At 60.9% G+C, this 55,911-nt stretch carries 54 protein-coding genes, 1 tRNA gene and 1 pseudogene; 16 read left to right on the top strand and 40 right to left on the bottom strand.

Annotated elements, in window-relative coordinates:
- Positions 1-21: 21 nt before the first annotated feature.
- From ACM5SV_RS18370 to gatB, 3 genes and pseudogenes are all read right to left on the bottom strand, one after another.
- Positions 22-183, bottom strand: a pseudogene (locus tag ACM5SV_RS18370) (GNAT family N-acetyltransferase); the annotation flags it as partial.
- A gap of 75 nt (positions 184-258) precedes the next feature.
- Positions 259-762: a GNAT family N-acetyltransferase gene (locus ACM5SV_RS18365; RefSeq protein WP_222015745.1), complete on the bottom strand. Its 504-nt coding sequence runs from the start codon at positions 760-762 to the stop codon at positions 259-261.
- A gap of 4 nt (positions 763-766) precedes the next feature.
- The gene (gene gatB / locus ACM5SV_RS18360; protein ID WP_012757270.1) at positions 767-2,269 is read right to left on the bottom strand and encodes an Asp-tRNA(Asn)/Glu-tRNA(Gln) amidotransferase subunit GatB; all 1,503 of its coding nucleotides are present in this window, start codon (positions 2,267-2,269) and stop codon (positions 767-769) included.
- 129 nt (positions 2,270-2,398) lie between these two features.
- Here gatB and ACM5SV_RS18355 point away from each other — a divergent pair, with 129 nt between their 5' ends.
- On the top strand, positions 2,399-2,710 hold the full coding sequence (locus ACM5SV_RS18355) for a DUF1294 domain-containing protein (RefSeq protein WP_222015744.1): 312 nt from the start codon (positions 2,399-2,401) through the stop codon (positions 2,708-2,710).
- Between the two features lie 4 nt (positions 2,711-2,714).
- Here ACM5SV_RS18355 and ACM5SV_RS18350 read toward each other — a convergent pair whose 3' ends face one another.
- On the bottom strand, positions 2,715-3,224 hold the full coding sequence (locus tag ACM5SV_RS18350; RefSeq protein WP_017993861.1) for a GNAT family N-acetyltransferase: 510 nt from the start codon (positions 3,222-3,224) through the stop codon (positions 2,715-2,717).
- Between the two features lie 311 nt (positions 3,225-3,535).
- Between ACM5SV_RS18350 and ACM5SV_RS18345 the strand changes: the two genes are divergently transcribed.
- Positions 3,536-3,793 (top strand): YjhX family toxin, encoded by a 258-nt coding sequence (locus tag ACM5SV_RS18345; RefSeq protein WP_012757267.1) that lies wholly within the window; start codon positions 3,536-3,538, stop codon positions 3,791-3,793.
- A 45-nt stretch (positions 3,794-3,838) separates the two neighbouring features.
- On the opposite strand, the gene ACM5SV_RS18340 is transcribed toward ACM5SV_RS18345, so the two are convergent.
- The 4 genes from ACM5SV_RS18340 to ACM5SV_RS18325 form a co-directional block, all read right to left on the bottom strand.
- The gene (locus ACM5SV_RS18340; RefSeq protein WP_222015743.1) at positions 3,839-4,114 is read right to left on the bottom strand and encodes a hypothetical protein; all 276 of its coding nucleotides are present in this window, start codon (positions 4,112-4,114) and stop codon (positions 3,839-3,841) included.
- A gap of 106 nt (positions 4,115-4,220) precedes the next feature.
- A complete protein-coding gene (gene gatA, locus ACM5SV_RS18335) occupies positions 4,221-5,702 on the bottom strand; it encodes an Asp-tRNA(Asn)/Glu-tRNA(Gln) amidotransferase subunit GatA (RefSeq protein ID WP_017993860.1) in 1,482 nt (493 codons plus the stop codon).
- A 57-nt stretch (positions 5,703-5,759) separates the two neighbouring features.
- Positions 5,760-6,047, bottom strand: a complete 288-nt coding sequence (gatC, locus tag ACM5SV_RS18330; protein ID WP_003558942.1) for an Asp-tRNA(Asn)/Glu-tRNA(Gln) amidotransferase subunit GatC — start codon at positions 6,045-6,047, stop codon at positions 5,760-5,762.
- A 69-nt stretch (positions 6,048-6,116) separates the two neighbouring features.
- Entirely contained in the window at positions 6,117-6,821 is a 705-nt protein-coding gene (locus ACM5SV_RS18325) for a metal-dependent hydrolase (protein WP_003558941.1), read from the bottom strand.
- Between the two features lie 178 nt (positions 6,822-6,999).
- Between ACM5SV_RS18325 and ruvX the strand changes: the two genes are divergently transcribed.
- Entirely contained in the window at positions 7,000-7,494 is a 495-nt protein-coding gene (ruvX, locus tag ACM5SV_RS18320) for a Holliday junction resolvase RuvX (protein ID WP_012757263.1), read from the top strand.
- Here the strand turns inward: ruvX and ACM5SV_RS18315 are convergent.
- The 3 genes from ACM5SV_RS18315 to ACM5SV_RS18305 form a co-directional block, all read right to left on the bottom strand.
- Entirely contained in the window at positions 7,431-7,763 is a 333-nt protein-coding gene (locus ACM5SV_RS18315) for a DUF6105 family protein (RefSeq protein ID WP_003558937.1), read from the bottom strand. The two genes, ruvX and ACM5SV_RS18315, sit on opposite strands and share 64 nt — an antisense overlap.
- A complete protein-coding gene (locus ACM5SV_RS18310) occupies positions 7,760-7,933 on the bottom strand; it encodes a hypothetical protein (RefSeq protein ID WP_012757262.1) in 174 nt (57 codons plus the stop codon). Before ACM5SV_RS18310 ends, ACM5SV_RS18315 begins: the two co-directional genes overlap by 4 nt.
- Positions 7,934-8,065: 132 nt before the next feature.
- Positions 8,066-8,725, bottom strand: a complete 660-nt coding sequence (locus ACM5SV_RS18305; RefSeq protein ID WP_221969210.1) for a TetR/AcrR family transcriptional regulator — start codon at positions 8,723-8,725, stop codon at positions 8,066-8,068.
- Between the two features lie 248 nt (positions 8,726-8,973).
- Between ACM5SV_RS18305 and map the strand changes: the two genes are divergently transcribed.
- The 6 genes from map (at position 8,974) to ACM5SV_RS18275 (ending at position 16,457) form a co-directional block, all read left to right on the top strand.
- Positions 8,974-9,810 carry a type I methionyl aminopeptidase gene (map, locus tag ACM5SV_RS18300; protein ID WP_012757260.1) on the top strand — a complete coding sequence of 279 codons (837 nt, stop codon included), beginning with the start codon at positions 8,974-8,976 and terminating at the stop codon, positions 9,808-9,810.
- Between the two features lie 7 nt (positions 9,811-9,817).
- Positions 9,818-10,645: a RadC family protein gene (gene radC, locus ACM5SV_RS18295; protein WP_222015742.1), complete on the top strand. Its 828-nt coding sequence runs from the start codon at positions 9,818-9,820 to the stop codon at positions 10,643-10,645.
- Positions 10,646-10,846: 201 nt separating this feature from the next.
- The gene (locus tag ACM5SV_RS18290) at positions 10,847-12,034 is read left to right on the top strand and encodes an alpha-hydroxy acid oxidase (RefSeq protein ID WP_222015741.1); all 1,188 of its coding nucleotides are present in this window, start codon (positions 10,847-10,849) and stop codon (positions 12,032-12,034) included.
- A 218-nt stretch (positions 12,035-12,252) separates the two neighbouring features.
- Entirely contained in the window at positions 12,253-13,659 is a 1,407-nt protein-coding gene (sthA, locus tag ACM5SV_RS18285; RefSeq protein ID WP_026157329.1) for a Si-specific NAD(P)(+) transhydrogenase, read from the top strand.
- A 57-nt stretch (positions 13,660-13,716) separates the two neighbouring features.
- Positions 13,717-14,526 carry an endonuclease/exonuclease/phosphatase family protein gene (locus ACM5SV_RS18280; protein ID WP_222015740.1) on the top strand — a complete coding sequence of 270 codons (810 nt, stop codon included), beginning with the start codon at positions 13,717-13,719 and terminating at the stop codon, positions 14,524-14,526.
- A gap of 161 nt (positions 14,527-14,687) precedes the next feature.
- Entirely contained in the window at positions 14,688-16,457 is a 1,770-nt protein-coding gene (locus ACM5SV_RS18275) for a B12-binding domain-containing radical SAM protein (protein ID WP_012757256.1), read from the top strand.
- Positions 16,458-16,584: 127 nt separating this feature from the next.
- On the opposite strand, the gene ACM5SV_RS18270 is transcribed toward ACM5SV_RS18275, so the two are convergent.
- The 5 genes from ACM5SV_RS18270 to ACM5SV_RS18250 all read right to left on the bottom strand — a co-directional run bounded on the left by ACM5SV_RS18270 (position 16,585) and on the right by ACM5SV_RS18250 (position 20,802).
- Complete coding sequence (locus tag ACM5SV_RS18270) at positions 16,585-17,010, bottom strand: nuclear transport factor 2 family protein (protein WP_012757255.1); 426 nt, start codon at positions 17,008-17,010, stop codon at positions 16,585-16,587.
- Between the two features lie 178 nt (positions 17,011-17,188).
- Positions 17,189-18,673, bottom strand: coding sequence for a trigger factor (gene tig, locus ACM5SV_RS18265; protein ID WP_012757254.1), 1,485 nt, complete (start codon positions 18,671-18,673; stop codon positions 17,189-17,191).
- Positions 18,674-18,873: 200 nt separating this feature from the next.
- Positions 18,874-18,958: transfer RNA gene (locus ACM5SV_RS18260), tRNA-Leu, on the bottom strand.
- 153 nt (positions 18,959-19,111) lie between these two features.
- Positions 19,112-19,702 carry a GDYXXLXY domain-containing protein gene (locus ACM5SV_RS18255; protein WP_222015739.1) on the bottom strand — a complete coding sequence of 197 codons (591 nt, stop codon included), beginning with the start codon at positions 19,700-19,702 and terminating at the stop codon, positions 19,112-19,114.
- Complete coding sequence (locus ACM5SV_RS18250) at positions 19,699-20,802, bottom strand: DUF2157 domain-containing protein (RefSeq protein WP_012757252.1); 1,104 nt, start codon at positions 20,800-20,802, stop codon at positions 19,699-19,701. Before ACM5SV_RS18250 ends, ACM5SV_RS18255 begins: the two co-directional genes overlap by 4 nt.
- Positions 20,803-21,672: 870 nt before the next feature.
- On the opposite strand from ACM5SV_RS18250, the gene ACM5SV_RS18245 reads away from it, so the two are divergent.
- The 3 genes from ACM5SV_RS18245 (at position 21,673) to trmFO (ending at position 23,784) form a co-directional block, all read left to right on the top strand.
- Positions 21,673-21,819 carry a DUF1127 domain-containing protein gene (locus ACM5SV_RS18245; protein WP_012757251.1) on the top strand — a complete coding sequence of 49 codons (147 nt, stop codon included), beginning with the start codon at positions 21,673-21,675 and terminating at the stop codon, positions 21,817-21,819.
- Between the two features lie 294 nt (positions 21,820-22,113).
- A complete protein-coding gene (locus ACM5SV_RS18240) occupies positions 22,114-22,257 on the top strand; it encodes a DUF1127 domain-containing protein (protein WP_003539017.1) in 144 nt (47 codons plus the stop codon).
- Positions 22,258-22,350: 93 nt separating this feature from the next.
- Positions 22,351-23,784, top strand: coding sequence for a methylenetetrahydrofolate--tRNA-(uracil(54)-C(5))-methyltransferase (FADH(2)-oxidizing) TrmFO (gene trmFO, locus ACM5SV_RS18235; RefSeq protein ID WP_222015738.1), 1,434 nt, complete (start codon positions 22,351-22,353; stop codon positions 23,782-23,784).
- Positions 23,785-23,891: 107 nt separating this feature from the next.
- Here trmFO and ACM5SV_RS18230 read toward each other — a convergent pair whose 3' ends face one another.
- The 5 genes from ACM5SV_RS18230 to yajC form a co-directional block, all read right to left on the bottom strand.
- Positions 23,892-24,359 carry a hypothetical protein gene (locus ACM5SV_RS18230; RefSeq protein ID WP_017993777.1) on the bottom strand — a complete coding sequence of 156 codons (468 nt, stop codon included), beginning with the start codon at positions 24,357-24,359 and terminating at the stop codon, positions 23,892-23,894.
- Between the two features lie 71 nt (positions 24,360-24,430).
- A complete protein-coding gene (locus ACM5SV_RS18225) occupies positions 24,431-25,288 on the bottom strand; it encodes a phytoene/squalene synthase family protein (RefSeq protein WP_222015737.1) in 858 nt (285 codons plus the stop codon).
- A gap of 2 nt (positions 25,289-25,290) precedes the next feature.
- Positions 25,291-25,677, bottom strand: a complete 387-nt coding sequence (locus tag ACM5SV_RS18220) for an Mth938-like domain-containing protein (RefSeq protein WP_222015736.1) — start codon at positions 25,675-25,677, stop codon at positions 25,291-25,293.
- Between the two features lie 4 nt (positions 25,678-25,681).
- Positions 25,682-28,222 carry a protein translocase subunit SecDF gene (secDF, locus tag ACM5SV_RS18215; protein ID WP_012757247.1) on the bottom strand — a complete coding sequence of 847 codons (2,541 nt, stop codon included), beginning with the start codon at positions 28,220-28,222 and terminating at the stop codon, positions 25,682-25,684.
- Positions 28,223-28,267: 45 nt separating this feature from the next.
- Positions 28,268-28,615, bottom strand: a complete 348-nt coding sequence (yajC, locus tag ACM5SV_RS18210) for a preprotein translocase subunit YajC (protein WP_003558894.1) — start codon at positions 28,613-28,615, stop codon at positions 28,268-28,270.
- A gap of 206 nt (positions 28,616-28,821) precedes the next feature.
- Here yajC and ACM5SV_RS18205 point away from each other — a divergent pair, with 206 nt between their 5' ends.
- Positions 28,822-29,694 carry an ATP-binding protein gene (locus ACM5SV_RS18205; RefSeq protein WP_012757246.1) on the top strand — a complete coding sequence of 291 codons (873 nt, stop codon included), beginning with the start codon at positions 28,822-28,824 and terminating at the stop codon, positions 29,692-29,694.
- Positions 29,695-29,859: 165 nt separating this feature from the next.
- On the opposite strand, the gene ACM5SV_RS18200 is transcribed toward ACM5SV_RS18205, so the two are convergent.
- The 13 genes from ACM5SV_RS18200 to ACM5SV_RS18140 form a co-directional block, all read right to left on the bottom strand.
- A complete protein-coding gene (locus ACM5SV_RS18200; protein WP_222015735.1) occupies positions 29,860-31,464 on the bottom strand; it encodes a M23 family metallopeptidase in 1,605 nt (534 codons plus the stop codon).
- A gap of 241 nt (positions 31,465-31,705) precedes the next feature.
- On the bottom strand, positions 31,706-32,359 hold the full coding sequence (locus tag ACM5SV_RS18195; protein WP_012757244.1) for a protein-L-isoaspartate(D-aspartate) O-methyltransferase: 654 nt from the start codon (positions 32,357-32,359) through the stop codon (positions 31,706-31,708).
- Entirely contained in the window at positions 32,356-33,129 is a 774-nt protein-coding gene (gene surE, locus ACM5SV_RS18190) for a 5'/3'-nucleotidase SurE (RefSeq protein ID WP_222015734.1), read from the bottom strand. Before surE ends, ACM5SV_RS18195 begins: the two co-directional genes overlap by 4 nt.
- 4 nt (positions 33,130-33,133) lie before the next feature.
- Positions 33,134-34,417 carry a serine--tRNA ligase gene (gene serS / locus ACM5SV_RS18185; protein ID WP_222015732.1) on the bottom strand — a complete coding sequence of 428 codons (1,284 nt, stop codon included), beginning with the start codon at positions 34,415-34,417 and terminating at the stop codon, positions 33,134-33,136.
- A 199-nt stretch (positions 34,418-34,616) separates the two neighbouring features.
- Positions 34,617-35,444, bottom strand: a complete 828-nt coding sequence (gene tatC, locus ACM5SV_RS18180; RefSeq protein WP_222004662.1) for a twin-arginine translocase subunit TatC — start codon at positions 35,442-35,444, stop codon at positions 34,617-34,619.
- The gene (gene tatB, locus ACM5SV_RS18175) at positions 35,441-36,052 is read right to left on the bottom strand and encodes a Sec-independent protein translocase protein TatB (RefSeq protein ID WP_222015731.1); all 612 of its coding nucleotides are present in this window, start codon (positions 36,050-36,052) and stop codon (positions 35,441-35,443) included. Before tatB ends, tatC begins: the two co-directional genes overlap by 4 nt.
- Before the next feature lie 51 nt (positions 36,053-36,103).
- A complete protein-coding gene (locus ACM5SV_RS18170; protein ID WP_012483600.1) occupies positions 36,104-36,295 on the bottom strand; it encodes a twin-arginine translocase TatA/TatE family subunit in 192 nt (63 codons plus the stop codon).
- A gap of 182 nt (positions 36,296-36,477) precedes the next feature.
- The gene (scpB, locus tag ACM5SV_RS18165; protein WP_222015730.1) at positions 36,478-37,194 is read right to left on the bottom strand and encodes an SMC-Scp complex subunit ScpB; all 717 of its coding nucleotides are present in this window, start codon (positions 37,192-37,194) and stop codon (positions 36,478-36,480) included.
- Entirely contained in the window at positions 37,191-38,048 is an 858-nt protein-coding gene (locus ACM5SV_RS18160) for a segregation and condensation protein A (RefSeq protein WP_222015729.1), read from the bottom strand. The genes scpB and ACM5SV_RS18160 overlap by 4 nt, the downstream gene beginning before the upstream one ends.
- Positions 38,049-38,066: 18 nt before the next feature.
- Positions 38,067-39,080 carry a beta-N-acetylhexosaminidase gene (gene nagZ / locus ACM5SV_RS18155; protein ID WP_012757236.1) on the bottom strand — a complete coding sequence of 338 codons (1,014 nt, stop codon included), beginning with the start codon at positions 39,078-39,080 and terminating at the stop codon, positions 38,067-38,069.
- Positions 39,081-39,205: 125 nt separating this feature from the next.
- On the bottom strand, positions 39,206-42,469 hold the full coding sequence (locus ACM5SV_RS18150; protein WP_222015728.1) for an SPOR domain-containing protein: 3,264 nt from the start codon (positions 42,467-42,469) through the stop codon (positions 39,206-39,208).
- Between the two features lie 62 nt (positions 42,470-42,531).
- Positions 42,532-44,289 carry an arginine--tRNA ligase gene (argS, locus tag ACM5SV_RS18145; RefSeq protein ID WP_017993771.1) on the bottom strand — a complete coding sequence of 586 codons (1,758 nt, stop codon included), beginning with the start codon at positions 44,287-44,289 and terminating at the stop codon, positions 42,532-42,534.
- A 65-nt stretch (positions 44,290-44,354) separates the two neighbouring features.
- The gene (locus tag ACM5SV_RS18140) at positions 44,355-45,572 is read right to left on the bottom strand and encodes a deoxyguanosinetriphosphate triphosphohydrolase (protein WP_222015727.1); all 1,218 of its coding nucleotides are present in this window, start codon (positions 45,570-45,572) and stop codon (positions 44,355-44,357) included.
- 222 nt (positions 45,573-45,794) lie between these two features.
- Here ACM5SV_RS18140 and erpA point away from each other — a divergent pair, with 222 nt between their 5' ends.
- Positions 45,795-46,127 (top strand): iron-sulfur cluster insertion protein ErpA, encoded by a 333-nt coding sequence (gene erpA / locus ACM5SV_RS18135; RefSeq protein WP_012757232.1) that lies wholly within the window; start codon positions 45,795-45,797, stop codon positions 46,125-46,127.
- Between the two features lie 125 nt (positions 46,128-46,252).
- Positions 46,253-47,044: an exodeoxyribonuclease III gene (xth, locus tag ACM5SV_RS18130; protein WP_012757231.1), complete on the top strand. Its 792-nt coding sequence runs from the start codon at positions 46,253-46,255 to the stop codon at positions 47,042-47,044.
- Positions 47,045-47,060: 16 nt separating this feature from the next.
- Here the strand turns inward: xth and exoR are convergent, their stop codons facing one another.
- The 6 genes from exoR to ACM5SV_RS18100 form a co-directional block, all read right to left on the bottom strand.
- On the bottom strand, positions 47,061-47,864 hold the full coding sequence (gene exoR, locus ACM5SV_RS18125; RefSeq protein WP_012757230.1) for an exopolysaccharide production regulator ExoR: 804 nt from the start codon (positions 47,862-47,864) through the stop codon (positions 47,061-47,063).
- Positions 47,865-47,883: 19 nt separating this feature from the next.
- A complete protein-coding gene (locus ACM5SV_RS18120) occupies positions 47,884-48,354 on the bottom strand; it encodes a hypothetical protein (RefSeq protein WP_222015726.1) in 471 nt (156 codons plus the stop codon).
- Positions 48,355-48,584: 230 nt separating this feature from the next.
- Complete coding sequence (locus ACM5SV_RS18115; RefSeq protein ID WP_017993769.1) at positions 48,585-49,865, bottom strand: OmpP1/FadL family transporter; 1,281 nt, start codon at positions 49,863-49,865, stop codon at positions 48,585-48,587.
- A 399-nt stretch (positions 49,866-50,264) separates the two neighbouring features.
- A complete protein-coding gene (locus tag ACM5SV_RS18110) occupies positions 50,265-53,108 on the bottom strand; it encodes a valine--tRNA ligase (protein WP_222015725.1) in 2,844 nt (947 codons plus the stop codon).
- Between the two features lie 115 nt (positions 53,109-53,223).
- Positions 53,224-54,093 carry a DUF2497 domain-containing protein gene (locus ACM5SV_RS18105; RefSeq protein ID WP_222015724.1) on the bottom strand — a complete coding sequence of 290 codons (870 nt, stop codon included), beginning with the start codon at positions 54,091-54,093 and terminating at the stop codon, positions 53,224-53,226.
- Between the two features lie 334 nt (positions 54,094-54,427).
- The gene (locus tag ACM5SV_RS18100; protein WP_180692206.1) at positions 54,428-55,093 is read right to left on the bottom strand and encodes a protein-L-isoaspartate O-methyltransferase family protein; all 666 of its coding nucleotides are present in this window, start codon (positions 55,091-55,093) and stop codon (positions 54,428-54,430) included.
- 479 nt (positions 55,094-55,572) lie between these two features.
- On the opposite strand from ACM5SV_RS18100, the gene ACM5SV_RS18095 reads away from it, so the two are divergent.
- Entirely contained in the window at positions 55,573-55,875 is a 303-nt protein-coding gene (locus ACM5SV_RS18095) for a hypothetical protein (RefSeq protein ID WP_012757225.1), read from the top strand.
- Positions 55,876-55,911 lie beyond the last annotated feature (36 nt).

Raw genomic sequence — 55,911 nt, 5'->3', positions numbered from 1 at the left:
CGATTCCGCGACCGCCACGGGTCATTTCAAAGCCATCTTGAAGCCCAGAAGCGAGGGCTTGAAGCCCAGCCTTTCATAGAAACGATGGGCATCCTTGCGTATCGCATTCGAGGTCACCGCAACCCGCCCGATACCGCGGCCTTTTGCCTCGGCAATGGCGAATTCAATCATCAGCGCGCCGACATTGCCAAGAGCGCCGGCAGATCTTCCCTGCTTGCCTGGCGAATGGGAATATCGGGCCACTCGACCGCCACGCTCTCAATGCCCTTCGAGCGGCTTTTCGAAGATCAGCGCCGGAATGCCGGATTGTCCAGCCCCGTTGTTCTCGTTGCGGCCGACCTCGGTGAAGCCGTGCATCTGATAGAAGGCGATCGCCGCAGCGTTTTGCGGCTCGACTTCGAGGCGCATGATTTCCGCATCCGGAAAGCAGGTTTCGAGTTCGGCGAAGATATCGCGGCCGATGCCCTGGCGCTGCAGCGCCGGCCTGACATAGAGGAGATGCAGCATGACCGTCTTCGTCAATTGCTGCGACATTGCCGCATAACCCATGCCGCCGATATTGCGGCCGTCATCGGCAACGAGGAATTCGGCATCCTTCCGCACGAGGCGCGTCTTCAGCGCCGCCGGTGAAAAGAGATGGGCGATCAGATCCTCCACCTTGGCCCTGCCATGCAGGCTGTCATAGGTGGCATGAAAGCTCTCCACCAAGAGGGCGCGCACCTTCTCCAAGTCGCGCTCGCCGGCGGTGCGGACGAAATACACCCGCTTATTCCTCGATGCCGAGCTTTGCCTTGACAAGGGCTTGGACAGCCTGTGGATTGGCCTTGCCGCCGGTCGCCTTCATCACCTGGCCGACGAACCAGGCCGCCATGGTCGGCTTCGTCTTGACCTTTTCGACCTGGTCAGGATTGGCGGCGATGATCTCGTCAACGGCCTTTTCAATCGCGCCGGTATCCGTCACCTGCTTCATGCCTCGCGCTTCGACGATCTCGGCCGGATCGCCGCCTTCAGTCAGAACGATCTCGAAGAGATCCTTGGCGATCTTGCCGGAGATGGTTTCGGCCTTGATGAGATCGATGATGGCGCCGAGCTGGGCCGGCGAAACCGGGGTCTGCTCGATGTCCTTGCCGGTGCGGTTCAGCGCGCCGAGCAGATCGTTGATCACCCAGTTGGCGGCCATCTTGCCATCACGGCCTGCGGCGACGGCTTCGTAATAATCGGCGATCGCCTTTTCGGAAACGAGCACCGAGGCGTCGTAGATCGACAGGCCGAGTTCGCGCACGAAGCGCTCTTTCTTGTCGTCGGGCAGCTCCGGCAGATGCACTTCGAGCGCCTTGATGAAGGCATCGTCGAATTCGAGCGGCAGCAGATCCGGATCGGGGAAATAACGATAGTCGTGCGCATCCTCCTTGGAGCGCATCGAACGCGTCTCGCCCTTGCCCGGGTCGAAGAGGCGGGTCTCCTGATCGATCTTGCCGCCTTCTTCCAGAATGCCGATCTGGCGACGGGCTTCATATTCGATCGCCTGACCGATGAAGCGGATGGAGTTGACGTTCTTGATCTCGCAACGCGTGCCGAAATCCTCGCCCGGCCGGCGGACGGAGACGTTGACGTCGGCGCGCATCGAGCCTTCGTCCATGTTGCCGTCGCAGGTACCGAGGTAACGCACGATCGAACGCAGCTTGGTCATATAGGCCTTGGCCTCGTCGGACGAGCGCATGTCGGGCTTCGAGACGATCTCCATCAGCGCGACGCCGGAACGGTTCAGATCGACATAGGACATGGTCGCGTGCTGGTCGTGCATCGACTTGCCGGCATCCTGCTCCAGATGCAGGCGTTCGATGCCGATCTCGATATCTTCGAACTGGCCCTGGCGGTCAGGTCCGAGTGAAATGACGATCTTGCCCTCGCCGACGATCGGATCCTTGAACTGCGAGATCTGATAGCCCTGCGGCAGGTCGGGATAGAAATAGTTCTTGCGATCAAAGAGCGAGCGCTTGTTGATTTGGGCTTTCAGGCCGAGGCCGGTGCGCACGGCCTGCCTGACGCACTCCTCGTTGATGACGGGCAGCATGCCGGGCATGGCGGCGTCGACCAGCGAGACGTTCGAATTCTGCGGCTTGCCGAATTCCGTCGAGGCGCCGGAGAAGAGCTTCGAATTGGACAGCACCTGGGCATGGACTTCCATGCCAACGATGACCTCCCAGTCGCCGGTGGCGCCGGGGATGAAGCGTTTCGGATCAGGCGTGCGGACGTCGACAAGGGTCATCTGATGCTCTTTGCAGGCTGTTCTTTTCCACTGGTGAGGTAAAGGAAATGGCGTGCCGGTGCAAGGCTTTCGCCATCGGCTGCATCGCGGTTTTGCCGTCCGTTAACGCAGCCGCGGTAGGGTTCCCCGATGACGATAACCGATATTATCAAATGGGCCTTGCTGTTTCTGGCGCTGAACCTCTTGGTGTTCTCTATCTATTTCTTCGACAAGCAGGCGGCGCGCCACGGCAGGCGACGTATCAGCGAACGCACGCTTCTCATCCTTGCGCTGATCGGCGGTAGCCTGGGCGCGCTGGCTGCACAGCAGTTGCTGCGGCACAAGACGAGAAAGGAGCCGTTCCGGTCAATCCTGGCGGCGATCCTGATCCTACACGGCGCACTGATTGCTGTGCTGGCCTTCTTGCCGCAATGGAGCCCTCTCCTGCCTCAGCATTTTTGAATCATCAGAATTCCAGCCCATACCCGCCTTGGCCATCCGAAACGAGCTGTTTCGTCAGTCCAACGGAGGGCACGTCTCGGTCGAGCTTCGGATTGTAGGCAACAGAGAGCCAATGGATGCTGTAGCCGTGCTTCCGGAAGAAGCCGATCGCCTCGCTATTGCCGGAATGGGTCTGCATCGCCGCCTTCTCGAGGCCCTGATCAGCGATCTCCTTTTCGATGCGGACGAGAAGGGCCGAACCGAGGCCCTGGCGGGTGAAGGCGGGATCGATCCAGAAATCCGAGATGGTTTCGTCCAATCCCTCGCGCGCCGCCCAGCCTGCGACCTGGCCGTTCTGCTCGACGACGGTGATGGTCAACCAGTCGTTTTCCACGAAGTTCCGGAAGGCGTTGCGCGCTGCATCGATCATCGCGTCCGATTCGCCGATCGACGCCATCGCATTTTGCCAGGCCCTGAGCCCGATCTCGCTCAATAGCTCCGCTTCACCGTCGCGGGCATTGCGAATGTGGATCAACGACACCTCCGCGTTACCCATCAACTAGACCACTGAGTCGCGGATTTTACCAGTAGCTCCAACGGGATGATCGACCGAAACCGCGGTTTTCGACTGGTTTTGAGAGGCAAGTACGCTCTTGACCGAATTTTCCAGGCTGAATAATAGGTCTTATCGAGGTGTTTTATGTTGAGCCTGCCTGAGACCCGGTAAAGGCCCTGCCCGCAAGTCCGCTTGCGCGCATGGGCCCGAAAAAAACGAAGCCCTGACGTTCGAATGAGCGCCAGATCGTTTTTGTGCGCCCTGCCGGGCGCGATACCGGATCTCAACACATGGACATTTCTCGCACGGAGCAGCGCATCCTGCATCTCATGGCCCAAGGCGGCCGCATCGAAATTACCCGCGACGACGACAGGAAGATCGAGGCGGTCAGTTGCTTCACCCGCGACGGCTGGCTCTATCCCGGCGTCGACCTCGATCTCTTCCGCAGGCTGAAGCGGCTGAGGGCAATCAAGTCCTCAGGCGGCCACCCCTACCGGATCACCGAAAGAGGGCTGAGCTTGGTGAGGTCGCAGTTGAACAACAGGTAATAGCGGCACTCCCGATCGCGTCTCGAACGGGCGCGATCGGGGGTATCAAGCCTTTGCAGAGAGTTCCGTCCGCATCGCCGACCACTCGTCGGCCATCGTGCCCGTGCCACGCACCTTGCCGGCGCGGCGATACCAATAATCGGCGTTCCAGTCATCGCCCTCGATGCGATGGCAAAGCGCGTGGCCCCAGTCGAACGGTTGTTCGCCTTCGTGGCGCTGGCAGATGTCGTGGACCGCCTGCCAATTCGCGCCCATGGTGAAACCGCCGGCAGCAAGGCGATCAACGGCCTCGATTAATTGCGCAAGATCATTGCTGGCCATAAAACCTTCTCCTGGTTCCGGCTATCAATCAGTCAACCATGCGGCAAAGCCGACGGCGCCGACGTTTCGTGGTCGGCAGCCGCTATTCCTGGGATCGGTAGATCCGTTACCACCACTTGGCCGGCGTAAACCGGCCGGCTGCCTGCTCGATGACGTGGGCGGTCTTGAAGAGGGTTTCCTCGTCGAAGGGCTTGCCGATCAGCTGCAGGCCGAGCGGCAGTCCCTTATGGTCGAGGCCGGCCGGCACGGCGATGCCGGGCAGGCCCGCCATGTTGACCGTCACCGTGAAGATGTCGTTCAGATACATCTTCACCGGATCGGCGGCGAGGTTCTCATCGGCAACGCCAAAGGCGGACGACGGCGTTGCCGGCGTCAGGATGGCATCGACGCCGGCGTCGAAGGCGAGTTCGAAATCGCGCTTGATCAGCGTGCGGACCTTCTGGGCGCGGATGTAATAGGCATCGTAATAGCCTGCCGACAGCACATACGTGCCGATCATGATGCGGCGCTTGACCTCCTTGCCGAAGCCCGCGGCACGCGTCTTCTCGTACATGTCGACGATATCCTTGCCGTCGACGCGCAGGCCGTAGCGCACGCCGTCGTAGCGCGCGAGGTTCGAGGATGCCTCGGCGGGGGCGACGATGTAATAGGCCGGAAGGGCGTATTTGGTGTGCGGCAGCGAGATGTCGACGATTTCGGCGCCGGCATCCTTCAGCCAGGTGATGCCCTGGCGCCAGAGGGTCTCGATCTCATCCGGCATGCCGTCGACACGGTATTCGTTCGGGATGCCGATCTTCATGCCCTTCAGCGACTGGCCGAGAGCTGCTTCGTAATCCGGCACCGGAAAATCGACCGATGTCGTGTCCTTTGCGTCGACGCTTGCCATCGACTTCAAAAGGATCGCGGCATCGCGGACGTCGCGGGCGATCGGACCTGCCTGGTCGAGCGAAGAAGCGAAGGCGACGGTGCCCCAGCGCGAGCAACGGCCATAAGTCGGCTTGATGCCGACGGTGCCGGTGAAGGCGGCCGGCTGGCGGATCGAGCCGCCGGTATCCGTCGCCGTGGCGCCGGCGCAAAGATGCGCTGCGACGGCTGCGGCCGAACCGCCCGACGAGCCGCCCGGAACGAGCTGCTGGTTGGAGCCTGCGGCACGCCAGGGATTGATCACCGGGCCGTAATGCGAGGTCTCGTTGGACGAGCCCATGGCGAATTCGTCCATGTTCAGCTTGCCGAGCATGACGGCGCCATCATCCCAGAGGTTCTGCGTCACGGTCGATTCATAACGCGGCTCGAAACCATCGAGAATGTGGCTGCAGGCCTGGGTGTGAACGCCGACGGTGGCGAAGAGATCCTTGATGCCGAGCGGAATGCCTTCGAGTTCGCCGGCCTTGCCGGCAGCGATGCGCTCGTCGGAGTTCTTCGCCATGACGCGGGCGAGATCCGGCGTGACCTTGATATAGGCGTTAAGCCGGCCATTGGCCGCATCGATCGCCGAGATATAGGCTTCGGTCAGTTCGATCGCGGTGATTTCCTTGGCGCGCAGCTTCTGGCGGGCTTCGGCAATGGTCAGGCTGGTGAGTTCGCTCATCGTGTTTTCGCTTCAGATCTGGAAATGGCAAGAGGGTCGGAAAGAGGCTTCGAAGCCTTATTCGACGACTTTCGGCACCAGGAAAAAATTATGGTCGGTGACGGGCGCATTGGCGACGATATCGGCTGCCTTGCTGCCGTCGGTCACCTCATCGGTCCGCTTCTTCATCGCCATCGGGGTAACCGACGTCATCGCCTCGACCCCGTCGACATTCACTTCGGAGAGTTGCTCGACGAAGCCAAGGATGCCGTTCAGCTCGCCGACCATGCGATTTGCCTCGTCCTCGGAGACGGCAATACGGGCAAGGCGGGCGACACGCTTCACGGTGGCAAGATCGACGGACATGACATTCTCCGGATAGGATTTTTCCTACCCGCTATAAAGGCCATGTCCGCCTGACGCAACGGGGTTTCGTCAGATCGACAGGCTCTCGGAAGGCCTGATCGCCTTCACATCCGTCTTCGATCCGTCCATGCCGGCAACGAATTTTTCGGCCGTCTGGTCGATGATCGGAAAGGTGCCGTAGTGGCAGGGGATTGCGGTCTTGAAGTTGAAATAGCGCCGGCAGGCAAGGGCTGCTACCGCGCCGCCCATGGTGAAGCGGTCGCCGATCGGCACGAATCCGATATCAGGCTGGTGCAATTCATTGATCAGCGCCATGTCCGAGAAGATGTCGGTATCGCCCATGGCAAGGATCGAAGCTTCGTCGTCGAAATGCAGCATCAGGCCGTTGGCGTTGCCGAGCGCGTGCGAGACACCGTCCTCGGTGATCTGGGCGGAGGAATGCAGCGCATTGGTGAAGGTCGCCGAGAAGCTGCCGAGCGCGATCGTGCCGCCGGTATTGCCCATCTCGATCTTGTCGACGCCCTTGGAGCCGAGCCAGGCGGCGAGATCAGCATTGGCAAGAACGACGGCGCCGGTTTCCTTGGCGAGTGCCACGGTATCGCCGACATGATCGCCATGGCCATGCGTCAACAGGATGTGGGTAATGCCTGCGGAAACATCCTTAATATCCTGGCCGGAGAAAGAGGCGTTATAGCTGAGGAATGGGTCGAGCAGGATCTTCGCCTTTGCTGTCTCGATGCGGAAGGCGGAATGGCCGAGCCAGGTGATCTTCATGAAATGTCTCCTTTATTATGGGATGCAAAGCCGGTTTCGATGCACATCAAAGAATGAGAGCATGATGTCGTCCGAAAACCGCTCACACTTTTCGGCGTCATGCCCTAAGGACATATCTTATGCGGCCGCAAAGAAAAGCGGCGGCGACTTCAATTTGTTTTGACGGGATGAAATGGCGATGACGGTGTTGACGATCGAGGAAATGGCCGAGACGCTTGTCCCGCGACAGGCGATTGCCGGCCTCGATCTCGGCACCAAGACGATCGGGCTTTCGATGTCCGATCTCGGGCGGCGTTTCGCCACGCCACGCACAGTGATCCGCCGCGTCAAGTTCACCATCGATGCTCAGGCGCTCTTGGACTTCGCACAATCGGAAAAGGTTGCAGGCTTCGTCATCGGCCTGCCGATGAACATGGACGGATCGGCGGGTCCGCGCGTGCAAGCAACGCGCGCCTTCGTGCGCAACATGGAGCAGAAGACGGCGCTGCCCTTCGTCTATTGGGATGAGCGGCTTTCGACGGTTGCGGCTGAACGGACGCTGCTCGAAATGGACGTCTCGCGCGCCAAGCGGGCCGAACGGATCGATTCGGCCGCGGCAAGCTTCATCCTTCAGGGCGCGCTCGACAGGCTTTCCTTGCTGGCAAGGTCAGATGGAGACGAATTCAACGCCTGACGCGCCTTCCACCAGGCGATGATCGACTTGCGCTTCCGCAGACCGATAATGGCGAAGACGACGAGGCTGTCCACCGCAATCGCGCGGGCAACGAGCGGCGGGATGGTCTCCGGCGGAATGCCAAGCGCCTTGCCGTAAAGCTCGAAGGTCAGGTCATGGACCTGCCGGCTCAGCATGAAGATGCCGAAACTCATGTCGTAATAGGAGAGCCAGTACCATCCGCCCAGAAAGACGATGGGGCCGGCCCAGAAGATCAGAAACCACTTCATGCGGCCTCTCCTCCATGCTTGCGCGCCACGGGCAGATCGAGGGAGACCAACCAGACCGACAATGCCATGATGCAAAGCACCAGCGCGGGAATTGCGATATCCAGCGCCAGAACTGCGAAAAACATCATCGCCGTCACCAGAAACGCGACTTTAGCGATTTTGGTTCCCATGGGCGTCACTCGGGGCTTCTACTCATACCATCTCTGCTCACCGCCACACTGTCGGCTTAACCACCCCCCCACGCAACGTAAACCATTTGTTAAGGTTAACGCGGCGCCCGCCCCCTGTGGATGAGCCAGGTATCAGCCGTAGACGCCGCGGACGATGCGCTTCAGCGCTAGTGCCGCCTTCTCCCAGTCCTTGGGCGTTTTCAGCGACAGGCCGGCGCACTGCCCACCGGCTGCGGCGGCGAGCACGAGATGCTGGATCGCGGCGATGACGATGGCGTTGACGGCTGCTGCATCCACGCCCTTCGGCGGCGCCAGCGAGCCGCGCATGCGCTCTAGCCAGAGAGCAAGCGCCTTCGAACGCGCCTCGGACAACCGCCTCACCTGCTCGGTGTTTTCCGATATCTCCCAGGCGAGGATGCGGCGCATCAGCGGATCGTTTCTCAAGGCATCGAGGAGGAGGAGCGACAGCCGTTCCATCAGGTCCCCATAGGTGAGCAGGAACATGCCGCCGGCGTCTTCCGGAATGCGGTCCTTCACCCATGTGCCGAGATCGGCGCCAATCGCCTCGACCAAGCCGTCGAGGCCGCCATAGTAACGATAGATCAGCTGCTTGTCGCAACCGGCGCGGCGGGCGACCGCGTTGATGCCGAAATTCTGGAAGCCTTCTTCGGCGAGCAGCCCCTTGGCGGCGGCAAGAATTGCGCGCTCGGTGGCGCCGCGATCACGCACGCGCCGTTCCGGCTCGCCGCCGGCCCCGGGTGAATTTTCAAGATTTACGGCTTCATTCAGCATGATCGACCCTTCCCCGCTGTCACCAATCGGTGAGTAGCGGGGAGGCTTCACGCAATCAATCCTATCCCATTGGGAAGATTGTGGATATTCCAGCCGGACCGTTGATTGTCCGTCGAACGGATGTGGAAAGCTGCAGACTGGACTGATCGGATCTGTCCAGAAATCTCGTCCTGGCAGTTGATCGTGATGGACGAACCCGGCATAGCTGCATTATGAACAAATCTAACAATCTCCGCTAAGGCCCTGCAATGGTGAACTATATCGAAGCCTCTACTGCGCCCCCGAAGAATACGGGCGCCATCCGGCTTTATGACGCTGAAGCATTCGAGGGTATGCGCAGGGCATGTCAGCTGACCGCGCGCTGCCTCGATGCGCTTGCCGACATCGTCAAGCCCGGCCTGTTGACCGATGAGATCGACCGGTTCGTCTTCGATTTCGGCATGGATCACGGCGCCTATCCGGCGACGCTGAACTATCGCGGTTACACCAAATCGACCTGTACCTCGATCAACCACGTCGTCTGCCATGGCATTCCGAACGACAAGCCGCTGCGTGACGGCGATATCGTCAATATCGACGTCACCTTTGTCCTCGACGGCTGGCACGGCGATTCCAGCCGGATGTATCCCGTCGGCGTCGTCAAGCGTGCTGCCGAGCGACTGCTCGAGGTCACCTATGAATCGCTGATGCGCGGCATTGCCGCCGTCAGGCCCGGTGCTCGTACCGGCGCGATCGGCGAGGCGATCCAGACCTATGCCGAAGCCGAGCGCTGTTCGGTGGTGCGCGATTTCTGCGGCCATGGCGTTGGCCGGCTGTTCCACGATTCGCCGAATATCCTGCATTACGGCCGTGCCAATGAAGGGCCGGAGCTGCGCGAAGGCATGATCTTCACCATCGAGCCGATGATCAACCTCGGCCGGCCGCATGTGAAGGTGCTGGCTGACGGCTGGACGGCGGTGACCCGCGACCGCTCGCTGTCGGCACAGTATGAACATACCGTCGGCGTCACCTCCGATGGCTGCGAGATCTTCACGCTGTCGCCGGGTGGCCTCGACCGCCCCGGTCTGCCTTCGCACAACGGGTGACAATCCGATGGCGAAGGGGCCCGTTTCGATATCCTCCGACGACGAGCTGCCTTTCGAGACGCAAGAGCCGATTGCCGCCGACGAACGTTCGTTCTTTGCAGGTCAGCCGCAAAAGCCGTCCGCGCCGAATTCCAGGACGGCCCTGCCCGCCTCGCTTGCCGGCCAAGAGCATTATCACGGCCATCGCGAGCGGTTGCGTGACCGCTTCCGCGAGCTCGGCGACACTGCGCTTGCCGACTACGAAATCCTCGAGCTCTTGCTTTTCCGCCTGATCCCGCGGCGCGACACAAAGCCGATCGCCAAGGCGCTGATCGAGCGTTTCGGTTCGCTTTCGGGCGTCTTCGGCGCACCACCGACGCTGCTGACGGAAGTCAAAGGTGTCGGCGAGGCCGTGGCGCCCGACCTGAAGCTGATCTCGACTGTCGCCCACCGGACGCTGAAGAGCGAACTCAGGAGCAAACAGGTCCTGTCCTCGTGGTCTTCGGTCATCCAGTATTGCCATGCCGCCATGGCGCATGAGACCCGCGAGCAGTTCCGCATCCTCTTCCTCGACAAGCGCAATGTGCTGATCGCCGATGAGGTGCAGGGCCGCGGTACGGTCGACCATACGCCGGTCTATCCGCGCGAGGTGGTCAAACGCGCGCTCGAGCTTTCGGCGACGGCGCTGATCCTCGTGCACAACCACCCCTCCGGCGATCCCACGCCATCCCGCGCCGACATCGACATGACGAAGGTGATCATCGATGCCGCCAAGGCGCTCGATATCACCGTCCACGACCACGTCATCATCGGCAAGGACGGCCATGTCAGCCTGAAGGGGCTGAAGCTAATCTGAACAAACATTGCGGCTGCTCGCCGACGAGATGCAGAGCCCCGGCTCGTCGACCTGCCCTGGTCCATCCCCGCGAGAAGCCTGAGGCGAGAAGACTGCTGAATGCTGGAGTTGACAGCAGTCGGTGGTGCGGGATTGTATGCAGTCCTGCACCGCTACTCACTGGACAATGCCCGCCCGAAATACCCGAGAAGATGAAGCTCCATGACGATTCGCAGCGGCAACACCGACCGAACGACCCGGCTCTGCCGCGACGTGCTCTGCCTCGATGACTTTGAAATAAAGGCGCGGCGACATCTGCCAAAGCCTCTGTTTGGTTATATCGCAGGCGCGACCGAGACCAATGCGTCGCTGCGGCATAACGCAGAAGCTTTCCAGGCCTATGCCTTCCGGCCTCGTGTCCTTCGGGACGTCTCGAAACGCAGCACCGAGACGAGCCTCTTCGGCAAGACCCATGCCGCGCCATTCGGCATCGCGCCGATGGGTATCAGCGCGCTGATGGCCTATCGAGGTGACATCGTGCTTGCGCAAGGAGCGGATCAATCGGGAATCCCGATGATCATAAGCGGTTCATCACTTATCCCCTTGGAAGAGATAGCTGCAGTTTCGCCGCAAGCATGGTTTCAGGCCTATCTCCCCGGCGAACCCGACCGTATCGATGCTTTGATCGATCGCGTCGGCGCGGCCGGCTTGCGCACGCTTCTGCTGACCGTGGACACAGCCACGCTGCCAAACCGTGAAAACAATGTAAGGGCCGGATTTTCGACACCTCTGCGTCCCGGTCTCCGCCTGGCGTGGCAGGGCATCTCGCATCCGCGCTGGACCACCGGCACATTCCTGCACACGATCGTCCGGCACGGCATTCCGCATTTTGAAAATTCCTACGCCACAAGAGGCGCGCCGATCATCTCTTCGAATGTGACGCGCGATTTCGGCAGGCGCGACCATCTCAACTGGAACCATCTGGAGCGGATACGCAACAGGTGGTCCGGCAAACTCGTGGTCAAGGGGATCATGCATCCTGACGACGCGGCCCTGGCTGTCGACACCGGAGCGGATGGCGTGATCGTCTCCAATCATGGCGGCCGCCAGCTCGACGGCACCGCATCTCCCCTTCAGGTCCTTCCGGAGATTGCGTCCCGTGTCGGCGACAGCGTTGCCGTCATGGTCGATGGCGGTTTCAGGCGTGGAACGGACATCATGAAGGCCCTCGCACTCGGGGCCTGTTTCGTGTTCGTGGGCAGGCCGTTCCTTTATGCCGCAGCCGTCGCGGGCCTACCGGGTGTGCTCAAGGCGGCCGATATCCTGAAGACGGAACTGCATAGCAATATGGCGTTGCTCGGCGTCACCAAGGTGGGCGATATTTCCGCGGACTACATCACCCATGCATGAAAAGCCGTCGAGCCATCGAGCATGGCAAGCGCCCCTGCCGGTGTTCGTCGGCTAGGACCCATGGCGTAAGCTGTTTCTCGAAGGGCTCACTTGCCCGAAAAAGCACCCGTCAGGACCAATCAGGTGGCCGTAAAACAATCTGTAACATTGACCGGCTAACGATGGACGGGCGACATTTTGCGTCGCAATATGATTCCTTTCCAATCCGGGGCTTGATGATGCTTCAGTACGATCTCGTTGTGGTGGGCAGCGGCCCCGCAGGGCGCCGCGGCGCGATCCAGGCGTCAAAACTCGGCAAGAAAGTGCTTGTCATCGAGCAGGGCAAACGCGTCGGCGGCGTATCCGTGCATACCGGCACCATCCCTTCCAAAACGCTGCGCGAGACTGCGCTTAATCTTTCCGGCTGGCGCGAACGCGGCTTCTACGGCCGGTCTTACCGCGTCAAGGAAGAGATCAGTGCAGATGACCTGCGGCGTCGCCTGCTGATTACGCTCAACCACGAGGTCGAGGTGCTGGAACACCAGTTCGCCCGCAACCGCGTGCAGCATATTCGCGGCAAGGCAAGCTTCATCGATGCGTCGACGCTGCAGGTGATCAAGGATGACGGCGAGACCACGCAGGTCACCGCCGCCAGCGTGCTGCTTGCCGTCGGCACAAAACCGTTCCGTCCCGATTACATGCCCTTCGACGGCAAGACCGTTCTCGACAGCGACGAACTGCTCGACATCCAGGACCTGCCGCGATCGATGGTGGTTATCGGCGCCGGCGTCATCGGCATCGAATATGCGACGATCTTCAGCGCGCTCGACACCGCCGTCACCGTTATCGACCCGAAGGCGACAATGCTCGACTTCATAGACAAGGAAATCATCGAGGATTTTACCTACCAGCTGCGCGACCGCAACATGAAGCTGCTGCTCGGCCAGAAGGCCGACAAGGTGGAGAGGCTCGAAAACGGCAAGGTCGAACTGACGCTCGACAGCGGCCGACGCCTGACGACCGACATGGTGCTTTTCGCCGCCGGCCGCATGGGGGCGACTGATGCGCTGAATCTTCAGGCCATCGGCCTCGAAGCCGACAGCCGCGGCCGTCTCAAGGTCAATCCGGAAACCTTCCAGACATCGGTTGCCAACATCTATGCCGCCGGCGACGTCGTCGGCTTTCCGAGCCTTGCCTCGACCTCGATGGAACAGGGCCGCATCGCCGCCCGCGTCGCGGTCGGCGCGGTCGCCAAGGAGCCGCCGAAATATTTCCCCTATGGCATTTATGCCGTGCCGGAGATTTCGACCTGCGGCCTGACCGAAGAAGAGATGAAGGAGCGCGGTATTCCCTATGAATGCGGCATTGCCCGCTTCCGCGAAACGTCGCGCGGTCATATCATGGGCCTCGACACCGGGCTTCTGAAGCTGATCTTCTCGCTGAAGACCCGCCGCCTGCTCGGCGTGCATATCGTCGGCGAAGGCGCCACCGAGCTGGTGCATATCGGCCAGGCGGTGCTCAACCTCAAAGGCACGGTCGAATATTTCGTCGAGAACACCTTCAACTATCCGACGCTCGCCGAAGCCTACAAGATCGCCGGGCTCGATGCCTGGAACCGGATGGGCGACATCAAGTCGGAACTCTAAAGTCCGTCGCGTCGTCGAGGGATCGGCCTTCTAAGTCCGGCCGCCAAACGGAGCGGAATGACATTGCGCATCATCTCGCTGAACGCATGGGGCGGCAGGCTTCATGAGGCACTGATTGAATATGTGACGACGGCCGATCCCGACGTGCTGTGCATACAGGAAGTTTTGCGCGCACCCGGCACCCGCTCAGGCTGGTCGGTCTATCGGGACGGCGATGTCGAATTGCCGCAGCGCTTCAATCTCTTTACCGAGATCAGCACCGCCCTGCCCGGCCACGACGGCTTTTTCTGCCCGACCTCGAGAGCCGAGCTTTTCAATGGCGATAGCGCCATTGTCGCCGAATTCGGGCTCGCGACCTTCGTGCGCAAAACGCATTCCGTCATCGCTCAAGGGCTGGACTTCGTGCATGGCCGTTTTTCGGCGGATGGCTGGGGCGAACATCCGCGGCCGCGAAACGCCCATTGCATCCGTCTCTTCAGCCATGAGTGCGCTTCTACCGTAACCATCGCCCACATGCATGGCCTGCGCGATCCCGCAGGCAAGGGCGACACGGCGGCGCGCGACGAGCAGGCAGCAGCACTGGTGAGGCTCATCGAGGGCGTCTGGCCCGGCGACGAAGGGCTCGTCGTCTGCGGCGATTTCAACGTGCTGCCTGAGAGCGCGACCTTTGCGATTCTCGCCAGACTTGGGCTTTCCGACCTTGTCACCGGAAGCGGCCTTGTAGACACGCGAACCTCCTACTATCTGAAGCAGGGCCGCTTTGCCGACTACATGCTGGCGACGCCGGGGGTGAAGGTTGCCAAATTCGAGGTGGTCGAGGCGCCCGAAGTCTCCGACCATCGCGCATTGCTGCTCGATATTGGGTAGTATATTGAGGAATGATACACTTCGCGAAGCGTTTGCACGCCGTGCCGTTTATTTATGCCTTAGTTTGACCTCCCTAAATCGCATTGATGTGTGGTGCCTGATAGATGCCTTCAACGCCATTTTGCCTTCGGGCAAAAGCTTCTAAAGAAAGATAGATACTCTTGTCCCATATCTTGGAAGTTGCGCGCAGACGTTTTCAGCTGATCCTGATCAAGCCGTCGCATTATGACGATGACGGCTACGTCATCCGCTGGTGGCGGGCGATGATTCCGTCCAATTCACTGGCGGCTCTTTACGGCATTGCCGCCGAATGCGCCGAGCGCAAGGTGCTCGGCGACGATACGGCGATCGATATCACCGTGATCGACGAGACCAATACGCGGATCGATGTCGCCGGACTGCTGGCGCAGTTCAAGCGTCACGACAATTTCGGCATGATTTCGCTCGTCGGCGTCCAGACCAACCAATATCCGCGCGCCCTCGATATCGCCCGCCCCTTCCGCGATGCCGGCCTGCCGGTTACGATCGGCGGCTTTCATGTTTCCGGCTGCCTGTCGATGCTGGATGGCAAGGCGGTCGGGCTCGACGCCTGCCGCGATATGGGCATCTCGATGTTTGCCGGCGAGGCCGAGGGCCGGCTCGACATGGTGCTGCGCGATGCCGCCGCCGGCGAGCTGAAGCCGCTCTATAATTTCATGAACGACCTTCCCGGCATCGGCGGCACGCCGGTTCCTTTCCTGCCGAAGGACAATATCCAGCGCACGCTCGGGCTCAGCACCAGCTTCGATGCCGGACGTGGCTGTCCCTATCAGTGCTCGTTCTGCACCATCATCAACGTGCAGGGACGCAAGTCGCGCTTCCGTTCGGCCGACGACGTCGAAAAGCTGGTGCGGATGAACTGGGCGCAGGGCATCCACAAATTCTTCATCACCGACGACAATTTCGCCCGCAACAAGGATTGGGAAGCGATCTTCGACCGGTTGATCGAGCTCAAGGAGCGGGACGGCATTCCGCTCGGCCTGATGATCCAGGTCGACACGCTCTGCCACAAGATCCCTAATTTCATCGAGAAATCCCGGCGCGCCGGCGTCACCCGAGTCTTCATCGGCCTCGAAAACGTCAACCCTGACAATCTGACCGCCGCCAAGAAGAACCAGAACAAGATCACCGAATACCGCAAGATGCTGCTCGCCTGGAAGGCGCAGGGCATCATGACGCTGGCCGGTTATATCCTGGGCTTTCCCGCCGACACGCCGGAATCTATCCGCCGCGACATCGCGATCATCCAGGAAGAGCTGCCGCTCGACGTCATCGAATTCTTCATCCTGACGCCGCTGCCCGGCTCCGAGGACCATCAGGTCCTGTGGAAGAAGGGCGTCGACATGGATGCCGATCTCAACATCTACGATGTCGAGCACGTCTGCACCGCGCATCCGAAGATGAGCAAGCAGGAATGGGAAGACATCTACCACGAGGCCTGGGCGCTCTATTATTCGCCTGATCATATGAAGACGCTGCTGCGCCGCGCCGTGGCAACCGGCGTGCCACTCGCAAGGCTCGTCAAGGTTCTCGTCTCCTTCGCCACCACCGTGCCGCTGGAAAACGTGCACCCGCTGCAAAGCGGCCTGCTGCGCCTGAAGACGCCGTCGGAGCGGCGCCCGGACCTGCCGCGCGAGAATCCGCTGGTCTTCTGGCCGCGCTTTGCCTGGGAAACCTTCCGCAAACATGTTTCGCTCGCCGGCACGATCATTGGCCTGACGATTTCGGCATTCCTGATTTCAAGGAATGCAAAGTCGAAGACCTACATGGATCAGGCTCTGACGCCGGTCGCCGACGACGAAGAGGAAACGCTCCACCTCTTCACACAGACCGCGGGCGGCGCCGCAGCCGTGAGCCATGTCAGGAAAGTCGCACAGCTGACAGCGCATTGAGCGGCAATTCTTGCAACGGCGGCTGACGCCCTGTCGCCCGGAAATCATGGATGACTTCAAAGTCGAAGCTTGGAGGCTCCGACTTTCGTTCTGCGCAAAACCGCTGCGCAGTTTTGCGCGACATGCTCTAAGCGATTTGGATAATCTGGCTCGTCTCGGCGACCTGCAGCGTGTCGAGGAATTCGACAATCTTGACTGGCTTCCCGTCCTTGAAATGGATCTTGTCGACGAATTCCGTATGGAAGCTCACGCCCGACGGGATATACCTGACCTCGCCTTCGCGATGCGCAAAAACCACATGGTCGTCCTCGTCCACATGGATTCCGACTGTCCTGATAGCTGACAGATCCCATTCAGTGATAAGCTGCGTTATTGCTTGACGAAAGGCATGGGGCCCGGCTGCTTCAGACGAAAAAGGCCCCAGCCGTGCATTGCCGACAATGCGAAAGGTGCAATCCTCACCAGTCAGCGCCAGCGTGCCCTCGATATCACCGCGGTCACGCACAGCATAGATTTCCTCCACGAGCTTCTTCATATCATGCTTTGCAGTCATTTTCAGGTCCCTCCCACCATCAGCGAAATCTGCATCTAATTATACGCTAATGCAACTATTTGTTGTTCAAGATGACTAAACACAATGGAGTAGGCGGCGAGAATGAAACTGCCCTGGATAAAAGAAAAAGGCCCCGCACGATGGCGAGGCCTTCCAAACTTCTGAACTAAAAAAGCGATTATTCGGCGCTTTCGTCAGCCGCCTTCTTCTTCGGAGCAGCCTTCTTCTTCGGTGCGGCTTCGTCGCCTTCAACGGCGTCAGCTGCTTCGGCCTTGGCGGCAGCCTTCTTCTTCGGTGCGGCCTTCTTGGTTTCGGCCTTGGCTTCGCCCTCTTCCTCGGCGAGCAGCTCTTCCTTGGTCACCTTCTTGTCGGTGACGTCGATTTCGGTCAGCAGGTGATCGATGACCTTCTCTTCGAAGATCGGTGCGCGGATCGAAGCGGCGGCACCCGGCTGGCTGCGGAAGAATTCGAGGATCTGCTTTTCCTGGCCCGGATACTGGCGCAGCTGATCATAGATGGCGCGCTGCATCTCGTCTTCGCTGACCTCGACGCCGGCCTTTTCACCGATTTCGGAGAGAACGAGGCCGAGGCGAACGCGACGCTCTGCGAGCGTCTTGTATTCCTCGCGAGCCTTCTCTTCGGTCGTGTCTTCGTCCTCGAAGGTCTTGCCAGACTGGGCGAGGTCGTTGTTCACCTGGCTCCAGATGCCGTTATATTCCGCGTCGACGAGCGAGTTCGGGGTCTCGAACTTGTACATCTCGTCGAGCTGGTCGAGGATCTGACGCTTCAGCTTCTGGCGGGTCAGCGAACCGTACTGCGATTCGATCTGGCCACGGACGATTTCCTTAAGGCGGTCAGCGGATTCGATGCCGAGCTTGGAGGCGAGTTCGTCGTTGATCTCGACATCGGCAGGTGCGGCGACTTCCTTGACTGAGACGTCGAAGGTCGCTTCCTTGCCGGCGAGGTTCTTGGCCGGGTAGTCGGCCGGGAAGGTCACGGTGATGGTCTTCTCGGCGCCGGCTTTGATGCCGACGAGCTGGTCTTCGAAGCCCGGAATGAAGCGACCGGAGCCGAGCACCAGTTCGGCGCCCTGGTCGGTGCCGCCCTCGAAGGCTTCACCGTCGACCTTGCCGACGTAATCCATGGTGATGCGGTCGCCGTTCGCGGCCTTGCCGGTCTTGGTCTCGTAGGCGCGGGCGCTTTCGGCGACCTTCAGGACCTGCTCGTTGACTTCGTCGTCCGAGATGTCGATGACTTCGCGCGTGACCTTGATGCCCTTGACCGACTTCAGTTCGATCGGCGGCAGCACTTCATAGGAGAGCGTGAATTCGAAATCCTGCTCGGCGGCGAGGATCTTGTCGGCTTCGTCCTTGTCCTCAGTCATGGCGATTTCCGGCTGCGTGGCCGACTTCTCGCCGCGGCTGGACAGGATGGCGGCCGGTTGCTCGCGGACGATCTCGTTGACGAGGTCGGCCATGATCGACTTGCCGTAGACCTTCTTCAGGTGAGCGGCGGGGACCTTGCCCGGACGGAAACCGTTGATGCGAACCTTGTCCTTCACATCGGCAAGACGCTCATTCATCTTGTCTTGCATGTCCTTGGCCGGGATAACGACCTTGATTTCGCGCTTCAGCCCTTCAGCGAGCGTTTCGATAACCTGCATGTCTTCCTACCTTCATTTCGTGGCGGCCGTGCCCAGACGCCGTTCGTTTCGATGAGCACGACGCCGGCGATCCTGCCGCGCGTGGCTTTTCCCAATTCCATATCATTCCGCCCAAAGCGGAATGGCACTCGCGGGCTATTCGGGACAACTCTCAATTGTTCTGGAACAACCGATTCTTAGTCTCCCGCCTGCAAACAGCTTGGTGCGGGTAGAGAGACTTGAACTCCCACGCCTTGCGGCACCAGAACCTAAATCTGGCGTGTCTACCAATTTCACCATACCCGCGTTCACAAAACCGCATGCCTATGCCTGCGCATGAGGCCTTCCGGAGCGCGGCGTCTCTATATCACCCGATTTGGTCGAGGCAAAGGAAAAATGAACGGCAAATGACAGGGGATTTGCAGCCCCGGAACCGCCCTGCCCCGAAGTGCGACGCGATCAGTAAAGCGGCTCGTCGTAAACCGGCTTGCCGTCAACCAGCAGACTGCGGATCTGCGCGCTTCCATCAGGCGAGACACGCACTGCGATGGCGACATTGCCGTCATTGCGGGCCTCCTCGATCGGCTTGCCCTGGCCTTCTGGAACGTAGTAGCGCTCAATGCCGTATTCGACACGCATGCTGTCGCCGGCGGCAAGTCCGCCACTATAAAATGGCTGGCTGCGCAGGATCACGGTCTCCGGCTGCGGAGGCAGCTCGTGAAAGGACGATTCGGTCACCGTCCAGAAACCGTCCTCCTGCTTCTTCAACCGGACCCATAACACCCGTTCGCCGGCCTCGGCCGGAATACCGCCGGAAACCGTCTGCACCGGCACCGAGGAAATGTCGTAGTTCAAGACGACATAGTCGCCGCGCAGGAAATCGCGCGGATCGACGGGCGCCGTCTTCAGCAGCACCTCGGCGCCGTCGCTGAGGATCGACGCCCGGCTCTGGATGATCGTGCCGAGGATAAGGGTCTGCAGACCGGCGACGATGATCGCCGAAAGCAGATAGCCCTTGCCGGATTGCAGCCTTGCTATGAACGAGCTCATGCGCGCTCCCCCTGTGCATTCGCCGAAAAACGCCGTTCGAGACGGATGACCATCCAAGCGACAAGCGCCACCACGAGACCGGAGAAGAGGAAGAGGCTCGACGTGCCGAGGATCGAGCCGACGGTGACGGAGGCGAGATAGAGCATCTCCGCGGCAAAGGTCGCGTAGGCGAGATATCGCACCGCGCCATTATCCCTGCCACGCAGGACGATCGCCAGCACGGAAGCGGCAAGCGTCACCACTCCGAGCACCACCAGCCGCCAGCCATCCTCGATCTCGATATGCAGCAGCAGGAAGCCGATTACGGCGACGAGGAAGCTGTAGAAGGCCGGCGCCGCACCGGCGGTTCTGACCAAGGAGGCAATAGGCCTGGGGGGCAAGGCCGTCAGCACGAATGCCGCCATGCCGCCGATTGCAAAGGCAAGCGCCACGGCGATCTCCTCATAAAGAGTATAGAGCCAGGCAAGCCAGCCGATCAGCAGCAGGTAGGCCAGGTGGCGGGCCCGCTCGGCGCCGGTATACCGCACCAGCCCGATGACGATCACCGCCATGACGGGCGCCATCCAGGGGGCGAACCCTATCCAGTGCGTGTCGTTATTCTCAAGATAGACGGCGAAGGACGCCCAGGAGAGGAAGCCGGCGACTACGGTCACGGCGCCCGAACGGAACAGGATCGCCGAGATCGTCGCAATCGCGAACCACAGATACATCACCGTCTGCTCGTCGCCGGAGAGATGATACATCTGCCCGACCAGCGAGATGGCGCCGCCGAAACTCATCGCGCCGATGACGAGCAACCCGCCTGCGGCCGCTGTCGCACCGCGGGCAAGCATCCTGGCGGCGGCGATATGCACTACCCAGATCAGGGCAAGGATGCCACCCACGCGCACGAGGCGCGGAATGGCCTCCCAGTTGGAGGCGACGACAAGCAGGATGGCAGCTGCAAGCAGCACCGCTGCCAGCGCCATCAGCACCCGGCCGAGGCTGAAGCTTGCCGGGCGGCTGTCATATTCGGCGAGTAGCGCACCTGCCGTTTCCTGCCCGAGCAGGCCCTTACCCACCCAGAGTGAGAGATCCCGCTCCAATCTGCCGCGATACATGCTCAACCCCTCGATTTCCGCAACGTCGACTGCGGCGCTGCAGCTCACGCCGTTATAGACGCAGCAAGGGTGTTCGCAAACGCTCTTGCGACAAATATACAAGTTCCTCATTGGTCTAAATAGTATCGAGTGTTAACCGGCCGCTAACGTCATAAGCGCTAATATAAGCTTATGAACGGAGAGGTATGCAATTTTCGCATATCCCCCATGAATTTATTGCACTGCACAATACTCATTAGTCATACTATTGATTAACGCATCGAAGCACGGGGATGGCGCCCCGGCCCGGTATTAGCCGGACGCCCGCGGATGCTTTGTCCGTGACGAGATTCGCAGCTGCGCACTCCTCCTCCCAGCGCGCTGCGATAGACTGACAACACTCCTCCTCCCAGTTGTCAGTCACCATAACACGCCCGCCGGATCCTCCCCCGGCGGGCGTTTTTGTTTAGCGAAAGCTTCATTATAGCCTTGGCAGTGAGAGGATTTTCGTCACATGGCGCCGTCATGCCACATGCCGTCACGCCGCCCCACCAGCCTTGCGAAGAGGTGGGCGACGTCCGATCCGAAGCGGCACGCCTCTTTGCACCGAATGGACGCGGAACCGCCGGAGGAAGTAGCGTTTTTCCGCAACGAGACCGCATTCGCCTCTCCAAATCGAATTGCTTTCTCAAAAGTCATTCTGCCTATTCGTTGACCAAAAAACGGTAAGTCTGCGTCAAATACCCTTTAAGCATTGCATAGCTCGCATAGGTGATCTGAAAACTTGTGTGTTTTAGTCTTTCGCGTCGCAACATATATTCGGGTCATCAAATAGAGGTCAGCGCCGATCGGTGGCTGCTGGCAGATGAAACCCTCGGAAAGGGGCTTAACATGAACTTCTCTCGCTCTTTCAATAACTGGCGCAAGTATCGTCAGACCATCACGGAACTCGGCCGCATGACCAACCGCGAATTGCACGATCTCGGCATCGACCGTTCGGACATCCATCGCGTTGCCCGTGAGGCTTCTTCCCGCTAATTCAAGGCGATCGCTGCTCCTCCCAGGCACGATTGTTCTCGATCGAAACGCCCGCTGTACCCACAGCGGGCGTTTTCTTTTGTCTTAACGGGTTGGCCGCGGCGGTTGCATGTTTTTCCGCTTGATTAGCTCGCTCAAAAAATATTCACCGCCTAATTGTCGAGCATCATAGTGCACAATTGCATGGCAGACGCCTTTTATTTGCACTGCACAATCGGACGGATCGCGCCTATATAAACATCAACCGCAGAGAGACAGGCGATCCCGCCGTCCCGCGGACATAGGAAGAAGACAATGAACCCGATCCGCATTGCAAGAAGCTGGCTCAGCTACCGTCGTACGCTCAACGAACTCGGCGGCCTTTCGAACCAGACCCTGTCCGATATCGGCGTCAGCCGTTACGACATCCGGAATATCGCATCCCGCTCGTTCCGCTAATAGCGGGCGCGATGCTTCCAAGACGGCGCCTCAGGGCGCCGTTTTTGATTCCGGGGTGTTGGATCGCACCGGCCGACATGATATCAGCCCGGAATGAACACGATCTCCTCCTATTCCCCTATCCACGTCGTCGGCGGCGGGCTTGCCGGTTCGGAAGCCGCCTGGCAGATCGCCAGTTCCGGCGTCCCGGTCATCCTGCATGAAATGCGCGGGGTGCGCGGCACAGATGCGCACAAGACCGACGGCCTGGCCGAACTCGTCTGCTCCAACTCCTTCCGTTCCGACGATGCGACCAGCAATGCCGTCGGCGTCATCCATGCCGAGATGCGCATGGCGGGCTCGCTGATCATGGCCGCGGCCGATCGATGCCAGGTACCGGCCGGCGGTGCGCTCGCCGTCGATCGCGACGGCTTCTCCGAGGCGGTGACCAAGGCGGTCCATGACCACCCGCTCATCACCGTCGTGCGTGAAGAGATCACCGGCCTGCCGCCGAGGGACTGGGATCTTGCCATCGTTGCCACCGGACCGCTGACGGCTCCGTCGCTCGCGAGCGCCATCCAGAAGGAAACCGGCGAGGATTCGCTTGCTTTCTTCGACGCCATCGCGCCGATCGTCTACCGCGAGAGCATCGACATGGATATCTGCTGGTATCAGTCGCGCTACGACAAGGTCGGCCCCGGCGGCACCGGCAAGGATTACATCAACTGCCCGATGGACGAGGCGCAGTACAATGCCTTCGTCGACGCGCTGATATCAGGCGACACGGTCGGTTTCAAGGAATGGGAAGGCACGCCTTATTTCGACGGCTGCCTGCCGATCGAGGTGATGGCCGAACGCGGCCGCGAGACGCTGCGCCACGGACCGATGAAGCCGATGGGGCTGACGAATGCGCATAACCCGACAGTCAAGGCCTATGCCGTCGTGCAGCTGCGGCAGGACAATGCACTTGGCACGCTTTACAATATGGTCGGCTTCCAGACGAAATTGAAATATGGCGCGCAGGCGGACATCTTCCGAATGATCCCGGGTCTGGAAAATGCGGAATTTGCCCGTCTCGGCGGCCTGCACCGTAATACCTATATCAACTCGCCCACCCTGCTCGACCCGTCGCTGACGCTGAAATCGCGGCCCGGCCTGCGTTTTGCCGGCCAGATCACGGGTTGCGAGGGTTATGTGGAAAGCGCCAGCGTCGGTCTACTGGCCGGGCGTTTCGCTGCCGCGGAACGCAAGGGCGAGGCGATCTCGCTGCCGCCGGCAACGACGGCGCTGGGCTCCCTGCTCGGTCATATCACCGGTGGGCACCTCGTCACCGACGAGGAACCGGGCAAACGATCGTTCCAGCCGATGAACATCAATTTCGGGTTGTTTCCGGAGCTCCAGCCGGGTTCGATCGTCAAACCTGAAGGCGTCAAGCGCTTCCGCGGCAAGGACAAGACGATCATGAAGCGGCAGCTGATCGCTCGCCGCGCCCTTGCCGACTGCGCGACCTGGCTCGGTCAAGAATCGACGCTTGCCGAAAGCGCCTGAACGGCGCTTCTATGCGTGTCGCATCGAACCCGGTTCAAGCGACCCGCTTGAAGTCTTTGCTTTATGCATGTCGTCGCAAAACGCTGCACGGTTTTGGGCGGCATGCATTACTGCTTGTTCGCCGCCGAAATATTGCCGGGCGGCAGGTCTTTATCCGGCTCGGCGATATAATTGCCGAGCAGCCACAGCGAGACTTCCGAGGCTTCCTTGGCAGAAGCAAATTGGAAATCGCCGTTGTGATAGGGTGCATCGAGAAAGTCGATCACCAAGCCCCTGCCCGTTTCCGAGCCCACGACGCGCACCCGGCCCGGCTCGATCAGATGGCAGGCGAAATGGCGCGACATGTTGCGCATGAAGCCGGCCTTGTTGTCATGCAGACGCACGAAGACGGCCTGGCCATTTTCCGTCGTCTGCAGCTGACGGATCGCCTCGTTCGGAAAGGCGCGACCGAATTCGATAATGGCGAGGCCCGTGTCATGCAGGCCGTCTTCCTTGTTCTGCGCGGCCATTCGTGTTGCCACGAAAGCAATGAAAATGACGATGGCGAAAAGGACGCACCAGACGATAATGCCCACGCCGAGTCTCCGTTCAAAGGGTAGCGGTGGAAGCCTTGTAGCGCGCGAGACTTGCGCGAATTTGACCGATATCAGATTTTTCGGCGTGCAGCAGCCAGCCCCATCCGCAGCTGGCGGCGCCATTGCGGCGGCTGCAGCGGCCGGTCGAACAGCAAGGCGCCGCGTTTCTGCGCCTTGATGAGCACTGGTTCGGCAAGCGTCGCCGGCAGGAAGGCTGGAAAGACGGCCGGCGCAATCGGCCCCGCCGCCCTCGCCTTTGCCAGATGTTCGCGACCGAGGCCGGCGAAGGCCTCGATGGCGGCAGAGATGCGCGGCCTGTCTTTTCCGGCGAGGAAGGCATCGCGGTCGAGACCGGTGGCCGAAAGGATCTGCAGCGGAACATAGATCTGGCCGCGGCGGCGATGCACTGGCATCAGCAGCAACAGCCCGGCGACCGCTTGGGCGACCCCGGCATGGCCGGCGGCGTCGGCCGATCGTGCGGCTTCCTCCGGCGAAAGCACCAGGCTTGCGAGCTGGATCAGGGCCGATGCCGTTTCACCGGCATAGCCTTCAAGCGAAAGACGTGTCTCCATCGGATCGTCATAGAGATCGAAGGCGCGGGCCTCGATCATGTCGATCAGCGTCTTGCGCGGCAGGCGGTGCGTTTCGATCGCGGTCAGAAGTGCTGCGGCAACGGGATTGGCCGCTGTCGAGCCATGCGCGCTGCCCTCCAGAAGATCGTGCCAATATTGCAGCCGTACCTCGCCGGGCAACGGCTCGTGCACGAGATCACGGATGCGGGCAAGCTCGGCATTGAAGGCATAAAGAGCTGCAAGCGCGCCGCGCTTTGCCTCCGGCGACAGCAGACAGGCGAGATAGCGGTCGCGATCGCTGTCACGCAGCATCGCCAGGCAGATCTCCTGGTTCGTCGCAATATTCGCTTCAGTCATCGTCAGACCGCAATCAACGCCGCGGCGACGGCACGTTGCTCGGCGAGCATGATATTGAAGGTGCGCACCGCCGCTCCGGTACTCATCGGATCGGAGGAGATGCCGCGCGACTTCAGCGCCAGCCTCAATTCCTCGGGCAGACGGCGAAGCTCGGTTCCGGTACCAACGAGCAGAACCTCGATATCGGCGGCCTCATCCAGCACCCGGCGAAAGTTTTGAGGCGACAGCGGTTTCGACATATCCATGTCCCAGCCATGAATGCCGGAGGGCAGGCAAAGGATCGAGCCGCGATGCGACATGTCGGCAAAACGAAAGCCACCATTGCCGTAAGCATCGATCGGAGCGCGCCCGGGGAAATGCGCAGCGCGGATTTCTATGCCTTTTGCCATGTTTTCAAACCACCGTGCCGGATTTTACACCAGCATCCGTCTTGTTGCTCTCTTCCCCGTCGGGAGCCTCCGGCCGCAGCCGGAAGACGATCAAGACAGGAGCAGCGATATAGATCGAAGAAAAGGTGCCGAGAGCGACGCCGAAGAGCATCGCAAAGGTGAAGGAGCGGATGACTTCGCCGCCGAAGAGAAAGAGCGCCAGCAAGGCGATCAGCGTCGTCGCCGCGGTCAGAACGGTGCGAGACAGCGTCTGATTGATCGAGGCATCGATCAGGATCGGCAGCGGCATCTTCTTGTATCGTTTGAGATTTTCGCGCATTCGGTCGTAGACCACGACCGTATCGTTTAAGGAATAACCGACGATGGTCAGTACGGCGGCGATGCTCGTCAGGTTGAACTCGATGCCGGTGAGGACGAACAGACCGAGCATGATGATGACGTCGTGCAGCGTTGCGACGATGGCGCCGACCGCGAATTGCCATTCGAAGCGGATCCAGATGTAGATGAGGATCGCCGCAAGAGCTGCAAGCACGCCGAGCGTCGCCATCATCGTCAATTCGCCCGAGATGGCGGGACCGACGACCTCGACGCGACGAAAATCATAATCTTCCTGGAGCTCGCCGCGCACCAGCGTCGCCGCCGACTGCTCGGCATTCTCGCCGCCACCCTGGGAAGCGATGCGGATCCGCGCATTCGCCGGCCCGCCCGTGCGCTCGACACTGACATCGCCGAGATTGAGATCATTGAGGCGCGAGTGGATATCGGCGATCTCGGCATTGGCCTGCTTTGCCGTCACCTCGATGAGCGAGCCGCCAGTGAAATCGACGCCGAGATGCAAGCCCACGGTGGCAAAGGCGGCCATGGCGATCAGCGAAATGACCGCCGAGGCCGTAAAGACATAACGGCGAATCCCCATGAAGCGGATATTGGCGTGCTCGAAAAGATGCGTCAGCACGCTCTTCGGCAGATGCCGGGGATGGCGCGCGCTCAGCCAGACGGCAACGATCGAGCGCGTCAGCGTGAAAGCCGTGAAGACGGTCGTCAGGATGCCGACCGCAAGCGTCACCGCGAAACCGCGGATGGATTCGCTGCCGAGGAAGAAGAGGATGATGGCCGCAATGAAAATCGTCACATTGGCGTCGACGATCGTTGCGAATGCGCGCGAGAAACCGCGGCCGACGGCCTCCGCAAAGGAATGAGTGGTCTTCTCCTCTTCGCGGATTCGCTCGTAGATCAAAACGTTCGAGTCGACGGCCATGCCGACAATCAGCACGATGCCGGCAATCCCGGGCAAGGTGAGCGTCGCGCCGGCAAGGCTGAGCACCGCGACGATGAGGATCAGGTTGAGGAAGAGCGAGGCGACGGCGATGATGCCGAGGATGCGATAGAGCGCGATCATCAGTGCCGCGACCAATACGACGGCGACGAGGCCGGCAACGATGCCGTTGAAGATGGAATCAGCGCCGAATCTCGGGCTGACGCTGCGTTCCTCAACGCTGGTCAGCGTCGCTGGCAAGGCGCCGGCGCGCAGCATGATCGCAAGGTCGCGGACGCCATCCTCGGAGAAGTTTGCCGAAATCCTGCCCTCGCCGCCGGTGATCGCCGCATCGATGACCGGTGACGACATCACCTGGTCGTCGAAGACGATGGCAAGATGCTTGCCGATATTCTGCCCGGTCGCCTGCGCCAACCGCTGCGTGCCTTCGGCATCGAGACGGTAGGCAATCGAGGTCTCTTGCGTCTGCGGGTCGATGACAGGCTCGATATCGACCATGTTGCCGCTGTTGGCGAAAGCGGTGCGGTCGACGAGATAGGGGATCGGCGGATCGTCAAGCGAATAGAGCACCTGCGATGTCGCCGGCCAACGGCCGTTCAGCGCCTCCTGCCCCGACATGCTTTCGTCGATCAAATGAAAGGAAAGCTTGGCCGGCTGGTTCAGGATATTCTTCAGCCGCTCCGCGTCGACCGATCCCAGCACCTGCACGACGATCCGGTCGGCGCCATCGGGGTGAACGAGGAAATTATCATAGCCGAATCCGGCGATGCGGCGGCCAACGATATCGAGCGAGCGGGTCCGGGCGGAAGCGACGTCAGCAGTAATGCCGGCGTCGGAAATCTGCAGTGAGAGCTGCCCCTCTTCGCCCTGCTGCAGCGCAACCTCAGATCCGGAATGTCCGCCGGCCGTCGTCAAAGGCTTCAGCAGATCGACCGCCGCCTGTGTCTGGGCCGGATCGGTGATCCGGACGGTGACGGTCTGGTCATTGCCGGTCAGCCCGGTATAGCGGATGCTGGCGCCACGCAGCGCGTTGCGCACATTGGCGACCAGCTCTTCCAGGCGGTCCCTGACGATGTCGGAACGCTCGACCTTTAGAACGATATGCGAGCCGCCCTGCAGGTCGAGCCCAAGCACTACGCGGTCGTGCCGCAACCAGTCCGGCAGGGAGGATCGCTGCGCCTCAGTCAGCAGATTGGGCGCAGCGATGACGATGGCCGCAAACGCGGCCAGCCAAATCAGAAGTGTTTTCCAGCGGGAAAAATGCAACATTCTCTCGACGATCTTCCGATCCGGCGGTCCTGCCGTTATCGCTTGTTACGCCGCGTCGGCCTTGACCGGTTCACCCTTGACGCGAATTTCGGAGATGCCGCTGCGGACGATGCGCACGCGCACGCCATCAGCAATCTCGACTTCGACTTCCTTTTCGTCGACGACCTTGGTGACCTTGCCGACGAGACCGCCGCCGGTGACGACCTGATCGCCGCGACGGATCGCCTTCAGGGTCTCCTCACGCTTCTTTGCCTGTGCGCGCTGCGGACGGATCAGCAGGAAGTACCAGACGACCATCAGCGGCACGAACAGGATGATCATTTCGAAACCGGAGCCGCCGAATCCCGTTGCGGTATCGGTCGCGCTCTGGGCGAATGCCGGGGTGATGAACATGCTAAACTCCTCAGGCTTGGGCGGCGGAACTCCGCCTCTCTTTTCAGGTTGCCGGACTATAGTTACGGCTTCGATGAATGCAACAGAAACAGCCGGAAACAGTACCGATTCCGCTGCCTCATAACCTTTCCGCATTCAAAACGCCATGCTAACCGACATCGAAAGATCAAAGCGGATTGCCGCAGCGAGAAATCAGGAGGCCGTCGATGACCGAGGAAATCAACACAGCCCTGCTTGCCGAACTGAGACGGCTCGCCGACGCCGTCGAACGTCTTGCCGGACCGGCGCCCGCCCGCAACGACTGGGATGCCGCCGACTGTTTCGTCTGGGCGCCATTGCGCCAGCATCTGCAGCCGGTCAAGAGGCCGAACCGGGTGGCGTTGACGCTCATCCGCGGCGTCGATCACGTGCGCGACATTCTGCATGAGAATACGGTGCGTTTCGCCGAGGGCTATGCCGCCAACAATGTGCTGCTCTGGGGCGCGCGAGGCATGGGCAAATCCTCGCTGGTCAAGGCCGTGCACGAGGATGTCAGGCGCGAAAGCAGTGTGTTGCTGAAACTGGTAGAAGTCCATCGTGAGGATATCTCCAGCCTTCCCCATCTGCTCGACCTCCTGAAGGACACACCCTACCGCGTGATCGTCTTCTGCGACGATCTTTCCTTCGATCACGACGACACCGCCTACAAGTCGCTGAAGGCGGCACTCGACGGCGGCGTCGAAGGGCGGCCGGACAATGTGCTGTTCTACGCCACCTCCAACCGACGCCATCTGCTGCCGCGCCACATGATGGAAAACGAGCAGTCGACGGCGATCAATCCGTCGGAGGCGGTCGAGGAGAAGGTTTCGCTTTCCGACCGCTTCGGCCTCTGGCTCGGCTTTCACAAATGCAGCCAGGAGGATTATCTCGGCATGATCGACGGCTATGCCGATCACTTCAAGCTCGGGCTCGAACGCGACAAGATGCATGCCGAAGCGCTGGAATGGGCAACGACGCGCGGCGCACGCTCCGGCCGCGTCGCCTGGCAATATATTCAGGATCTGGCCGGACGCATGCGGGTTCACATCGACCGGGACTAAACATCTAAAGCGCGTCGCATCCGACTTGATTCATGCAAGGCACTTTCGATCCTTTTTCTTCTGCATGTCGTCCTCCTAAAAGCGCTGCACACTTTTGGGCGGTATCCATCAAATGACAAAAGCCCGGCTGGTGGCCGGGCTTTTGCGTTTCCTGGTACGCAGTACCTATTCCAGGAAAGTCATCGGGTTGACTGGGGACGCATCCTTGCGCACCTCGAAATGGACCTGCGGCTGCTTGACGTCGCCGCTCATGCCGGAGACGGCGACGGTCTGGCCACGCTGGATCTTCTGGCCGCGGGTGACGCTCAGCGTATCGGCGTTGCCGTAGACGGTGACGGTGCCGTCGTCGTGACGGACAAGAACCGTGTTGCCGAGTTCCTTCAGGCCGTTGCCGGCATAGATGACGACGCCGTTTTCGGCAGCCTTGATCGGCGTGCCCTGCGGGACCGAGATGTCGATGCCGTCATTGCGGTTGCCGTTGACGTTGGCACCGTATGAGGCAATGACCTGACCGCGCACCGGCCAGCGATATTTGCCGATGCCGGTCGATTCCGGCGCGGCGGAGCTGACGTCCGACTTCTTCTCGACATCGTCGACGGTCTGGGTGGCGGCCGGCGCCTTGTAGGGCGCGGGCTGAACGGAAGCCGTCTGCTGGGCAGCCGCCGGCTGAGTCGGCTTCGGATCGACCTTCTCGGCCGGGATCGAGGCGGTCTTGATATTGTCGGCGGTGCCGTTCGGGATCTTCAGGGCCTGACCGATGCGGAGCGAGCTGGCCGAAAGATTGTTGGCGGCTTTAAGGTCGTCGACATTGCTGCCGGTCGCCTTGGCAATCTTTGCCAGGGAATCGCCTTGCTTGACGACATAGGTGCCGGCAGGCGCCTTCGGATCCTTGCCGGCGCCGGCGGGAAGTTTACCGGTGACATCGGCACTCGCCAGCGTCTTATCGCGGGCGGAATTGGCGCCCGGAATGACGGCAACGTTCTGCTCAGGCGCCTTCGGCGCATCCGGCATCTTGCCGGGCTTGGAAAGGTCAGCCGCCTGCGATGCCGCCTTGGCGGCATTGCCGCCGTTGAATGTCGGGATCAGGATCGCCTGGCCGGGCTGGGCGGCAGATGCCGTCTTCAGAGCATTGACGCGAAGAATTTCCTTTTCCGGTACGCCAAAACGCCTGGAGAGGGTGGCGATGCTTTCACCCGGACGTAGCGTCACCGACGGAGCGTTGGTGGAGGACCAGCCGGAAACCTTCGGCGTCGTGCCGGTCGTCAGCGTATCGGGCGTCATCTTCGGCGCAGCCGGCGCCACCAATCGGGGCCTTTCGGCTTGCGGCGCAGTCGGGAAGGGCTGAGCGAGCGCGACTTCCTTTTCCCGCTGCCGGGAGGGCGCCGCCGCGGTCGGCGCGGCCAATTCTGAACGCTGCACTGAGACCGGCGCGGAAGCGAGACGTGCGCTCGAGCTCGACGTGCGGGTCGGATCGTAACCCTGGCGGGAGGGATAAGGCTGATTCAGCGCATCATTGCCGCCGCCGTAGCCCGACTGGCTGGCAACGGCCGAACCGCTAAGATCGGCGCGCGGCACCGGATCACCTTGAGAACCGTTCATATTCCTGCGCGGAATGGAACTTGTGGTGATCTGGTCCTGCCCGGAGGAGGAAAACAAGCCGCCAAACCGTGTCACATCGGAACTGCAGCCTGTTGCGGCACTTGCCAGCAGGCTAACAACCAGAAGATTACCGGCCGACTTCCCGAACTTTGGCGAAAGACTGAAACGCATGACTCGACCCACTGAGAACGCAACCATTTGTGAGTCTATTAAAACGCGTTAGTATTACCACGCAGTTAAGATGCTGGAATCAGTACGATATTTTTGAGAAATTGATAACCATAGCTTACGGGTGAAAAATTGCAGTGTGCCGAGCATGATGCCAATAAGCCTGAGCGGCTTTCGCATAACCTCATGCGCTGTTGTTTTGATGGTCGGATTTCAGGCCGATGCGGCCTGAAATCATCCACATCTACAGCAGCGAGGCAAGGCGCGGAACGATCGGCAGATAGGGAGCGTCGAACAGTTCCTCGCGTTCGAAACGGCTACCGGTTTTCGTCAGCCGCACCATGCGACACTCGTTCTCGGAAATCATCAGCGGCGCGATCATCGAGCCGCCGGAAACGAGCTGGTCGGTATAAAAGCGCGGCATCGCGTTGAAAGCGGCCGTCACCAGGATGCGATCGAAGGTCCCCTCTCCCTGCATGCCGGCGCTGCCGTCGGCCTGACGGATGACGACGCTGCGCAAACCAAGCGATTCCATGCGCCGTTGCGCTGCCGTCGTCAGCGTCTTGTAGCGGTCGATGGACAGGACACGCTCGGCCAGGCGGCCCATCACGGCGGCGGTAAAGCCGCTTCCGGTGCCGATCTCCAAGACGCGCTGGCCGGGCTTGAGCTTCAGGTGATGCAGGATGCGGACGGCAAAATCGATGCCTTCGAGAAAGGAGCCGCATTCGATCGGGATCGTCCGGCTCGAATAGGCGTCGTCGGCAAATTGCGGCGGCACGAACAGCGAGCGCTGCGTCTGCTCGACTGCCGTCAGCAGATCGAGATCGGAGATGCCTTCGGCACGCAATCTGAGGACGAGCGCAGCAAAGCCCTCCTTCTCCGCCAGTCTTGCCGTCAAACTTGTTCTCCGTATCCCAAGGCCCGCGCCACGCGGTCCGTCACGGAATAATCGGTCAGATCCAGTTTCAAAGGCGTTACCGAAATCTTATTATGCTTCAGGGCGTGAATATCGGTGCCTTCGACGAAGGCGCCGGCGCGTTCGCCGAACTTCAGCCAGTAGTAAGGAAATCCCCGGCCGTCGGAGCGGGCATCGACCTGCAGATTGAAGGCGAGCTTACCCTGCATGGTCACCTCGGCACCGTCGACTTCGTCGGGACGGCAGTTCGGGAAGTTGAGATTGAGGAACGTGCCCTCCGGCAGGTCCAGGACCATCAGCTTTTCCAGAAGAGCCGGCGCATGCGTCTCGCAGACCTCCCAGGGCACGATGCGCGCGCCGTCCTCATAGAGATAGGCCTGGCTCAGCGCGAAGGAGCGCACGCCCTGCATGGTGCCCTCGATGGCGCCGGCGATCGTGCCGGAATAGGTCACGTCGTCGGCGACGTTCGAGCCTGAATTGACGCCGGACAGGACGAGATCCGGCTTGATGTCCATCACCTGCCTGATACCCATGATGACGCAATCGGTCGGCGTGCCGCGCAAGGCGAAATGCTTTTCGGAAATCTTGCGCAGCCTCAGAGGTTCGGAGAGGCTCAGCGAATGGGCAAGGCCGCTCTGGTCGGTCTCGGGCGCGACGATCCAGACATCGTCGGACAGCGTGCGCGCGATCCGCTCCAGCGCGGCAAGGCCTTCGGCGTGAATGCCGTCGTCATTCGTAAGCAGGATGCGCATCGCCTCAGGCCGCCTGTTCGATTTTGGTCAATCCGCCCATATAAGGCAGCAAAACGTCCGGAATCGTGACGGAACCATCCTCGTTCAGATAATTTTCAAGGACGGCGATCAGGCAGCGGCCGACGGCCGTGCCGGAACCGTTCAGCGTGTGCACGAACTTGTTGCTCTTGTCGTCCTTGCCGCGGTAGCGCGCATTCATCCGCCGGCCCTGAAAATCGCCGCAGACCGAGCAGGACGAGATCTCACGGAAGGCATTCTGCCCCGGCAGCCAGACTTCGAGATCGTAAGTCTTGCGCGAGCCGAAGCCCATGTCGCCGGTGCAAAGCGTCATGGTGCGGAAATGCAGGCCGAGGCGCTTCAGCACTTCCTCGGCGCAGGCGGTCATGCGCTCATGCTCGGCAACGGCGCTCTCGGCATCGGTGATCGAGACGAGCTCGCATTTCCAGAACTGATGCTGGCGCAGCATGCCGCGCGTATCGCGGCCGGCGGAGCCCGCTTCCGAGCGGAAGGACGGCGTCAATGCGGTAAAGCGGAGCGGCAGCTTTTCCTGATCGAGGATTTCCTCGCGCACGAGATTGGTCAGCGTCACCTCGGCCGTCGGGATCAACCAGCGTCCATCAGTCGTCCTGAAGAGATCATCGGCGAATTTCGGCAGCTGGGCGGTGCCATAAACGGCCTCGTCGCGCACCATCAGCGGCGAGCTGACTTCGGTATAGCCGTGCTCGCTCGTGTGGAGATCGATCATGAACTGGCCGAGCGCGCGCTCGAGCCTGGCGAGCGGCCCGGTTAGAACCGTGAAGCGCGAGCCGGAGAGCTTGGCTGCGCGCTCGAAATCCATATAGCCGAGCGCCTCGCCGATTTCGAAGTGCTCCTTCGGCGCGTGGTTCCAGCGTGGCTTTTCGCCGACGGTGCGGGTGACGACATTGTCATGCTCGTCCTTGCCGACCGGGATGTCGTCGAAAGGTATGTTCGGGATGCGCGAGAGCGCGTCGTTGAGTTCGGCCGTCAGTTGCCGGTCCTCTTCCTCGATCGCCGGCAGCAGGGTCTTGAGTTCAGAGACCTCCACCTTCAGCTTCTCGGCAAGCTCGCTATTCTTCTGGGCCATCGCCGCGCCGATCTCCTTGGAGGCGAGGTTGCGGCGGGACAGCAAGTCCTGTGCCTTCTGCACGGCGGAGCGGCGCTTTTCATCGAGAGCAACGAGACTTTGGGCCAGAGGCTCCGCGCCGCGCTTGGCAAGAGCGGCATCGAGCGCTTCGGGATTCTCACGGATCCATTTGATATCGAGCATCGTCGTTCCAGGTCGTTGCAACAGAGGTGACCCAGCCAAAGCCAGATCGGGCCTCGACCGGATGTTACAGCGCCGCGCGGCTTTTCAGACGCACTAAGGACACTGTAACACTTTGAATTGCTGCATAATTCCTTAAACCGATTCCGATTTAAGGATTAAGCAGTCGACGGCGTTCATAAAGGGATTTCGAGATCGCAGCTCAGATGCTGTCCGTCTTGGCAACATCTGCGGATCCGGTTTCCTTTTCGACCGCCTGCCGAGCACGCTGGCGCTCCACGAGTCGCGCCGCATAGATGGAAATCTCGTAGAGAAGGATCGTCGGTATCGCAAGGCCGATTTGGGACATCGGATCCGGCGGCGTCAGCACGGCGGCGACGACAAAGGCGAGCACGATGGCAAACTTGCGCTTTTCGGCGAGCCATTGCGACGTCAGAAGACCGACACGGGCGAGCAGCGTAGTGACGACGGGAAGCTGGAAGACGAGGCCGAAGGAGAAGACCAGCGTCATGATAAGGCTCAGATATTCCGAGACCTTCGGCATCAGCGAGATGGCTATCTCGTCATGACCTGGCGCCTGCTGCATCGACAGGAAGAACCACATGACCATCGGCGTGAAGAAGAAATAGACGAGCGCGCCGCCCATCAGGAACAGCACCGGCGAGGCGATCAGGAACGGCAGGAAAGCCTGGCGCTCGTTCTTGTAGAGACCCGGTGCCACGAACTTGTAGACCTGGGCGGCAATGATCGGGAAAGCGACCACAAGGCCGCCGAACATCGCCACCTTGACCTGGGTGAAGAAGAATTCCTGCGGCGCGGTATAGATGAGCTGAGCCTTCTCGACGTCGAGATGCGCCCACTGAACCGCTGTCTTGTAGGGAATGACCAGATAGTTGAAGAGATGCTTGGCAAAAAAGAAGCATGCGATGAAGGCGACGAAAAACGCGCCGATCGACCACATCAGCCGCGTACGCAGCTCCATCAGGTGCTCGATCAGCGGCTGCGGCTTGTCTTCGGTATCACCGCTCATGCCTCGTCCTTCTTCGTCTGCGCAGGCGACTTCGGCGTTGCAGGCTTCCTGGCTGCCGTCGTGCGCTTCGGTTTTTCCACAGGCACGGCAACGGCAGCCGCAGCATCGACCTTGTCGGCAATCTTGACGCGCGGCTTGCGTACGGGTTTCGGCTTGGCGGCAACCGTATCGGCCTGGACAGCCGCTGCTGCGACGGGTTCCGACTGCGCAGGTGTCGCTACCAATGGCGGCGTTTCCGGCAGACTCATCGACGGCGTCGGGGCTGCAACAGCATCGGGCGGCACCTCGGTCTTGTTCTCCGTGACCGTGGTCGCCTTCTGCAGGTCGGCCTTGATCTCGTTGCCCATCTGGCGAAGCGGGTTCATCGCCTCGCGCAAGCTGTTGACCGGGTTCAGTTTCTGAGCGTCGCTGATCGTCTGGCGGACATCGTCAAGCTCGGCTTCGCGCAACGCTTCATCGAACTGCGCGCGGAAATCGCCCGCCACCTTGCGGGCGCGTTGCGTCATCTTGCCGAAAGCGCGCAGCATCGGCGGCAAATCCTTGGGACCGACGACCACGATCAGTACGATCGCGATGACCAAAAGCTCGGTCCAGCCAATATCGAACATGCAAGGCTCCTGGACGGGAAGCGCGGGGGCTGCGCTTTTTCCCGGACTTGGTTACTTCGTTTCGTCGGCCTTGTGATCGACGGTCTTTGCCGTATCCGGCGCGTCGTCGTCCGTCATGCCCTTCTTGAAGCTCTTGATGCCCTTGGCAACGTCGCCCATCAGTTCCGGGATCTTGCCGCGACCGAACAACAACAGCACGATGACCAGAACGATCAACCAGTGCCACATGCTAAAAGAACCCATTATCCTAACTCCCTGTTTCTATGTTCCCACGATGTAAGGATTTCCGACACCGTTTCCAACATCAAGTCCTTTGAACTGAGCTTAATGTCACGGTATCGCCCTTTGTGACAAGCCATTGACCCGCCGAAAAGTGCTGGCTCCATTGTTTTCACCATGCATGGCAAAAGCAAGACGCAAGCCCTTCAATCTTCAGAGGTGCCGCGTGGCGCCAGCAACCCCAGTTCCTCGAGGTCCATCTGGGTGATCGGGTCTTCGTCCTCGGTCAGTTCGTCGTTCATCAACGGCGAGGGAATATTGAAGTTCGCCGGAATGCGGCCCGACAGCAAGCCCGCTCCCTTCAACTCTTCGAGACCGGGCAGATCACGCAGCTCTTCGAGACCGAAATGGTCGAGGAAATCGCGTGTCGTGCCCAATGTCACCGGCCGGCCCGGTGTACGCCGGCGGCCACGAAACCGCACCCAGCCGGCTTCCATCAGCACGTCGAGCGTGCCGCGCGAGGTCTGGACGCCGCGGATATCCTCGATTTCTGCACGTGTCACCGGCTGGTGATAGGCGATGATCGCCAGCACTTCCAGTGCGGCGCGTGAAAGCTTCTTCACCTCATTGTCATCACGGCGGATGACGAAGGACAAGTCGGCGGCGGTGCGGAAGGCCCAGGCGCCTTCGACCTGCAGGAGATTGACGCCCCGCGGCGCATATTGCTCCTTCAGGCGCAGCATGATCGCATGCACGTCGGTCTTCTCGGGCAGGCGTTCGGCGAGGAAGCCTTCGGAGACCGGCTGCGAGGAGGCGAAGACCAGCGCCTCGGCGATACGCTCGGCCTCGATCTCGGCCTGCACGTCGCCGCCCCTGTCTTCGAAATTGTCCTCGAAATCCTCTTCGCTCTTCGGATCGATCAAGCCGGCTGCTCCTGTTCGACCACTTGCAGCGTGGCATGTTTGGGACCGCGGCGCATGTATATCGGCTGAAAAGCGCCGTCCTGGCGGATCTCGAGCTTGCCCTCGCGCACCAGCTCCAACGAAGCGGCAAAGGCGCTGGCGATTGCGGTGACGCGTTCCTCGGGCGCTGCGAGATACCGCAGCAGATAATGCTCCATCGCCGTCCAGTCAGCGACCTCGCCGATCATCTTGGTCAGCAGCTCGCGGGCATCGGTCAGCGACCAGACGGTACGCCGCTCGATCGTTACCTGGGTGACGGCATGGCGCTGGCGTAGTGCCGCATAGGCGGTCAAGAGATCGTAGAGGCTCGCCGCATAAGCGGATTGCTGCCGGTCGGGAATATGCTCGGGCGCCCCACGCACGAAGATATCGCGGCCGAGGCGGTTGCGATTGACGAGGCCGTCTGCCGCCTGGCGCATGGCTTCGAGGCGTTTCAGCCGGAAGGCAAGCGTTGCCGCCAGCTCCTCGCCGGAAGGGCCGTCATCCTTGATCTGCTGGGGAATGAGCAGCTTCGACTTGAGATAGGCAAGCCAGGCTGCCATGACGAGGTAATCGGCGGCGAGCTCGATGCGGATCCGCCGGGCGCTTTCGATGAACAGCAGATATTGCTCTGCGAGCGCCAGCACCGAAATGCGCGACAGGTCGACCTTCTGGTTGCGGGCGAGATAGAGCAACAGGTCGAGCGGACCTTCGAAGCCGGCGACGTCGATCACCAGCGCCGGCTCGTGGGTGCCGCGCTCGGCACCGTTATCCTGCCACAACTTGTCCATCGGCGTTGCCGCCTGCGGACGTTCCGTGCCCTTGACCGTGTTCACCTAACTGCTCCCTTACGATCAGACCGTCGCAAACATCGCTTCGAATTCCGCCCTCAATTCCGCTTCATCTGAAGTATCCGCCGCCGCGAATCCTGCTTCCACCGCTTTTGCGCGGGCAAGCGATATGCCGGCGAGCGGCGGAACATTTGCCACGACATCTAGCATCTCGTCCATATTGCCGTTGCAATGCAGCACAATATCGCATCCGCCTGCAATGATATTCGCCGCGCGTTCACCGATCGTGCCGGAAAGAGCGTTCATCGAGCTGTCGTCGGAGAGCAGCAGACCGTTAAAGCCGATGTGCTTGCGGATGATGCCGTCGATCACCTTGCGCGAGCACGTCGCCGGATTGTCCGGGTCGATGGCGGTGAAGACGAGATGGCAGGTCATTGCCATCAACTCGTCCTTCATCGCGACAAAAGGCGGAAAATCATGGAGCTCCAGCTCGTCGCGCGAGACGGTGACAACAGGCAGTTCCAGATGTGAATCGGCAAAGCCGCGACCATGGCCGGGCATATGTTTCATGACAGGTAACAGGCCGCCGGCCTTCAGCCCCTCGGCAGCCGCCCTTCCCATCGCGATGACGGTTTCGGGATCGGCGCCATAGGCGCGGTCGCCGATGACGTTGCTGCTGCCCTCGACCGGCACATCCAGCACCGGCAGGCAATCGACATCGATGCCGAGGCTCGAAAGGTCGAAGGCGTGCAGCCGTGACATCAGCCAGGCGGCGCGCAGGCCGAGTGCCCGATCGCGGCGATAGAGCTCGCCGAGCGCCTGGCCGGAAGGATAACGCGCCAGAACGGGTGGACGGATGCGCTGGACGCGGCCGCCCTCCTGGTCGATCAGCACCGGCGCATGCCAGCCGACGCTGTCGCGCAGTTCGGCGACGAGGTCGGCGATCTGCCGCGCTTCGGAGATGTTGCGCCCGAAGAGGATGAAGCCCCAGGGTCGTTCGCCCCGGTAAAAGGCCTTCTCTTCGGAAGTGAGGGCAAGGCCGTTGCAGCCAAGGATCATCGCTTTTGATTCGGTCATATCCGAATCTTAGAGCCTTTCCTGGTCAGATTGAAGCATTCTACAGGAGCAGGTTTTCGGCCCGATGCACAAAAAAGAGCGGCGGACCGATCCAGCCCGCCGCTCTCATATTCAGGACCTGATCCTTACTTGGAGATCAAGCAGCTTCCGCCCGCCGCGCGATACTGTTCGCAGAGTGCTGCGGCCTCGTCCTTGGAACCGGCCGGAATGCGGACACGGTAGAAAGTGCCCTTGCCGGCGATATCGGCCCTGCGGATCTCGTGGCTGCGGCCGCCAAGCACGCTGGCGAATTTCTTCGACAGGTTGGCATAGGATTTGGTCGCCTCGTCTTCCGAAGGCAGCGAGGCGATCTGGATGCCGTAGCCGCCGGCGGATGCGGCCTGCTGCGGCTTTGCGGCGACAGGTGCTGCGGCCGCGACTTCAGTCGTCTTCGGCTGCTGTGTGGGCTTCGGCTGCTGGGCAGGCGGGCGGACATTGCCCTTCTCGGTCACTGTGCCTACGACGTTGACGGGCTGGTCAACCGGACGGGCGGTCGGGATTGGAGCGGTATCGGCAGTGGCCGAGGTCTTGACCGGACGCACCGGCGGAGCGACCTGAGCGGGATTTGCGGCCTGTGCGTCAGCACTGCCGGCGAGCGGCGGCTGTACCGGCGCGGTTTCGACGGGGGCTGCGGAACGCGCATCGGCGGAAGCAACCTCGGCTCTTGCTGGGAAGCTTGCGGCCGTTCCACCGACGGGCGGCACGGGCGGGGTCGACGGAGCCGTGAACGGCGGCTGAGCCGGCGGCGTCGCCTGGGCAGACTGGGTCGCCTGGGCAGACTGCGTCGCCGGGGCAGACTGCGTCGCCGGGGCAGAGGGTGTCGGCTGGTCGACGGGCGCTGGTTCCTCGCGGGCAACCAACGTACCGTCAGGCTTGACGATCATTGTGCGAACCTTGCGCGGAGAAACGGACGGCGTCTTGTCGGCGTCGGTTGCCGGAGCGTTGTCGGCGTTGTCCTGGGTTGGCAGCAGACGCGGATCCTCCGTCTCACCGACCGCAGTCGGCGTGACCTGATCGTCAGCACTGGCGTTCTCGTCGTCCTCGGGCAGCGCTTCCGGTGTCAGCGTGCGCTGGACGACATCGACGGGCGCCTCGTCGGAAGAAACGAGCGCCTTCTGCTTCGGCTCTTCGGCAGAACCCGCAACGCGGTCGTAGACGGCCTTATCCTGGTTCGGCACGGTCTTGCCGCCAGGATTTTCCGGAACGACCTTGACCGGCTCCTTGTCGGCAGTGATCACGCGCGGCTCGCCGGACGCGACAATGCCGAGCCCCTCGCCGTTCCAGACGGAGGAATAGACGCCGTAACCGACGCCTGCGAAGACCACGAGCACGACGGCCCCGGCGAGCAGCCGGCGCATCGACCGGGCCCGGCTGAAATCAGCAGCCTGGCTTGCCGATTCGATGCGAACCTCGGAGGTCTCGCGGCGCTCGACCGGCTCACGCACGCTGCGGCGGAAATCCTCCTCCAGCGCCCGTTCGAAATCATCGAGGCCATCGGCGATGGTGGGCTTGACCGGCTTTGCAGCAGCGGCGGCCGTATCCCGGACCGGTGCCGGCGTTTGCCGCGGCTTGGCCGGCTCAAAGAAGCTGGCGATCTCGGCGTCGAGATCGAAATCGAAATCCGCAGACTTCGCGACCGGTGCGGGCTGCTCGACGGGCGGCAGCGCCGGCACGTGCATGTCGTCGACGGCCTCGGGACGATCCTCCGGATCGGAGATCATCGCCGGATCGAATGGCAGGTCTTCGGTCGAGTCGGAGACAGACGCCCAGTTGAAAGCCGGAGCCGGAGCTGGAGCCTGCGGTTCGGGAACGAAGGCCGCAGCGGCCCGTGCAGGAGCGTCAGCGGCCTGCTCAAAGGCAGGAGCCGGTGGCTCGGGAGCAAACACGGGAGCGGCGGGCCGAGGAGCGACCGCCGCGGCCTGCTGGGGAGCAGGGGCTGGCGGCTCAGGCTGAGATGCTGGCTCGGACGGCTCAGAGAAATCGAGATCGGTGAGTTCCAGCTCGATGCCGGCAAGATCCAGCTCGAAATCATGGCCGGCAAAGGGGTCGTCGGCTTCCGGTACCGGTTGCGGCGCAGGCGAATATGCCGTTGCGGCAGGCTGGGGCGTAACGGCCTCGGCAAGCTGCGGCGCGATCGGCCTTGCGGCTTCAGCATAGACCGGTGCCGGCTCGACCGGAGCGGGCCGGACGGGTGCTGCGGCGAGCGGTGGCGACGCAATCACCTCGGACTGAACAGGGTCGACGGCCACAGGGGCGGCCGGAACGGGCGCTGCCTCGATCGATGCGGGCTGCGGCGAGACGGGCGCCGGATTGGCACGTTGCGGTACCGGATAACGCGAGACGTCGGCGAGCAGATCGTCGAGATCGAACGTGCCGGCGGTGTGCGGAACATCAGGCACGACCTCGGTCAGCGCGGCATCGGCCTGGATCTCGCCTTCGACGGCGGCGGCGATGAGATCGAAACCGGCGTCGGACCCGAAATCCTCCAGCTCTTCCTCGACTTCGACGAATTCTTCGGCCTCGGCGGTCTCTTCCGGCGCGATCACCTCATCATGGCGATCGAGCTCGGCGGGAAAGCCAAGTGACGGCGAAGCGGATTCGAATTCCTCGGAAGGCTCGACAGCGGCGACAAGCGCCGGCGGCTCGATGACAGATTGAGGCTCGACTACAGGAAGATCGGCGGACGGTGCTTCAGCAACCGGTGCCGCGACCGTTTCGGCCACAGGTTCCGGCAAAACAACCGGTTCCTCGCGCTTCGGAGCATGGAAATTGGCAAGCGGCAGCCTGATGCTGGCAGCCGACCATTGCGGCGCCTTGGTGGGCTGCGCCAGCGAAGAGACGGGTGCTGCGCCGATCGACAGCTCAAGCTCCTCGATCAGGTCGCGCGCACCGCCGAAGGCCGATTGCACCGACGCATCGGGCTCAGGAGAAAGCTGCTCCGCCCAGTCGGCGACAGATGCGTCGCCATTGCCTGCGGCGGGCAAAGCTGCTTCTTCAGCCTCAAAGGCGGCGACGGAAGCCGAAACCGGCTCAGGAGCCTCCGCATGTTCGGCAGCGGGAGAAGCATCGAGAACGGGCTCGACGTAATCTTCAGGCGTGAGATCATCAGAGATCGGCTCGGCCGGCCGATCGAGCTCTGCGAGCGGACGTGGCGAATCGTAGCGGTCGAACTCGCGACCAAGCTCGTCTTCGAGATCGAGGGCGGGCTCGCGGCGTGCGGTCTCAGTCACCGTATTCGCCGCAACACGCGGCTCGAAGCCGACGATCCGGGCAAGTTCAGCCAACGGATCATCGTCGGCAAACAGGTCGTTTTTTCCGCGCGTATCATACGCAAGTTGTTTATCAGCCATGCTTATTCCCACTCGCAAACGCCAACGCTCAAATGCCAGCGCATTGTGGGGAAATGGTGACGTTATCGCATTTCGTCCGGTGCGGCAGTGCCTGTAATGGCGAGTCCCGACTTCAAAACCGACGCGACGGCGTACACCAGCCCAAGTCTGGCAATACTTGATTCTCGGTTTTTATCATTAACAAATCGTAATTCCGGCTGATCTTTACCTTTGTTCCAGTGCGCGTGGAAGGAACTGGCGACGTCGTAGAGGTAAAAAGCGACGCGATGCGGCTCCTGCGACTGGGCCGCCGCCTCAACGATACGCGGGAATTCAGCAAGCTTGGCGACGAGCTGCAATTCGGCCGGATCGCCAATGCCTGCAACGGTTTTCGCGAGATTTTCCGGCGAAACATCAAGGTCGGCAAAGGCCTCCCTCGCCTGCCGGAAGACCGACATACAGCGAGCATGCGCATACTGCACGTAAAAAACAGGATTATCTTTCGACTGTTCGGTCACCTTGGCGAAATCGAAGTCGAGCGGCTCGGAATTCTTGCGGTAAAGCATCATGAACCGGACCGAATCACGGCCGACTTCTTCGACGACGTCCCGAAGCGTAACGAAATCGCCCGAGCGTTTCGACATCTTCACCGGCTCGCCGTTGCGGTAGAGCTTGACGAGCTGGCAGAGCAGGACCGTCAGCTTCGCCTGACCATCCGAAACGCCGCGTGCAACCGCTTCCAGGCGCTTGACGTAGCCGCCATGGTCGGCGCCAAGCACATAGATCATCTCGTCGAAACCACGGTCGAACTTGTTCTTGAAGTAGGCGACGTCGGCGGCGAAATAGGTGTAGGAGCCGTCCGACTTGATCAGCGGCCGGTCGATATCGTCGCCCACCTCGGTCGAACGGAACAGTGTCTGTTCGCGATCTTCCCAATCCTCGGGAAGCTGGCCCTTCGGCGGCGGCAGCGTGCCCTTGTAGACATAGCCCTTGAAGGTCAGGTCGTTGATCGCCGTGCGGATCGCGGCCGCACCATTCGCATGCAGGGTGCGTTCGGAGAAAAAGACGTCGTGATGGACATTCAGCGCCGCCAGATCGTCGCGGATCATCACCATCATCGCGTCGATCGTGCGGTCCTTGACGATCGGCATCCATTGGTCTTCCGGCATGTTGTGCAGCCGCACGCCGTAATCGGCGGCAAGCGACTGACCAACGGGCACCAAATAGTCGCCGGGATAGAGACCCGAGGGGATTTCGCCGATCTTTTCGCCGAGCGCTTCGCGGTAGCGCAGGAAGACGGAACGGGCGAGCACGTCGATCTGCGAGCCGGCATCGTTGATGTAATATTCCTTCTCGACACCGTAACCGGCAAAAGCGAGCAGGTTGGCAAGCGCGTCGCCGACGACGGCGCCACGGCAATGGCCAACATGCATGGGGCCGGTCGGATTGGCCGAGACATATTCGACATTGACCTTCTTGCCCTTGCCGAGCGACGAGCGGCCGTAATCGGTGCCGGCGCCGATCATCGAGGCGAGCAGCCGCTGCCAGTAGCCGACGGCGAGACGGATGTTGATGAAGCCGGGACCCGCGACCGAGACATCGGCGACGTCAGCATCTTCCTTGAGCTTGGTGATGATGACGTCGGCCAGCGCGCGCGGGTTGGTTCCGAGCACTTTTGCCAGCACCATTGCGGCATTGGTCGCCACATCGCCATGGCTCGCGTCACGCGGCGGCTCGACGGTGATGCGGCCGAAATCGAGCTCAGATCGCTTTTCCCTGACCAGATCGATCTGTTCAAGGGCGGTTTTGATCCGGGCTTCGAAGTCGGTAAAAAGGTTCATCGCACTCTTCCATGCATAGGCTGTGCCAAAGGCTCAAATCGGCCCTCGGCGTGGGCGACCGCTGCCTATCGCAAATCCGGAGTGTGGTCAAACAACCGCCTATGGGCGCTGATCGCATAGGTATCGGTCATGCCGGCGAGATAATCGCCGACATGGCGGGCCTTCGGCGCATCGGCCAGGCCGGCGATATGATCTACCCAGTAATGGCTCTGCATCTCCTTGGGATTGGCCATGTAGGCAGCAAAGAGATCGGTGACGATCTGGGCGGCACCGGCGCGGATGCGCATGATATCGGGATTGCGGTAGATGCGTTTGAAGAGCATCGCCTTGATCTGCCTGTCGGTCTCGGCCATCCCCTCGGAAAAGGTGGCGATAACCTCGCCGGCAGCGCGGATGTCGGCAGCGCTCTCAGGGCGCAGCAGCGACAGGCGCTGCTGCGCGACGCCGATCACGTCTTCAACCATGCGGGTAATCTGGCGGCGCATGATCTCATGGGTGAAGCGGCTCGGCTCCAGATGCGGATATCGCGCCCTCACCTCGGCCATCAGCCCGGCAAGAAACGGGATTTCCTCCAGCATATCGAAAGTCAGGTAGCCGGAGCGCAGGCCGTCGTCGATATCGTGGGTATTGTAGGCGATGTCGTCGGCGATCGCCGCGACCTGGGCCTCAAGGCTGGCATAGGTTGCAAGCTCGAGATCGTGCAGCTCGCAATAATCGAGGATCGGCTGCGGCACGGGACCGCGCGTGCCTACTCCATCCGGCGTCAGAAGCGGGCCATTGTGCTTGACGAGACCTTCGAGGCTTTCCCATGTCAGGTTGATGCCGTCGAATTCGGCATAACGCCTCTCCAGTTTGGTCACGATGCGCAGCGATTGGGCATTGTGGTCGAAGCCGCCATAGGGCAGCAGCACTTCGTGCAGCGCGTCCTCGCCAGTATGACCGAACGGCGTATGGCCGAAATCGTGCACGAGCGCCACGCCTTCGGCCAGATCCTCGTCGAGCTTCAGGGCGCGGGCAAGCGCGCGAGCGATCTGCGCCACCTCGATCGTGTGCGTTAGCCGGGTTCGGTAATGATCGCCGTCCTGGGCGATGAAGACCTGGGTCTTGTGCTTCAGCCGGCGGAAGGCGGTGGTGTGGACGATGCGGTCGCGGTCGCGCTGGAAATCGGAGCGCGTCGGGCTACCGTCCTCCTGATAGAGCCGCCCGCGCGTCGTCCAGGGGTCGGCCGCAAAGACCGCCCTCTCACTGCTGCCGAACCCCAAAGCACGCGTATCGATCGTCATTCTTCACCGTCATCCTGCATGTTGCCGCATCTACCCATTGACGCCGCTTATCGCCCTTCATACCTATAGGTCGATGAAACGGCAAAGAGGCGCTTTCTTAACCGCTTCGGCGCATCATCGCCTTTTCGCGAATATCATGGTAAGTTTCTTTGATATCAGGCATTTGAACATTCAAGTGCCAAAACCCATTCTCTCCGGATCTTGACCCCGGCAGGAGGAAACATGACGGATACGAGTGTAACCCTTTCAGATGCCGCGGCAAAGCGTATCGCTGCGATCGTCGGCGCTGAAACCGGCAAGAGCGCCTTGCGCGTTTCCGTCGAAGGCGGCGGCTGTTCGGGCTTTTCCTACAAGTTCGATCTTGCCGACGGCGCCGGCGACGACGACATCATCGTCGAAAAGAACGATGCCAAAGTGCTGATCGACAGCCTGTCGCTCGTCTACATGGCGGGCTCGGAGATCGACTTCGTCGACAACCTGCTTGGCCAGTCCTTCCAGATCAAGAACCCGAATGCGGTGGCGAGCTGCGGCTGCGGCACCAGTTTCTCGATCTGAATATCTGAACGCACGGCATTGTCCCCATCGAACCGGCCGAAGTTTTGCTTCCGGCCGGTTTATCGTCTTGTCCGCCGGCGAAAGACCGCGATAAAAGAAGCGCACGCAGCGAACAGGGCGAAGAGATGAAGATCGCGACTTGGAACATCAACGGCGTCAAGGCGCGCATCGACAATCTCACGCAATGGCTGAAGGATTCCGATCCGGATATCGTCTGCCTGCAGGAGATCAAGACGGTCGACGAAGGTTTCCCGCGGCTGGAGATCGAGGCGCTTGGGTATCACGTCGAGACGCACGGCCAGAAGGGCTTCAATGGCGTCGCGATTCTCTCCAAAAATTCACCTTTCGAAGTGAACCGCGGCCTTCCCGGCGATCCGCTGGACGAACAGGCGCGTTTCCTCGAAGCGGCGTTCACCCTGTCCGACACGCGAATCCTGCGCGTCTGCTGCCTCTACCTGCCGAACGGCAATCCTGTCGAAACGGAGAAATATCCTTACAAGCTCGCCTGGATGGAGCGCCTGCGGACGTTCGCCGCCGAACGGCTGGCCTATGAAGAAATGCTGGTTCTTGCCGGCGATTACAATGTCATCCCGGAACCGCACGACTGCTTCGATCCCAAGGTCTGGGAAAACGATGCACTGTTTCTGCCGCAGACACGGGAGGCGTTCCGCAGGCTCGAAAATCTCGGCCTGACGGATGCGCTGCGCGCCACGACGGATGCGACGCAGCTCTATTCCTTCTGGGATTATCAGGCCGGCGCCTGGCCGAAGAATAACGGCATCCGCATCGACCATCTGCTGCTGTCGCCAGAAGCTGCCGACAGGATGACGTCAGCTGCGATCGAAAAACATGTGCGGGCCTGGGAAAAGCCGTCCGACCACGTGCCTGTCATCGCCTATTTCGATTTCGCGGGCTGAAGCCTTCCGCCTCACCTCAGTCGTCGGTACCGCTCGCGATGGTGTGCGACAGCGATACCGCCGTGCGGCGGTCGGCCTCGTTGGCAACCGAGAAGGCCTGCTCCTGCAGCGCTTCCATCCAGCCGCAGTCCTTGGGCTTGCAACGGTCGAGTGCTGCCGTCATCAGCGCCAGACCGCGGGCCGTCTGGCCTTCGTCGAAAAGAATATTGCCGAAGACCGCCATGGCGCCGGGATGGCCGCTCTTGCGGGCCTGGTTCAGCCATTTCTTCGCCTGCTGCGGGCTGGCATTGCCGCCCTCGCCGGCCAGCATCATCTGCGCCAGCTGAAACTGCGCCTCGGGGACACCAAAGGTGGAAGCCACCTGAAAATAAAGCTGGCGCGCCTGGCTGAGGTCGATCCTGACCGGACTGTCGGCAATGCCGTGCTTGTAATAGCTGGCGAGCGAGAGCAGTGCGTTGACGAAGAAGCCCGTGTCTTCCGAACCGGGTTCGACGCCCTGCTGGGCGATCTCGCTGTAGATCTTGAAGGCTTCGAAATCATCCTGCGTGACACCGTCGCCATCGGCATACATGTTGGCGAGCGCCCAGCGCGAGCCGGTGTGGCCCTTTTCGGCGGCGTATTTATAGGCTTCGACCGCCTCTTCCTTCTGTCCGTTCTTATAGGCCTTGAAGCCGAACTTGAAGAGGTCGAAGGGTCCGGATTCCTTGCTGACGCCACCTTTAATGTCGAATGCGCGGCATGGACCGGACAGCGCCAGCGCTACGGCTATCGACATGCCCATCAGCATGAATTTGAAAAGTTTGAACTCGGACGTCACCATTTCAACCGATTTCTTTCGTTCATCCCAGGCAGGCGGCAACGGCGCTCATGCCGTGCATCCCGCGGATGTATTCCTTCGAGGCGAGCGATCCCGCGGCGAGCTCCATGGCTCCTTTGCCCGCGTCGCATCCAGCCCACTGGCCTTTTCTCAAAGGCGGTATTCTCAGCACATCCTTCCGAACCACCCGGCTCCCGGCATGGCTCGACTGCAATCTCCGTGGCATTCGTTCGGCAGGCGCGGCATCCGCCTTCCCGCCTTTGTCGTATTCGTAAACAGAAAATGTGACGAAACCGGTATCGACATGTCCGGCGAAGCCGGGCTGCTCATCCGAGCGGGTCAAAAATAACGACAATGCATGGATCGACGACTTCATCGCGAGGCTGGATCGGCAGCCCGAACAGCCTTGTTCGGAAAGCGAAACGACCGCAATCAAACGACTGTCGCCAATCGCGCCGTACGACCTGATGCTACCGGAAAAAAATCGACCCATACTACTATTTACACGCACCGTACGCCTGCCATCACCTCGCCCGCAAATAGCGCTGCGCCCTCTTTGTGGCGGGAAATGGACAAATTCGCCCCACCACCACCATACGCCAAACGTCGTAAAAATGTGTTGCTGAATCGTCACAAAACGAGACCGGGAAATGGCATGATTAACGGGCGCAAATAAAGAAGAGCCCGGCAGTGCCGGGCTCCTCAATTCTTCAAATCGGGGAATTAGAACTTGATCTTTAGGCTCGTCGACAGCGCAGCGACCAGATCGTTGCCAAAGGAATAGGAGACATCATCTCCAAACGTGACGCCGTTTTGGGTCACGACGCCAGACGAACCGCTCGTCAACACGCCCACGGCGCCGGCAACGCGCCATTCGATATGTTCGGTCGGCGTGAAGGCTGCACCGAGCCCCAGCGTCCAGCTATCGGTCTGCGCGCCATAGCCCTGGCTAGTGCCGCGATCCCAGGTGAGGCTGACGGCACCTGCCCATTGCTCGTTGAATTTGTGGCCAACACCACCGGTGATCGTCCAGCCGTCCTGGTAAAGAAGGTCGAGCGACGTCAGCTCCGTCGCACCGCCGGAGGTGCAGGCGACTAAGCCCTTGGTCGATTTTGGGCAGAAAGGCACGGACTGCAGGACACTCCAGTTGGTCCACTTTAGCGAGCCAAACGCAAGCCAATCCGGAGCGATACCGCTTTGCAACTTAAGCTCAAGCGAATCCGGCGCTTCGGCAGAGCCGAAGACGTCTGTGACCCTTCCATAAGGAGCGCCATTCAGCGGTGCAAATGGTGCAGTCACCTGCGTCAGATCCACCGTACCGGTCAGATTGTCGTACTTTACGCGGCTGTTATAGACGAGGCTCGCTCGCATTGCATATTCCGGAATCTCGTAGGCGAGACCGGCGCGCCAGCCCCAGCCACTATCTTCGAGATCGAGGCGGCCGACGCCGTTGCCGGTACCGACCAGAAGGGGAACGGTTGAAACCAGACGTTCCTTGAAGCCTTCGACTTCCTGATAAAAAGCGCCGCCGATAAACCGAAGCTGACCAGGGCCGACATCAAAACGATAGGAGCAGGTGCCACCATAGTTGCGGGTTTTGATCTCTGTCTCAATGTTATTGTTGGCACCGGCCCAGTTCAGACCGGGGTCGGTATGCCCGCCGAAGGGCTCTGAATAGTCGACCAGGCAGTCGATTGCATCGCCAAAACCAGCCTTAAAGCCAATATAAGGGATGGTGTAATTTGAGCTATCGTCAGCGGTGTTTGGACGGCTGTTCAGATTTCCACCGCCCGGAGATGTCGATGTGTCCGTGTCACGGACGTCCTTCAGCTTGCGCTGGGGCGTGACGTAGGTAACGCCCGACTGAAACGAGAAAGGCGACGTGTCGAACAACTGATCGATGTTATAGCCGCCGCGCTCCAGACCGCCCGCGAAGGACGGCGATGCAAGCGACGAAAGAAGAACGAGCGATGTTATGCCCTTGGAAAACCTACGAGATGCCATTGTGTCTCCCCCACTCCAGCAATTGATGTGACCCCACTCTAGTAAGTGTTCGCGTGATATGGCAACGCGCCCCACGGCAGCGCTCCCAGGCATTGCAGTGGCTAACTTACGTAAAGAAATTGACGGACACGTCAAAAAACCTGGTTAATAAAATTTTATTCCAGGCCTGTCGAATTTCAGGTGGGCTTTTGGGTTTTCATTCCAAACATTGCAGAAGCTGTATCAATCCGACAACAGTGGCAGTTTTCGCCCGCTGGATGCCCGTTCAGCCACAATCCACAGGCTCCGCGCCCGAAACCAGCCGTTTCACGACCGAATCGCATGCGCCCAGAACGATAAAAAGACGCGCCGGCAGAGGGCGCGTCTTTGAAATAACTTACCAAAAAGGATCGGCGAAACTTACCCGGCTTCGCTTACCCTGGAAAGAGCGATCCTCAGGCTCGCGATCTGCCCCTTCAGTTCCTCGAGACGATCGCGCTCGGCCTCGACCACTTCAGGATTGGCGTTGGCGACGAACTTCTCGTTGGAGAGCTTGCCGTCGATGCGGGAGATCTCGCCCTCCATCTTGGCAATCGCCTTTTCCAAACGAGCCTTTTCGGCGGAAAGGTCGATCAGATTGCCAAGCGGCAGGCAGATGGTGGCCTCGGCGATGACGATCTGAGCGGCACCCTTCGGCGCATCGTCAGCCAGCGATATCGCCTCGACGCGCGCGAGGCGCTTGATGGCGGCGTCGTGGCGGAACAGCCTTTCACGCGTCAGGTTGTTGGCCTTGACGACGACGAGCGGGGCTGTCGCCGATGGCGGCACGTTCATTTCAGCACGCACCGAGCGGATGCCGGAAACGAGGTCGATCAGCCAGTTGATCTCGTCGGCGGCCCCGTCGTCGGCATAGGACGGCGCCGGCCATTCGGCGTGGCAGACCAATGTGTCGCGCTCTCTGCCTTCGCCTGCCGTATGGGCCCAAAGCTCTTCGGTCATGAAGGGCATGAAGGGATGCAGCAGCTTGTAGATCTCTTCGAGAATATAAGCGCTGCAGGCCTGGGCTTCGGCCTTGGCGCCCTCGTCCTCACCATTGAAGACCGGCTTCAACAGTTCGAGATACCAGTCGCAGACCTCGTTCCAAACGAAGCGGTAGAGCGCGCCGGCAGCATCATTGAAGCGGAAAGCTTCGAGCGCTTCCGTAACGTCACGTTCCGTACGGGCAAGTTCCGTCAGGATCCAGCGGTTGATGGTGAGCTCGGCGGCCTCAGGCACGAAATGCGGATCGCTCTTCGCGCCGTTCATCTCGGCGAAGCGTGTGGCGTTCCAGAGCTTGGTGCCGAAATTGCGGTAGCCGGCGATGCGGGCCGGATCGAGCTTCACGTCGCGGCCCTGCGCCGCCATGATCGCCAGGGTGAACCGCAGCGCGTCGGCGCCGTATTCGTCGATCAATTCCAAGGGATCGATGACGTTGCCCTTCGATTTCGACATCTTCTGCCCATTCTTGTCGCGCACCAGCGCGTGGACATAGACGGTCTGGAAGGGCTCGACGGGTTCGCCATCCTCATCCTTCATAAGGTGCAGGCCCATCATCATCATGCGCGCGACCCAGAAGAAGATGATGTCGAAGCCGGTGACGAGAACGTTGGTCGGGTAATAACGCGCCAGTTCGGGCGTCTCGTCCGGCCAGCCGAGCGTCGAGAAAGGCCAGAGTGCTGAGGAGAACCAGGTGTCGAGCACGTCCTCGTCACGCGTCAGGATTTCGCCCGGCTTGAAGTTTTCGAGCAGGTCCTCGACATAGGCCTTCATCGGCCCCTCATGCGAGAGGTAGTGCTGGATCGCCGCCTGAAGCGCCTCTTCCTCGGTCTTTTCGACGAAGACCTGGCCGTCCGGGCCGTACCAGGCGGGAATCTGGTGACCCCACCAGAGCTGACGGGAGACGCACCAGGGCTGGATGTTTTCCATCCACTCGTAATAGGTCTTGTCCCAGCTCTTCGGCACCATCCTGGTGCGGCCTTCACGGACCGAGGCGATCGCCGGCTCGGCGAGCGTCTTGGCGTCGACGTACCATTGTTCGGTCAACCGCGGCTCGATCGGCACGCCACCGCGATCGCCGTGCGGGACCATATGCTTGTGCGGCTCGATCTTGTCGACGAGGCCCGCCTCTTCGAAAATCTCGACGATGACCTTGCGCGCATAGAAGCGGTCCTGCCCTTCCAGGCGGTCCCAGGCGCCGTGCAGCGCCGCCGGATTGTCGAGACCTTCGAGAAAGTCCTCATTGTCCTTGATGGTGATCGTGCCGTCGCCGTTCATGATATTGATGACGCGAAGACCTGCGCGCTTGCCGACGTCGAAGTCGTTGAAATCGTGCGCGGGCGTTATCTTCACCGCGCCGGTGCCGGCAGCCGGATCGGCATAATCGTCGGCAACGATTGGAATTCTGCGGCCGACGATCGGCAGAATGACATGCTTGCCGACAATGCCCTGATAGCGTTCGTCCTTCGGATTGACGGCAACACCGGTATCGCCCAGCATGGTTTCAGGTCGTGTCGTTGCGACGACCACATAATCGCGCATCTCGAATTCGGTCGCCTTGCCTTCCTCATCGAATGCAATCGGATATTGGTAGGTTACGCCCTTTTCCAGCGGATAGCGCAGGTGCCAGAGATTGCCCTTGACCTCGTGCTGCTCGACCTCAATATCGGAAATCGCCGTCAGCAGCTTCGGATCCCAATTGACCAGACGCTTGTCCTTGTAGATCAGACCTTCCTTGTAGAGGGTGACGAAAACTTCGATAACCGCCTTCGACAGGCCCTCGTCCATGGTGAAACGTTCGCGCGACCAATCGCATGACGCACCAAGACGCTTCAGTTGGTTGAAGATCAGGCCGCCAGATTCCGCCTTCCACTCCCAAATCTTGTCGATGAAGGCTTCGCGGCCCATGTCGCGGCGACCCGGCAGCTGCTGTTCCATAAGTTTGCGCTCGACGACCATCTGGGTGGCGATGCCGGCGTGGTCCATGCCCGGCTGCCAGAGCACGTCCTTGCCGCGCATGCGCTCGAAGCGCACCAGGATGTCCTGCAGCGTGTTGTTCAGCGCGTGCCCCATGTGCAGCGAACCGGTGACATTCGGCGGCGGGATCACAATGGTGAAGGTCTCGGCCCCGGGCCTGGCGTTCGCGCCGGCGCGAAAAGCGTCCGCCTCGTCCCATTTCGCGGCGATTTTCGGTTCGACGGCGGCGGAATCATAGGTCTTGTCGAGCATTTTCTGACCAATTTCGAGGTTCGAGGGTGGCGTTTGTAAATAGGATGGTCACGGCCAAGTCAATAAAAAAGCCGCCCCGGAGACCGGAGCGGCTTTTTAGGAAAAAGCAATCCGATCAGCGGCGCGGGCCGCGCGCCACGCGCTCGATTTCCTCACGCACCAACCGCTCGACCAGTGTCGGCAGATTATCATCAAGCCATTCGCGTAGCATCGGGCGCAGCATATCCTCTGCGATTTCGTCCAGCGAGCGGCGCTCGGCACCATCGATCGCGGCGGCGAGCTCCTCAAAGGAGCGGCTGATCTGCAGGCCGGCATCCTCCGAAAGCAGCGTCGGCTGGACCTCGTCCATGACGCTTGGGAGGAAACGGTCGGTCGAAGACTGAGCGGGTTCCGTGGCCGGCAGCGCTGTTTCGACGGCAGGCGCAGGCTCGGCGACGGCCACTCTTTGCGTTTCCGTAAACACCGGCTCGGCCGGCTGCTGGATCGCAACATGCTGAATGGGCGCTGCGGCATCCGGGAAAACAGACTGTGCCGACTGCGGCTGCGGTGCCGCGGCGCGCGGCGGCCCCGGCGTAACGGCCGGCTGCGGTTCGGGCTGACGGAAGCCGCTCGGAATTTCACGCAAAGCCTGACCGGCCTGCACGGCGCTGCGCTCGGAGGCGGCGCGCACGCGGGCGGCGACATCGGCCAGCGAGAGAGCGCGGGCCGGAACTTCTGCTTCGGGGGCGGTGCCGGCCGAATTGGCGGCGACGAAACGCGGATCGGAGGAGCGCATGACCGGTTCGGGGAATTCCACGCCGGCATAGGTATCGTCGACCGTCAGATGAATTTCGGAGCCGTTGTCATCCTCGTCGGCGCCGTAGACCGGCGGCAGGGACGCGGAAATCGCCTTGCCGGCGCCGGGCTCATTGCTTTCGATGATCTGGCGGATGGAGGCCAGAATTTCTTCCATGGACGGTTCACGCGCTACACTTGGCTGAGCCATTTCTATCCCCGTTATCCCAAAACAACGACCGGATGGCGTGGAGCATTCATCCGAATCACCACGACCTTAGAATACCCCAGGCGTGAAAAAAATCATCGCGAATCAAATGAATGCAGCCATGCACAGTTTTGTTACCCGATGTTTGCCACCCGCAAAGCCTATCGCGTTTTTGCGGCGGCGACATCCCATGAAACAGAATTTGAAGCGCATAACATCCGTCCGATCGGCCGTGGCGGCGTCAGGGTAGATGATGTTTGTGAAGGCTTTCCAGCGGCGCTGATAAAAAACGGGCGCCCATGGCGCCCGTCGCTGAACGTCATCGACAATAACGATGTCAGAAAACGAATTCGCGCGCTTTGGCGAAGCCCGGCAGCGGCTTGACCGAGGCATTGAAGAAGACGTTTTCCGAAATGGCGCCGCGCTCGGCGACGAAGACCTTGGCGCGGGCGGCATTGCCGTAACCTTCGACCGTGATCAGGCGACCACCATCGCGCAATTGACCGAGAAGGGCCGCCGGAACCTCTTCAACCGCGCCGTTGATGAAGATCAGATCATAGGGCGCGCCGGCAGCGTAGCCCTGTTCGAGCGGGCCGGTCACGACCTCGACCTTGGCGTAGCCGGCAAGCTGCGCCTTCGCTTCAGTGGCCAGCGTCTCGTCGCATTCGAGCGCGATGACGGAGCCGGCAACGATCGACAACAGCGCCGAAGTGTAACCCGTGCCGCAGCCAACCTCGAGGACGAAGTCGTCCTTGGTGATCGCGGCCAGCTGCAACAGCTTGGCAAGCGGCGACGCTTCCATCAGGAAGCGGGCCGGCTTTCCCGATGCGGCTGCGGAGATCTCGACGTCGTTGTCGATATAGGCCAGCAGCTTCGCCTTCTCCGGCACGAAAGCCTCACGCGGTACCGTGAGAAACGCCGTCAGCACGGAATGCGAGGTAACGTCCGTCGTGCGAACCTGGGTATCGACCATCTTTACGCGCGCTGCTTCGAAATCCATCATGTCCTCTCGCTCTTGAAAAGCGGTTCCTATCCCTCGTCTCTTAATCCCCGCCACGGATGCTTTCAAGGCTTGGCAGGCGCCAGCGAAAAGAATCCGGCCGGCGCCTCTTCCGCGCCACAGGGGCGGGATGGACACTGCAACTCCAGCGTGGATTCTTTTAGCCCTTCATGCTATGATCTGCAGCGGAGGAAATAGGAGGAGCAGGCCATGTCTGCGATTTTCGAGTATTTCACGCTGTTCGATTTCTTCATCGTCGCAGCGCTCATCGGCATATTCTGCTGCGGGCTGTTGGACGGCGAAACGACTTGGAAGCGATAGGGCGACGAAACTCGCTCGGAGATACCCCTGCATGGCGTCTGCGGCAATCATGCCCGGCGCAGGCCTGACATACGTTCGTTTCCTTTGAAATCCAGCCCCGACAGCCGCACGCGCATTAACGTTACGTCAACCATTTTGTTGCGGCGCCCTCGCCCTGCGCTATGGGTGTGCGCATGCAAACCTTCATGATCCAATCGCGCGGCATAGAAGCGCTTCACTACAATGCCGATGCCCGCCTGCTGCTGATCAAATACAGCAGCGGTGACATTCGCAGCTTCACCCGCATTTCGCCGCAAGGCATGCGGCGGCTTCTCGGCGCCGGCCCCGAAATCGATAACGGCCCCGAATTGAGCGATCTGCAATATCAGGCGCAAATCCGGAAAGGCGGCCTGAAGGCGCTCTACCGCCTCACGGGGATTAATCCGTTACAGTTCGATTTTTCGCCCGGCCAGCGGGTCTGGTAGCATCGCAAACGCCAATGCCGCACCGCTGAGCCAGCA

Origin of the sequence: Rhizobium sp. CRRU65 (assembly GCF_048551595.1) — a bacterium.
Taxonomy (GTDB): Bacteria; Pseudomonadota; Alphaproteobacteria; order Rhizobiales; family Rhizobiaceae; genus Rhizobium; species Rhizobium leguminosarum_J.
This window is presented reverse-complemented; position numbering and strand designations above follow the sequence as displayed.

Bases quoted from the DNA above. Each gene is read 5' to 3' on its own strand.
- ACM5SV_RS18225 (WP_222015737.1), bottom strand. From the start codon at position 25,288: ATGACTGAAGCGAATATTGCGACGAACCAGGAGATCTGCCTGGCGATG.
- erpA (WP_012757232.1), top strand. From the start codon at position 45,795: ATGACGGATACGAGTGTAACCCTTTCAGATGCCGCGGCAAAGCGTATC.
- ACM5SV_RS18240 (WP_003539017.1), top strand. From the start codon at position 22,114: ATGAACCCGATCCGCATTGCAAGAAGCTGGCTCAGCTACCGTCGTACG.
- map (WP_012757260.1), top strand. From the start codon at position 8,974: ATGGTGAACTATATCGAAGCCTCTACTGCGCCCCCGAAGAATACGGGC.
- ACM5SV_RS18205 (WP_012757246.1), top strand. From the start codon at position 28,822: ATGACCGAGGAAATCAACACAGCCCTGCTTGCCGAACTGAGACGGCTC.
- gatC (WP_003558942.1), bottom strand. From the start codon at position 6,047: ATGTCCGTCGATCTTGCCACCGTGAAGCGTGTCGCCCGCCTTGCCCGT.
- ACM5SV_RS18305 (WP_221969210.1), bottom strand. From the start codon at position 8,725: ATGCTGAATGAAGCCGTAAATCTTGAAAATTCACCCGGGGCCGGCGGC.
- ruvX (WP_012757263.1), top strand. From the start codon at position 7,000: ATGACGGTGTTGACGATCGAGGAAATGGCCGAGACGCTTGTCCCGCGA.
- ACM5SV_RS18140 (WP_222015727.1), bottom strand. From the start codon at position 45,572: ATGACGATCGATACGCGTGCTTTGGGGTTCGGCAGCAGTGAGAGGGCG.
- ACM5SV_RS18255 (WP_222015739.1), bottom strand. From the start codon at position 19,702: ATGAGCTCGTTCATAGCAAGGCTGCAATCCGGCAAGGGCTATCTGCTT.
- ACM5SV_RS18170 (WP_012483600.1), bottom strand. From the start codon at position 36,295: ATGGGTTCTTTTAGCATGTGGCACTGGTTGATCGTTCTGGTCATCGTG.
- serS (WP_222015732.1), bottom strand. From the start codon at position 34,417: ATGCTCGATATCAAATGGATCCGTGAGAATCCCGAAGCGCTCGATGCC.
- ACM5SV_RS18095 (WP_012757225.1), top strand. From the start codon at position 55,573: ATGGGTGTGCGCATGCAAACCTTCATGATCCAATCGCGCGGCATAGAA.
- radC (WP_222015742.1), top strand. From the start codon at position 9,818: ATGGCGAAGGGGCCCGTTTCGATATCCTCCGACGACGAGCTGCCTTTC.
- nagZ (WP_012757236.1), bottom strand. From the start codon at position 39,080: ATGACCGAATCAAAAGCGATGATCCTTGGCTGCAACGGCCTTGCCCTC.
- ACM5SV_RS18245 (WP_012757251.1), top strand. From the start codon at position 21,673: ATGAACTTCTCTCGCTCTTTCAATAACTGGCGCAAGTATCGTCAGACC.
- ACM5SV_RS18315 (WP_003558937.1), bottom strand. From the start codon at position 7,763: ATGAAGTGGTTTCTGATCTTCTGGGCCGGCCCCATCGTCTTTCTGGGC.
- argS (WP_017993771.1), bottom strand. From the start codon at position 44,289: ATGAACCTTTTTACCGACTTCGAAGCCCGGATCAAAACCGCCCTTGAA.
- ACM5SV_RS18280 (WP_222015740.1), top strand. From the start codon at position 13,717: ATGACATTGCGCATCATCTCGCTGAACGCATGGGGCGGCAGGCTTCAT.
- gatA (WP_017993860.1), bottom strand. From the start codon at position 5,702: ATGAGCGAACTCACCAGCCTGACCATTGCCGAAGCCCGCCAGAAGCTG.
- ACM5SV_RS18345 (WP_012757267.1), top strand. From the start codon at position 3,536: ATGGACATTTCTCGCACGGAGCAGCGCATCCTGCATCTCATGGCCCAA.
- ACM5SV_RS18290 (WP_222015741.1), top strand. From the start codon at position 10,847: ATGACGATTCGCAGCGGCAACACCGACCGAACGACCCGGCTCTGCCGC.
- ACM5SV_RS18325 (WP_003558941.1), bottom strand. From the start codon at position 6,821: ATGAAGATCACCTGGCTCGGCCATTCCGCCTTCCGCATCGAGACAGCA.
- ACM5SV_RS18150 (WP_222015728.1), bottom strand. From the start codon at position 42,469: ATGGCTGATAAACAACTTGCGTATGATACGCGCGGAAAAAACGACCTG.
- ACM5SV_RS18120 (WP_222015726.1), bottom strand. From the start codon at position 48,354: ATGGGTCGATTTTTTTCCGGTAGCATCAGGTCGTACGGCGCGATTGGC.
- ACM5SV_RS18250 (WP_012757252.1), bottom strand. From the start codon at position 20,802: ATGTATCGCGGCAGATTGGAGCGGGATCTCTCACTCTGGGTGGGTAAG.
- secDF (WP_012757247.1), bottom strand. From the start codon at position 28,222: ATGTTGCATTTTTCCCGCTGGAAAACACTTCTGATTTGGCTGGCCGCG.
- surE (WP_222015734.1), bottom strand. From the start codon at position 33,129: ATGCGCATCCTGCTTACGAATGACGACGGCATTCACGCCGAAGGCCTT.
- tatB (WP_222015731.1), bottom strand. From the start codon at position 36,052: ATGTTCGATATTGGCTGGACCGAGCTTTTGGTCATCGCGATCGTACTG.
- ACM5SV_RS18110 (WP_222015725.1), bottom strand. From the start codon at position 53,108: ATGCTCGACAAGACCTATGATTCCGCCGCCGTCGAACCGAAAATCGCC.
- ACM5SV_RS18105 (WP_222015724.1), bottom strand. From the start codon at position 54,093: ATGGCTCAGCCAAGTGTAGCGCGTGAACCGTCCATGGAAGAAATTCTG.
- ACM5SV_RS18115 (WP_017993769.1), bottom strand. From the start codon at position 49,865: ATGGCATCTCGTAGGTTTTCCAAGGGCATAACATCGCTCGTTCTTCTT.
- gatB (WP_012757270.1), bottom strand. From the start codon at position 2,269: ATGACCCTTGTCGACGTCCGCACGCCTGATCCGAAACGCTTCATCCCC.
- tig (WP_012757254.1), bottom strand. From the start codon at position 18,673: ATGCAGGTTATCGAAACGCTCGCTGAAGGGCTGAAGCGCGAAATCAAG.
- ACM5SV_RS18270 (WP_012757255.1), bottom strand. From the start codon at position 17,010: ATGACTGCAAAGCATGATATGAAGAAGCTCGTGGAGGAAATCTATGCT.
- ACM5SV_RS18310 (WP_012757262.1), bottom strand. From the start codon at position 7,933: ATGGGAACCAAAATCGCTAAAGTCGCGTTTCTGGTGACGGCGATGATG.
- ACM5SV_RS18340 (WP_222015743.1), bottom strand. From the start codon at position 4,114: ATGGCCAGCAATGATCTTGCGCAATTAATCGAGGCCGTTGATCGCCTT.
- ACM5SV_RS18200 (WP_222015735.1), bottom strand. From the start codon at position 31,464: ATGCGTTTCAGTCTTTCGCCAAAGTTCGGGAAGTCGGCCGGTAATCTT.
- tatC (WP_222004662.1), bottom strand. From the start codon at position 35,444: ATGAGCGGTGATACCGAAGACAAGCCGCAGCCGCTGATCGAGCACCTG.
- trmFO (WP_222015738.1), top strand. From the start codon at position 22,351: ATGAACACGATCTCCTCCTATTCCCCTATCCACGTCGTCGGCGGCGGG.
- ACM5SV_RS18355 (WP_222015744.1), top strand. From the start codon at position 2,399: ATGACGATAACCGATATTATCAAATGGGCCTTGCTGTTTCTGGCGCTG.
- ACM5SV_RS18220 (WP_222015736.1), bottom strand. From the start codon at position 25,677: ATGGCAAAAGGCATAGAAATCCGCGCTGCGCATTTCCCCGGGCGCGCT.
- yajC (WP_003558894.1), bottom strand. From the start codon at position 28,615: ATGTTCATCACCCCGGCATTCGCCCAGAGCGCGACCGATACCGCAACG.
- exoR (WP_012757230.1), bottom strand. From the start codon at position 47,864: ATGGTGACGTCCGAGTTCAAACTTTTCAAATTCATGCTGATGGGCATG.
- sthA (WP_026157329.1), top strand. From the start codon at position 12,253: ATGCTTCAGTACGATCTCGTTGTGGTGGGCAGCGGCCCCGCAGGGCGC.
- ACM5SV_RS18100 (WP_180692206.1), bottom strand. From the start codon at position 55,093: ATGATGGATTTCGAAGCAGCGCGCGTAAAGATGGTCGATACCCAGGTT.
- xth (WP_012757231.1), top strand. From the start codon at position 46,253: ATGAAGATCGCGACTTGGAACATCAACGGCGTCAAGGCGCGCATCGAC.